Here is a 54,786-nt window from a genome sequence, read left to right on the forward strand (position 1 = left end):
CGCCGCTGCTGGCCGCGGGGCTGGCCTTCGCCCTTGCCCTCTTCGCCCTGCGCGGCGACCAGTCGCCCTGGATCCAGTTCCGCTTCGCCGCCGGCCCGCCGGGCGAGCTCACCGGATGGCTGGAGCGCGAGGCGGGCGGCGCCCGCGTGCTGGTGCTCTCGCCGGACATCGCGCCGGCCTACCCGGCCATCAACTACGCGCAGGCCCGTTCCATCCTGCCCTTCATGAGCCTGTGGCTGCTGCAATCCACCTACCAGCGATGCCCCGAGGGCGGCGCCCGCTACCGCGCGCCCCGGGAGATGAGCGACGCCGAGGCCACCGTCTTCCGCACCGTGGCGGAGCGCATGGCGCAGGCGCCGCCGGCGGCGGTGCTGGTCTCGAACTACACCGGCATTCCGGCCTGCGGCGGCGCGCCGTTCGATTTCATCGCCTATTTCCGCCGCCACCCGCTGTTCGAAAGCGCCTGGGCGCAGTACCGGAGAAGGGGTGAGATCGACGGCCACCAGCTGTTCGTCCGGGAGGAATGATGCCGTACCAGGAATTCGTCGGCCGCGCCGAGACGCGCGAGGACCGTATCGACCCCCGCCTCGTGGAAGGGCTGGCCGCCACCCTCTCCCGCCCCGTGCCGCAGGCCGAGCTGCCGCCGCTCTGGCACTGGATGCTGTTCCAGGACTGGAAGCCGGCCGACGGGCTGGGGCCGGACGGCCACCCGAAGCGCGGCGGCTTCCTCCCCCCGGTGCACCATCTGGAGCGCCGCATGTGGGCGGGCGGGCGCGTCACCTTCCAGGGCGGGCTGCGCAGCGGCGACGATGTGCGCCGCACCAGCACCATCCAGTCGATCGAGAGCAAGGCGGGGGGCAGCGGCGAGCTGGTCTTCGTCACGGTGAAGCACGTGCTGGAGGGGCCGCGCGGCCCGGTGCTGGAGGAGGAGCAGGACATCGTCTACCGCGGCGCCGGCGGCGCGGCGGTGAAGGCCGCGCCCCCCGCGCCGCACTGGGAGGACGCCACCAGCACCGTGGTGATGCCGGACGCGGTGCTGCTGTTCCGCTACTCGGCGCTGACCGGCAACGGCCACCGCATCCACTACGACCACCCCTATGTGACGCAGGTGGAGGGCTATCCCGGCCTCGTCGTGCACGGGCCGCTGCAGGCCACCTGGCTGGCGCAGCACGCGCTCGACATGTCCCGCCCCGGCGCCCGGCTGGCCGCCTTCCGCTACCGCGGCCAGCGCCCGGCGATCGGCGGCAGCCCGCTCACCCTGCTCGGCCGCCCGAAGGAGGGCCAAGGTGAAGGGCAGTCGGAGGGGCGCATCCTGCTGGAGACGCGCGACCCGCAGGGCGCCACCTGCCAGGTGGCCGAGGCCACCCTTGTCTGACCGACAACCCCGCGCCGGGGCACCCATGCCCCGGCCCGCCTCCGCCTCGGTTTCCGCCGCCGCTTCCGTCTCTGCTTCCGCCACGGCTTCTGGTTCGGGGGCGCCCGTGCCCCGCGCCACCACCCCCATCGCCGCGGCGCCGCCGCTGCCTGCCGCGCCGCCGGCGCGCCCCGTGCTCGACGACGCGGTGCGCGGCATCGGCTTCATCGCGCTCGGCTACGCCATCATCGCCTGCGCCGACGCGGCGGTGAAATGGGCGCTGCCCCAGGTGGGGCCGGCTGCCGCCATGATCTGGCGCGGCGTGTTCGGCGCCATCGCCATCGCGCTGCTGGCGCGCGGCGCCTCGCTGCGGCCGGTCAATGGCCGGCTGATCGCCGGGCGCAGCCTGCTGCACTGCGCCGTCACCCTCGTCTATTACATCGCCTGGGTGCGGGCGATGCCGCTGGCCGACAGCTACGCCGTCACCGCCGCCGCGCCGCTGCTGATGACGCTGCTGGCCATCCCGCTGCTGGGCGAGGCGGTGGGCTGGCGGCGCTGGACCAGCACGGGGGTGGGCTTCGCGGGCGTGCTGGTCATGCTGCAGCCGGACGGCGCGCTGTGGCGGTGGGAGGCGGCGATGCTGCTCGGCGGCGTCGGCTTCCTGGCGCTGACGCGGATCTGGACCCGCCTGCTGACGCGCACCGACAGCCCCGCCACCATCGCCTTCTGGCTGCTGCTGGCGCACATCCCGGTGGGGCTGCTGCTGCTGCCCTTCTTCCCGCCGCCCCGCCTGCTGCCGGACGCGCCCACCGTGCTGGCGCTGGTCTTCCTCGGCCTGGCCAACGGGGCGGCGCATTTCCTCTTCGCGCGCGCCTTCGCCATCGCCCCCGTCTCGGTGCTGGCGCCCTTCGAGTACACCACCCTGGTCTGGGGGCTGGTGCTGGGGCTGCTCATCTGGGGCGAGTTCCCGGCCGCCGCCACGCTGGCGGGGGCGGGCATCGTCATCGCCGCCGGGCTGTACAACCTGCACCGCGAGCGGGTGCGCGCGCGCGAGGCCCGCATGGGGGCGGCCCGCTGATGCCGCTGCGCCACGATGTGCGCCGCGGCGCGCTGATGATGCTGGGCGCCACCGCGCTGTTCACCGTCATGGGCGCGCTGGTGAAGGCGCTGGGGGACCGCATCCCCTTCCCGGAGCTGATGTTCTTCCGCAACGCCCTGGCCCTGCCGGTGGTGCTGCTGATCGGGCTCAGGCGGCATGTCACGCTGCGCACGCGGCGCTTTCCCGGCCATGTGGCCCGCGCGCTGACCGGCACGGCGGCGATGAGCTGCTCCTTCTTCTCCCTCACCGTGCTGCCGCTGGCCGAGCAGACGGCGCTGACCTACTCCACGCCGCTCTTCGTCACCATCCTCTCCATCCCCTTCCTCGGCGAGCGGCCGGGCATCCACCGCTGGGGCGCGGTGATCGCGGGCTTCGTCGGCATCCTGATCATCGCCATCGGGCAGGGGGCCTTCGGCGCGGCGCATGTGGTGCCGCCGGGCATGCCGGAATGGATCATCTGGGCCGGCTTCGCCGCCGCCGCCGTGCACGGGCTGTTCTCCGGCCTCACCACCATGCTGGTGCGCCAGCTCTCCGGCACCGAGAGCAGCGCCACCATCGTGCTGTGGCAGTCGCTGCTGATGACCGGCTTCAGCCTGCTGGCGCTGCCCTTCGTCTGGGTCACGCCCACACTGGCCGACCTGCCGCTGCTGCTCGGCATCGGGCTGCTGGGCGGCCTCGCGCAGGTGCTGCTCACCGAGGCCTATGCCAGCGCCCAGGTCTCCTCGCTCGGCCCCTATTCCTACACCGCGCTGGTCTGGGCGATGCTGCTGGGCTGGGTGGTGTGGGGCTACGTGCCCGGCCCCGCCATGCTGGCCGGCTCGGCGCTGATCGTCGCCGCCGGGCTCTACATCCTGCACCGTGAGATGAAGCGGAGGCACGCATGAGCATTCCCTTCCTGAAGGACGACCCGCTGCCCACCGGCGCGGTGGAGGAGCTGGGCCGCTTCGGCGGCACCCGGCTGCGCCGCATCCGCTGCGGCAATCCGGGGCCGTTCACCTTCCTCGGCACCAACACCTACCTGATCGGCGAGGGGCGGGTGGCGGTGCTCGACCCCGGGCCGGAGGACGCGGCGCACCACGCCGCCCTCCGCGCCGCCCTGGCGGGGGAGACGGTCAGCCACATCCTGGTCAGCCACACCCACCGCGACCACTCGCCCGGCGCCGCCGCGCTGCGGGCGGCGAGCGGCGCGCCGACGCTGGGCTTCGGCCCGCACCAGACGCCCCCCGAGGCCGGCGGCGAGGGGGCGGACCACGCCTTCACCCCCGACATCGCCCTGGCCGATGGCGGCACGGTGGCGGGCGAGGGCTGGCGCCTCGCCGCGCTGCACACGCCGGGGCACTGCGCCAACCACCTCTGCTTCGCGCTGGAGGGGGCGGGCGTGCTGTTCTCGGCCGACCATGTGATGAGCTGGTCCACCAGCGTGGTCAGCCCGCCGGATGGCGACATGGCGGCCTACATGGCGGGCCTGGCGCGGCTGGCGGCGCGGCCGGAGGCGCTGTTCCTGCCCGGCCATGGCGCGCCGCTGCCGGAGCCCGCGCGCTTCACCCGCGCCCTGCTGGCGCACCGCCAGGCGCGCGAGGATTCGCTGCGCGCGGCGCTGGCCGGGGGGCCGGGCGCGGTGGCGGTGCTGGTGCCGCGCCTCTACGGCGCGCTGGACCCGCGGCTGGTGCCGGCCGCCGGGCGCAGCCTGCTCGCGCATCTGCGCAAGCTGGAGGCGGAGGGGCTGGCGCGGCCGGAGCCGGGGAGCGGCGCCTGGGCGGCGGCGGGCTGAGTGGCCCGGGCCGGCGAGGCCGGGGTGGGGCCTTGCAACCACGCCGGCACCGCCTCATTCCTCGGAAGTGCGATTCGCTCTGGAGGGACTCCGTTCATGTCGCGCCTTGCCTTGCTGATGGCCATGCTGACACTCGCGGCGGCGGCGATGCCGGCGCGGGCCCAGGGCCCAGGGCCATACCAGGGGCCACACCAGGGGCCATATCGGGGGCCGGACCCCTCCTTCACCGTGCTGAACAACACGCCGGTGCCGGTGGAGCGGGTCTTCGCCAGCGCCGCCGCCGCGCGCGACTGGGGGCATGACCGGCTGGCCGGCGCCCCCCTGCCGCCCGGCGCCGCCCGCCCCATCCGGCTCGACCCGCGCGCCGGCTGCGTGATCGACCTGCGCGCGGTGCAGGCCGATGGCGCGGTGCGCGACCTGCGCGGCATCGACACATGCGCCACGCCGCGCGTGGTGCTGGGCCCGCCCCTGCCGCATGTGCTGCTGCTGGAGAATCGCGGGCGGCAGGTGGTGACCCTGGCCTATGTCTCCCCCGCCGGGCAGCGGGACTGGGGCATGGACCGGCTGGAGGGGCGGCCGCTGCTGCCCGGCGCCAGCCTGAGCCTGCCGCTGCCGCCCGGCGAATGCCTCTTCGACATCCGCGCCGTGACCGGGCGCGGCGCGCCGGTCGACCATCGCGGCGTCGATCTCTGCATCCAGCCGCGGCTGGTGCTGCGGTGAGGCGGCACCGGCTCCTGCCGCTCGCCCTGCTGGCGCTGCTGGCGCTGCTGGCGCCCGTCCTGCCTGCTTCCGTCCTGCCCGCTTCCGCCCTGGCCCAGACCGGCGCGCCGGACGAGAGGAGGGAGGAGCTGGACGGCTCCTTCAACCTGACCAACCGCAGCGGCCGGCTGATCGAGCGGCTCTACGCCTCGCCCATCCGCACCCGGCAATGGGGCGAGAACCGGCTGGGCGCCGAGGGGCTGGCGGCGGGCGGGGAACTCGCCATCCGCATGCCGCCCACCGGCGGCTGCCGCACCGATCTGCGCCTGGTCTTCGAGGGCGGGCTGACGGAGGAGCGGCGCGATATCGACACCTGCCGCGACCGCGACGTGGTGATCGGCACCCCGGCGCGCACCGGGGGGCTGCGCGCCGGCGCCGATGGCCCCGCCGCCGTGGCGCAGGGCAATCCGAGCTTCGCCCTGGTGAACGATGGCAGCCGCGCCATCCGCGAGCTCTACGCCTCGCCCACCAGCAGCAATGACTGGGGCGAGGACCGGCTCGGCCGCGACACGGTGCCACCGGGCGGCCGCATGACGATCCGGCTGCCGGAGGGCGCCTGCTCCTACGACCTGCGCGTGGTGTGGGCGAATGGCCGCGCCGAGGAGCGCCGTGGCCTCAACCTGTGCGAGACGGATGAGCTGAGCTTCCGCTGAGCGCGGGCCGGCCCTCAGGCCAGCAGGTTGAAGAGGGGCTGCGGCGTGTCGCCTTCCCCGGCCTGGAAGCCCAGGAGGGCCTGCGAGAATTCGAGCGGCGGCGTGTACGCTTCCGTACCCCCGAGGGCCGTGGCGCCGAGCCGGAGCTGCCCCTGCTGCTGGAGCCCGCGCAACAGGGCCGCGCTGTCATCGGCGCCGTCTGCGGGAGACGAGATGGCGGAGGCGTCGATATTGACCAGAGGGGAAGGCCCGGCCGGCCGGGACGCCGCTCGGGGGCGCCGGGCGCCAGGCGGCCGCCCGGTTCCCGCGGGCGGGTCCGTGCCGCGCCGCCGCACCCTGCCCGGCGGGCCAACCCAAGGCTGGCGATGCACCGGTGGTCAGTAGGACAGGCTGAGGAGCGCGCCCGGGTTCTGCCAGGCTAGGCCATAGCCGTTCACGGCCTGCCGGCTCTGCACCGTGATCAGCTTGGCGCCCTCCGCCACCATGTCGGATTCGGCCAGCTTGCCGGAGCCGGAGGCGCCCTGCGCGCCGCCGCTGGCGACCGGCATCAGGGACGGCATGGCCCGGCTTGTGGACGGGGGCGCTGTCTCGGCCCTTTCCAGCGTCACCTGCGGCGGGCCGAATTCGCCCGCGCCGGACGCCAGACGCTCGCTCCGCACCGAGTAGGTGTAGAGGATGCCCTGGCTGCTGTCCTCGACCTTCACGATGCGGGTGGAAACCTCATAGGTCGTGGCGGTGGCTTCCCCCAGAACCTCATAATCCTGGCCGCCCACGGTCATGATGGTGGAGGGCCGGGGGCTCCACATCTGCTGCCGCGTGCGGCTCTCCTGCGCCGAGACGATGCTGAGCTCGGGCTTCTCCGCGAAGCGGGTGTCGCCGGCGGCCAGCTTCTCCGAGATGTAGGCGGCCGTGGGGGAGTCGAGGCGGATCGGCGCGGGGGCGCCGTTCGCGCCGGCGTTCTGCGGGGCCTTCTGCGGCACCGGCAGGTTCTGCAGCACCGCGGCCGGAGAAGCGGTGCCACTGCCGGGCGAGGCGGCCGCGGGCTGGGGCTGGGGCTTGGCCGGGGACGGGGCTGGTGCCGGGTCCGGCCGCAGCGCCAGGAGTTTGGCGGCGCTGTACTGGCTCGCGATCTGGCTCAGCCTGCTGGTGGCGCCGGAGGAGGCCACGGCGCCCGCGGGGACGGTCAAGCTCATCTGTGGTGTCGATCCTGCTGCCTGCTGCCGCGCCGGGCGGCGCAGGGGGAGGGAAACCCGCCGGTTTCCTACCGGGCCGGAGCAGGATCGGTATCAAGAAGCTCTTAAAAAATTCCCAATAAAGAGATTTGTCTCATTGAGTGAAGTGCCGGGGAGGCGGGCTCCCCGGCACCGGGCCGACGCCCTCAGGCCGCCTGCGCCGTGGCGATGGCCTTCCACACCACCTCCGGCGTCGCCGGCATGTCGAGATGGGTGATGCCCTGGTCGGAGAGGGCGTGCACCAGCGCGTTCATGATGGCGGGGGGCGAGCCCACCGCGCCGGCCTCGCCCGCGCCCTTCACGCCGAGCGGGTTGGTGGTGCAGGGGATCTCCACCAGCTCCACCTCGATGTCCGGCAGGTCGCTGGCGCGCGGCAGGGCGTAGTCGTTCAGGCTGGCGGAGAGCAGCTGGCCGCTCTCCGGGTCGTAGGCGGTGCGCTCCATCACCGCCTGGCCGATGCCCTGCGCCACGCCGCCATGCACCTGCCCGCGCACGATCAGCGGGTTCAGCGCATGGCCGACATCGTCCACCACGATGTAGCGGGCGGTCTCCACATGGCCCGTCTCCGGGTCCACCTCGACTTCGGCGATGTGGCAGCCATTGGGGAAGGTGTGCGCCGGGATGGCGGCCACCTCGGCGGCGTTCAGCAGCGTCGCCGCCTCGCCGCGCGCGGCGCGCTCGCGCTGCTTCGCCGCGAGTTCGAGGATGCCGATGCCGCGGTCCGTGCCGGCGATGGCGAAGCGGCCGGTGCTGAACTCGATGTCGGCCGGCGAGGCTTCCAGCACCTCGCTCGCCGCCTGCTTGCCCTTCTCGATGACGGTGGTGGCGGTGGCCAGCAGCGCTGTGCCCTCGGAATAGAGCGAGCGCGCGCCGCCGGTGCCGCCGCCGGTCGGGATCTCGTCGGAATCGCCCTGGATGACGCGGATCTTCTCGACCGGGATGCCCAGCTCATGCCCGGTGATCATGGCATAGGCCGTCTCGTGCCCCTGGCCGGTGGACTGGGTGCCGACCAGCACCTCCACCATGCCATCCTCGGCGAAGCGCATCTCGGCGCGCTCCGAGGCGTCGCCGCCCGTGGCCTCCAGGTAGTAGGCCATGCCGATGCCGCGCTTCTTCCCGCGCCTGGCGGATTCCGCGCGCCGCGCCGCGAAGCCGTCCCAGTCCGCCTTGGCCAGCGCCGTGTCGAGCACCTGGGCGAACTCGCCGGAATCGTAGGTCTGGCCGACCGGGGTTTTGTGCGGCATGGCGCTGGCGGGCACCATGTTGCGCCGGCGCAGCTCGATGCGGTCGATCCCCGTCTCGCGCGCCGCGGCGTCGATCAGGCGCTCGACCAGGTAGTTGCTCTCCGGCCGCCCGGCGCCGCGGTAGGCATCGACCGGCACGGTGTTCGTCATGATGCCGAGCACGTTGGCCCAGATCGCCTGGAAGCCATAGACCGAGGCCAGCACCTTGGTGCCCGCCCCGCAGGGGATGAAGGGCGCGAAGGTGGAGAGATAGCCGCCCATGTCGGCGTAGTTCCTGGTCCGCAGGGCGAGGAACCTGCCATCCTTGTCCAGCGCCAGCTCGCCCTCGGTGAGGTTGGCGCGGCCTTGCGTGTCGGACTGGAAGGCCTCCATCCGCTCGGAGGCCCACTTCACCGGGCGCTCCAGCTTGCGCGCCGCCCAGCAGCACAGCGCATACTCGGCGTACATGTAGAGCTTCATGCCGAAGCCGCCGCCGACATCGGGGGTGATGACGCGGAACTTCTCCGGCGGCAGGTTGAACACCGTGTTGGCCAGCAGGTTCTTCACCAGCCAGGAGCCCTGGGTGCCGGCGTGCAGGGTGAACTTGCCGGTGGCGGCGTCATACTCGGCGAGCGCCGCGCGGCCCTCCATGCTGTTCACCACGATGCGGTTGTTCACCACGGTGAGCTTCGTCACATGCGCGGCCTGGGCGAAGAGGGCGTCGGTCGCCTCCCGGTCGCCCGCCGCCCAGTCGAAGCAGACATTGCCCGGCGCGCTGTCCCAGACCTGCGGCTGGCCGGCCTCGGTGGCGCGGGCGAGATCGGTGCAGGCGGGCAGCACCTCGTACTCCACCATCACCGCCTCGGCGGCGTCGCGCGCCTGCTGGACGGTCTCGGCGACGATGAAGGCCACCGGGTCGCCCACATGGCGCACCACGTCGATGGCCAGGCCATAGCGCGGCGTCTCGGCGCGCGGGCTGCCGTCGCGGTTCTTCAGCGGGATGAGGCAGGGGATCTCGCCGAGGCCCTCGGCCTTCCAGTCGGCGCCGGTCAGCACCGCGTGCACGCCGGGCAGGGCGCGCGCGGCCTCGGTGTCGATGGAGAGGATGCGGGCATGGGCGTGCGGGCTGCGCAGCACATGGGCGTGCAGCTGGCCGGGCGCCGCGATGTCGTCCGTGTAGCGCCCGCGCCCCTGCAGCAGGCGGGGGTCCTCGATGCGCCGCACCGGCTGGCTGAGGCCGAATTTCGCCATTGGTTCCGCTCCCCGGATTGTCCCTGCCGCTATCATTGGTCAGGAATCCGGGGAGGGGAAGAGGGACGGCCATGACACCTTGCCGCGCGGGCGCGGGGGCATGACACCTTGCCGCGCAAGCGCGGCGGGGGCAGCTTGCGGCCCCATGTGGTTCCCCTCTCCCCGCACCCTGACGCCGCGGCTCCTCGGCCGCCTGCCCGACCGCCACCGCCAGCCGCGCCGCACCCCCTGGGGCGACGCGAATCGTGGCGGCGCCCTGCTCGACAGCTTCCTCGAAGGCCCCTGCTTCGACGCCGCCGGCAACCTGCTGGTGGTGGACATCCCCTTCGGCCGCGTCTTCCGCGTCGGACCGCGCGAATGGGAGGTGGTGGCGGAATACGAGGGCTGGCCGAACGGCCTCGCCGCCGGCCCGGCCGGCAGCCTCTACCTCGCCGACCACCGGCACGGGCTGCTGAGCCTGGACGCGGCGACGGGCAGCATTGCGCCGCTGCTGGAGAATGTGGCGGGGGAGGGCTTCCGCGGCCTGAACGACGTGGTGGCCGGCCCCGGGGACAGCATCCTCCTCACCGACCAGGGCCAGACCGGGCTGCAGGACCCCACGGGCCGCGTCTGGCGCCTCTGGCCCGACGGCCGGGTGGACTGCCTGATCCGCAACGCGCCGAGCCCCAACGGCCTCGTGCTCGACCGCGCCGGCGCGCATTGCTTCGTGGCGATGACCCGCTCCTGCGAGGTGTGGCGCTTCGCGCTGCGGGCGGACGGGGTGGTGGGCAAGGCGCAGTGCTTCCTGCGCCTGCCCGGCGGGCTGATGGGCCCGGATGGCCTGGCGATGGATGCGCGGGAGCGCCTCTGCGTCGCCAATCCCGGCCATGGGCTGGTCTGGGTGGTGGATGGCTTCGGCGTGCCGGTGTTCGTGGTGGACTGCACGGGCTTCGGCCGGCTGCCCACCAATCTCTGCCTGGCGCCGGACGGCACCACCCTGCTGATCACCGAGAGCCAGAGCGGCAGCGTGCTGGCCGCTGAGCTGCCGCCCGGCTGAGGGCACGGGCGGCGGGGCGCCTCAGCCCCGCGGCACGGTCCGCTCCACCAGCCGGCGCAGGCTGAGCCCCTGCACGATGAGGGTGAACACCACCACCACATAGGTGGCGGAGAGGATGGTGGCCTTCTCCGGTGCCTCCGGGATGGAGAGGGCCAGCGCGACGGAAATGCCGCCGCGCAGCCCGCCCCAGGTCAGAACCGGGATGGTGCCGGCCACGAAGCCGTTCCAGCGCGACAGCGCCAGCACCGGCAGCGAGACGGCGACGAAGCGCGCCAGAAGCACCAGCAGGATGGCCGAGGCCGGCAGCCAGCCCAGCAGCGTCTCCGAGCGCAGCACCAGCACCTCCAGCCCGATCAGCAGGAACAGGACGGCGTTCAGGATCTCGTCCACCAGCGTCCAGAAGCCGAACAGGTAGCGCTGGGTCAGGTCGCTCATGGCGTCGCGCTGGCCGCGATTGCCGATGAGGAGGCCGGCCACCACCATGGCGATCGGCCCGCTGGTGCCGAGCCGGGCGGCGAGCGCGTAGGTGCCGGTGACCAGGCCGAGCGAGATCAGCACCTCGACGGGATAGTTGTCGATCACCCGCATGGCCCGGTAGGCGATGTAGCCCGCGGCGAGGCCGAGCAGGGCGCCGCCGATGGCCTCCACCAGGAACAGCTCGGCCACGCCGCTGAAGCCCGCCACGCCATGCCCCGAGCCCACCGCCACCGTCAGCGCGATGGTGAAGACGACGACGCCGATGCCGTCGTTGAACAGCGACTCCCCCGTCATGTCCAGCTCCAGGGAGCGCGGAACCTGCACGGCCTTGAGCGTGCTCAGCACAGCCACCGGGTCGGTCGGGCTGATCAGCGCGCCGAAGACGAAGGCCCAGGGCAGCGGCAGGCCGATGCCGGCGAGCGAGGCCAGGCCCCAGAAGCCGAGGCCGACGATGGCGGTGGAGAGCAGCACCCCCACCGTCGCCATGACGCCCACCGCCCAGGCCCGCTCGCGCAGCGCCGAGAGGTCCACATGCAGCGCGCCGGCGAAGAGCAGGAAGGCCAGCATGCCGTCGAGCACGGTGGTCTGGAAATCCACCTGCCGCACGATGCCGGCGACATCCTCGTAGAGCGGCGTCTCGGGGAAGAGCAGGTCGCCCGCCAGCAGCACGAGCGAGGCGACGAGGCCCATCACCAGCAGCCCCACCGTGTCCGGCAGGCGGAGCAGGCGGTGGTTGGTCCAGGCGAAGACGGCGGTGAGGACGAGCAGCAGCGAGATCAGTTCGAAGGGAGACAGCATGAGGGCCCTCGGCGTGGCTCCGGCCATGCGGGCCGGGTGTGGCGGCGGCCCCGCCCGCCCCCTCGCGGCCCGGCCGGTGCAAGCCCGGCCGGGGGTGCTCAGGCCGGGGATGCTCAGGCCGGAGGCGCCCCGGCGGCCATTCCCTGGGTCGCCCTGCCGGATGGTGGCCTTCTGCGGCCTGGGGTCTCGCGCGGCTGCGTCGCCGCCCTCCGGTGCGTCCGCCTGAGGCGCGGCGGGGCCGGCCGCCACGATGCGATGGGGTTGAGAACCGGCCCGCGACGCGAAGGTTGGTGCGCCGGCCGCGCTCCCGCGGTCACAAAGACGTCGCTGGCCGGGGCGCCCGCCAAGGCGCCGGCCAAAGCGCCGGCCGCCTCAGTGGTGCACGAAGATCGGGCAGGGCGCCTCGCGCAGCAGCTTGCGCGTGGCCGAGCCGAGCAGCAGGGCGCGCAGCCCGGTGGTCTCGTAGGCGCCCATCACCAGCAGGCGGGGGCGGCCATCGGCGGCCTCGGCCAGCAGCAGGTCGGCCGGGCGTTGGCCGGAGACGCCGACGGCGCCTGCCTCCACGCCGTGCGCGCGCAGGTATGCGGCGCCGTCCTCGGCCATCTGGCGGGCGGCCTCGCGCTCCTCGGCGGCGGCGAAGACCTTGGCGCGCACCTCGCCCTCCGGCTTCAGCAGGGCGTAGAGCTGCAGCGTGCGCATGGCGGGCAGGGAGGCGTCATAGGCCACCAGCACGGTGCCGGCCGGGTCGTAATCGGTCATCTCGGCTGGCGGGGGCACCACCAGCAGGGGGCGGGCGCCCTGGTGCAGCAGCGCCTCGATGACGGGGGCGAGGCCGTCCGGCGTCTCCTCCATGCCGAGCGTGCTGTCGCGGCCGATGACGATGACGTCGTGCCGCGCGCCCGCCTTCAGCAGGGCGGGGGCGGGGGCGTCCTCCAGCCGCAGCGTCTCGAAGGGCAGGTCGCCGGCGGCGGCGGCGAAGCGGGCCAGCGCCGCCTCGGCCTCCGCCTCGATGCGCCGCGCCAGGCTGGCGTTGCGCCGCTCCAGGAAGGCGGCGGCGCCCATCGGCACCGCCTGCTGCGCGCCGCTGGTGTGCGGCCGGTCCAGCACCAGCGCGGCGGTGAGGCGGGCGCCGCCGCGCCGGGCCAGGGAGATCGCCAGCTCGCCGGCGGCGGTGGCACCGGGCGTGTCGTCCAGCGCCACCAGGATGCTGCGGATCATCGGGCGGGTTCCCCCTTCTCTGCCGTGAGTCGGGCGGCAGACTACACCGTGTCGTGGCGCCGGCAGAATTCCTCGGCGGGGAGGGCGCGGATCTCGGGCAGCGCCGCGCGCAGCCGCTCCTCCGGCCAGTCCCACCAGGCGATGCGGGCGAGGGCCGCGCGGATCTCGGCGGGGAAGCGGTGGCGCAGCACGCGGCCGGGGTTGCCCACCACCACCGCGAAGTCCGGCACGTCCTTCGTCACCACCGTGCCGGCGCCGATGGCCGCGCCCATGCCCACCGTGACGCCGGGCAGGATGATGGCGCCGTGCCCCACCCACACATCCGGCCCCAGCGTGACGGGCTTCGCGCGCCGCCAGTCGAAGAAGCCGGCCTCGTCCTCGCCCAGGCCATAGGCGCTGCTGCGATAGGTGAAGTGGTTCAGCGCCACCCGGTCCAGCGGGTGGTTGCCGGGGTTGATGCGCACCTGCGCGGCGATCGAGCAGAACTTGCCGATCGTCGTGTAGATGATGTCCGAATCGTTCACGACATAGGCGTAGTCGCCCATGCTGCTCTCGGCCATGCGGGTGCGGGCGCCGACCTCGTTCCAGCGGCCGAAGGTGCAGTCCCGCACGCGGGCGGTGGGGTCGATGAAGGGGGCTTCGCCCAGCGCCTTGCGGGCGCTGTCAGGATCCTGGTGCATGGCGCCGGCCTGCCACGCCATCCGCGACAGGCGGATGACGCCGCCATGACGGGCGGATGACGCCGCGCCGCCTCAGGCCGCGAGGCGGCCGTAGGAGAAGAGCGAGAGGTCGTGCCGGCTCGTCCCCGTGGTGGCCAGCTCGGCCAGCGCCTCGCCGATGACGCTGGCGAATTTGTAGCCATGCCCGGAGCAGGGCGAGGCCACCACCACCTCCGGGTGCCCCGGCAGGGTGTCGAGCACGAAATGCTCGTCCGGCGTGTTGGTGAAGAGGCAGGCGGCGAGGCGCAGGGTGGGGCCGTCCGCCGCGGGGAAGAAGGCGCGGACGGCCTCGCGCAGCACCGCCTCGTCCCGCGCCGTGGGCTCGCGCGAGAGGGCATCGGCGTGCCCCTGCTCGCGCAGGTGGTGGTAGAGGCCGATCTTGAAGCCCGGGATGCCCCAGGCCGGGAACTGGTAGAAATGCCCGAGCGCCGTTTCCATGTTGGAGACGGGGAAGGCGGCGGGGGTGAACAGCGCCGGCTGGCGCGGCTGGAACCAGCCCAGCACCTGCCGCTCCGGCACCGCCTGGCCGCGCAGGCCGGGGATGAGGTCCTCCATCCAGGCGCCGGCCGAGACGATGACGCGCCCCGCCTCGTGGCGCCCGTGTTCCGTGACGACGGTGACACGCCCCGGCGCCGGCTCGATGGCCAGCACCTTCTCCCGCGCATGGATCTCGGCCCCCGCCGCCACGGCCAGCGTGGCATGCGCCAGGATGGCGCGCTCCGAGGCGATGAAGCCGCCATCGGGCTGGTGGATGGCGGCATGGCCCTCCGGCAGCCGGTAGCCGGGGAAGCGGCGGTTCACCTCGGCGGCGGTGAGCGCCGCGTGCGGCAGCCCGTGCGCGCGGCAGGCGGCGAGCGAGCCCTGCACGATGCGCCCATCCTCCGGCCCCGCATCCAGGCTGCCGGTGACGAAGAGGAGCTGCTCGCCCGCCAGCGCCTCCGTCTCCCGCCACAGCTCGTAGGCGCGGCGGAGCAGCGGCACGTAGTCCGGGTGCTCGAAATAGGCCAGGCGGATGATGCGGTTGAGCCCGTGCGAGGAGCCCATGGCGTGGCCGAGGTCGAAGCGCTCCAGCCCGAGCACGCGCTGGCCGCGCCGGGCGAGCTGCCACAGCGCCGCCGAGCCCATGCCGCCGAGGCCGATGACGATGGTGTCGTAGGGGGTGCCTTGGGGCATGGTGCCGTCCTCCGGGCCGGGCGCGGGATGCGCGGCATGATGCCCGGCGCCCCGGGAACCGCAAGGCCGAGGGAGGGGGAGCGGGCAAGGGAGCGGGGGCCGCGCTCAGCCCGGCGGGCGGCGCGCCTCGGCCAGCAGCAGCTCGACCAGGGCGGGGAAGCGCTGCCGTAGCTCCTCCAGCCGAAGCCGGTTGGTGCGGCCATTGCCGAGATCGACCTGGCGGATCAGCCCCGCCTCGCGCAGCACGCGGAAATGGTGGGTGCGCGTGGCCTTGGCCACCGGCAGCGCGAAGCCGCCGCAGGGGATGACGGCCCCCGGCTCGGCCGCCAGGGTGAGCACCACCTGGCGGCGCAGCGGATCGGCCAGCGCGGCGAAGATCGCGCCCAGCTCCATCGCCTCTGGCGCCGGGTGGGCAAGCTCCTCCGGCATGGCGCTCCTTTCGCGAAAGGTACGATTTACATCATACCTCAAGCGGTGTGTGATGGCGGCATCCTTCCTGGAGCCGCCCCCCATGTCCACATGCCGCGTTGCCCGCATCGCCGAGTTCGGCCCGCCCGAGGTCCTGCGCGTGGCGGCGGAGGCGCTGCCGCCGCCCGCCCCGGGCGAGGCGCAGCTCCGCCAGACGGCGATCGGCTTCAACTTCATCGACATCTACCAGCGCCGCGGCGTCTATCCGCTGCCCCTGCCGACCGGCCTCGGCTTCGAGGCGGCGGGGGTGGTCGAGGCTGTGGGCGAGGGCGTCTCCGACGTGAAGCCCGGCGACCGGGTGGCCTACATGAATGCCGGCCCCGGCGCCTATGCCGACCGGCGCAACGTGGCCGCTGACAAGCTGGTGCCGTTGCCGGACACCGTGCCGGACGAGGCGGCGGCGACGCTGCTCTTCAAGGGGCTGACGGCGCAGTACCTGCTGCGCCGCACCCATGCCGTGCAGCCCGGCGACCTGCTGCTGGTGCATTCGGCGGCGGGCGGCGTGGGGCAGATCCTGACGCGCTGGGCGGTGGCGCTGGGCGCCACGGTCATCGGCACCACCGGCTCGCCCGGCAAGCGCGGGGCGGCGCTGGCCGCCGGCTGCGCCGCGGTGATCGACCTCAACGACCCCGAATGGCCGGCGGCCTTCCTGGCGGCGACGGGCGGGCGCAAGGCACGGGTGGTGTACGACGCGGTGGGCCAGGACACGCTGCTGAAGTCGCTCGACTGCGCCGCGCCCTTCGGGCTGGTGGTGTGCTACGGCGCCGCCTCCGGCAAGGCGCCCGCCATCGACCCCGAGCTGCTGAACAAGAAGGGCTGCCTGTTCCTGACGCGCCCCTCGGTCTTCCCGCACAATGCCGACCCCGCCACCTTCCGCGCCAATGCCGCCGACCTGTTCGACGCCATTGCGCGCGGGCATGTGACGGTGACGATCGGCGGCCGCTTCCGGCTCGACGACATCGCCGCGGCACACCGCGCGGCGGAGGAGCGCCGCGTGGAGGGGGCCATCCTGATCACGCCCTAGCCCGGGGCAGACCGGCGGCGGTCAGGCTCCGGGACGCCGCGTGGCGGCCCTCAGTCCCGCCGTCGCGTGGCGCCGAGGAACAGCACGGTGCCGAGCAGCACCATGGCGCCGAGGAAGCCGATGGCCATGCCCACCCCGCCCGCCGCCGCCACCGGCCCGGTGGCCGCCTGCAGCACGGCGGCGCCGGCGAAGAAGGAGAGGTTGACCGCCGAGAGCGCCTTGCCCGCCTCCTCCGGCGGCACGGCGGCGCGCGTCATGGCGAAGATCAGCGGCTGGATGGCGATGGCCAGGCCGAAGGCGAAGAGCAGCGCCGCATCGGCGGAGACGGGCAGCACCGGCACCCCGGCGAGGCGGGAGAGCCAGCCCCCCGGCCCGCCGCCGGCCACCAGCAGCAGCGCCAGCCCGGCCACGGCGTGCCCGGCCGCCAGCAGGGCGCGGCGGCGGCCCAGGCGCCGGTCCAGCACCCCGGCCGCGACGGGCCCCGCGATCAGCGCCAGGGTCAGCAGCAGCAGCACATGGCCAGCCTCGATGCGGGTGAGGCCCTTCACCTCCATCAGCCACGGCCCGCCCCACAGCCCGCGCACGCCGATGACCACGGCGAAGGAGGCGAAGGCCAGCAGCACCATGCCACGCAGCTTCGCGCCCGCGCCGAGGCGCAGCACCCGCTTTGCGTCGGCCAGCAGGCCGGGGTGGGGGCCGGGGTTGGGCTGCGGCGCCGGCACGGCGCGCGCCACCAGCGCCGCCACGCCGATGGCCAGCGCGCCCGAGACCCAGAAGCCGGCGCGCCAGCCCTGCTGCTCCACCAGCCAGGCCAGCGGGCTGGCCGAGAGCAGCATGCCGACATTGCCCACCCCCTGGATCAGCCCCGACCACAGGCCGAACTTGGCGGGCGTCAGCAGCTTGGCGGCCAGCGTCATCGGGCAGAGCAGCATGCCGGAGCAGCCGAGGCCGAGCACCACCTGCGCCAGCAGGAAGCCGCCCGGCCCCCCGGCCAGCGCCGCCAGCACCGTGCCCGCCGCCACCAGCGCCAGCAGCGCCAGCGAGACGGGGCGCACGCCGAAGCGGTCCAGCGCCACGCCGAGCGGGATCTGCCCGGCGGCGAAGGCGAAGTGGTAGGCGCCGGTGAGGCTGGCCAGCCCCTCGGCCGAGACGCCGAGGTCGAGCGCCAGCACGTCGGCCGAGATGGCGGGCAGGGTGCGCACCAGGTTCGAGATCATGTGCCCGAAGCCCAGCACCAGCAGCGGCGCCACGAAGGCGGCCGATCCCTCACGGGTGTTCATGCGTCTGTCCGTCCCATCCCTGGGGGAAGGGTTTGGCGCAGCCGGCGGCCTTCGTAAACTCGAAGAAAAAAGAAGGGGGTCCGGGGGAATTCCTTCCCCCGGCCTTCTAGTTCCTGGCGCTGCCCCCCAGCGCCGCGCGGCACCACAGCGTCAGCCCCACCATGGCGATGGCGGCCAGCAGGAAGGCGCCGGTGTAGCCGCTGCGCGCCAGCAGCGCGCCGAAGCAGACCGAGCCCACGCCCTGCCCCAGGAACAGCGCCATGGCGAAGGCGGAGACGGCGGTGGCGCGGGCTTCCGGCAGGGCTTCGGTGCTGCGCGCCTGGAGCACGCCGTGGAAGCTGAAGAAGAACAGCCCGAGCAGCGCCTGCATGGCCGCCACCAGCGGCCAGGACGGGGCCAGCGCCAGCACCGCCAGCGCCGCGGACAGCAGCAGCCCGCCGCCCAGCATCAGCCGCGTCTCGCCGAAGCGGCCGAGCAGCCGCCGCGCCGCGCGGGTGTAGGCCAGGGCGCCGAGGCCGAATCCCGCCACCACCAGCCCGGCCTGCCAGGGTTCCAGGTGGAAATCCTGGATCAGGTAGGAGCCGATGAAGGGGAAGGCGCCGCCGAACAGCAGCAGCCCGTCGAGGAAGGCGGCCAGCAGCAGCAGGCGCGCGGCGCGGCGGCTGAGCAGCTCGGCATAGCTGGCGAAGCCGAGGCGGCCGGAGCCGGCCGGCTGGCCGCGCCACAGCCGCCCCCCCAGCGTGGCGGCGATGGCCGCCGCCGTCAGCAGCGACACCGAGGCGGTGACGAGGAACACCGCCCGCCAGCCGAAGGCCTGGCCGATGCTGCCCGAGATGGGGCCGGTGAGGAGCTGGGCCATGACCATGCCGGTGAGGAAGCGGCTGATGGTGGCCTGCCGCTCCTGGTAGGGCACGTTGTCGCCGATCCAGGCCAAAGCGAGGGGGATGATGGCGCCGCCGGCCGCGCCGGTGGCGGCGCGCAGCGCCAGCATCTGGCCGAGCGACCCGGCCAGCGCGCAGGCCGCCATGGCCACGCCATAGGCGATGAGGCCGAGGGTCAGCACGCGCAGCTTGCCGAAGCGGTCGCCGAGCGGGCCGAGCACCACCTGGCAGAGGCCGTAGGGCAGGGCGAAGGCGGTGATCAGCACCGCCACCTCGGCCACGGTGCTGTGCAGGTCGCGCGCCACGAGCGGCAGCAGCGGGTCCAGCAGCCGCATGCCGCAGCCGGTGGCGAAGGCCGCCGCCGCCAGCAGCGGCAGGATGGCCAGCGGTGGCTTCGCCGCCCCTGGCTTGCTCACTTCTGGCGTGCTCACCCCTGGCGTGCTGCCGCCGGGGGCCTCGGCCGTGCTCACGCGGCGTCGGCCGCGCGGGGGCGCGGGGCGGCGAGCTCCGCCCCCTCGTTGCGGCGCGCCGGGCGGGCGCGCTCGCTCTCGGTCTTGAGCTGGCCGCAGGCGGCCAGGATGTCCCGCCCGCGCGGGGTGCGGATGGGGGCCGAGTAGCCGGCCTCCATGACGATCCGCCCGAAGCGGTGGATGGCGTTGTTCGACGAGGTCTCGTAGGGGCTGCCGGGCCAGGGGTTGAACGGGATCAGGTTCACCTTGGCCGGGATGCCCTTGAGCAGCCGCACCAGCTCCCGCGCATCGGCCTCCGAATCGTTCACGCCCTTCAGCATGACGTATTCGAAGGTGATGCGCCGGGCGTTGGAGGCGCCGGGGTAGCGGCGGCAGGCCGCCATCAGCTCCTCGATCGGGTATTTCCGGTTCAGCGGCACGATCTCGTCGCGGATGTCGTTGCGCACCGCGTGCAGCGAGACGGCGAGGCCGACGCCGAGCTCCGCGCCGCAGCGGTCCATCATCGGCACCACGCCGGAGGTGGAGAGGGTGATGCGACGGCGGGAGAGGGCGATGCCCTCGCCATCCATGATGATGCGCATCGCCTTGGCGACGTTCTCGTAGTTATAGAGCGGCTCGCCCATGCCCATGATGACGATGGTGGAGAGCAGGCGCGGCGTGCCGTCGGTCGGGCTCGGCCACTCGCCGTAGCTGTCGCGCGCCGCCATGAACTGGCCGACGATCTCGGCCGCGCCCAGGTTGCGCACCAGCTTCTGCGTGCCGGTGTGGCAGAAGCGGCAGGAGAGGGTGCAGCCCACCTGGGTCGAGACGCAGACCGCGCCGCGGTCCTCCTGCTGGTCCGGGATGTAGACGGTCTCGACCTTCTGCCCGTCGCGGAAGGCGAAGAGGAACTTGCGGGTGCCGTCCTCGCTGGTCTGCTCGGTGTCCACGCCGGGGCGGCCGATGACGAAGCGCTCGGCGAGCTTGCCCTGCATCGCCTTGGCGATGGAGGGCATCTTCCCGAAATCGGTCACGCCCTGGTGGTAGATCCAGTGCCAGAGCTGCTTGGCGCGGAAGGGCTTCTCGCCCATGGCCACCATCTCGGCCACCAGCTCCTCGCGCGAGAGGCCGACGAGGTCGCGCCGGCCGTCCGGCAGCGTGGCGGCGGGCGGCGCGAACAGCGCGGCCTTGGCCAGGATGCGGCCGCGCTCGGCCTCGCTCAGGTCGGCCCCGGTCAGGTCGGCTGCGGTCGGCTCGGGGGTGGCAAGGCTGGCGGTCTGGGTCATGGTGCTTTCTACCGGCGGCCGGCCGGACATTCCTTGCTGATGGCCTCGTAGGCCGCGGTGAAGCCGGAGAGGGAGAAGGTGTCGCTGGTGGTGCCGCGGCCCTGCGCGCCGGGGCCCTTGGCCACGGCCTGGGCGCCGGCGCGGAAGGCGGCCACGGCCTTGGCGCCCTCGCGCGCGAAGGCGTTGTCCTGCGCCGTGTAGAAATCCAGCTCGGTGCTGCCCACCGTCACCGTCACCTCGGCGTTGCGGGGGTAGCTGTGGCCGGCGCGCAGCGCCACCTGGTCGCGCCCCTGCGGCCGGTGCGTCACCGTCAGGATGGCGGCCTGGCGGTTCTCGGCGCGGGCGAAGGCGTAGCAGACCTTCTGCTTGCCTTCCTGGTGCGTCGCCGCCGTCCAGTCCTGGAAGGTGCCGAGCGCCTGCGGGCGCTGGGCCTGCTGGGCTTGGGCGGGAGAGGCGGCGCCGAGCCACAGGGCCGCGGCAGCCAGCGGGGCGGCGCCGGCGGCGCCAGACAGCAGGAGGGAGAGGAGGCGGTTCATGTGCCCCAGATAAGGTCTCCGGCCCGGATGCCGCAACCGCGCAAAGCCCGCATCCGGTGCGCTTGCGTTGCAGATGTGATGCCCGGCTGCGCGGTGCCGCCGCCTCACCCCGCTCCGGAGCGTGCCGGGGCGGCGGGCGGCCACGGCACCTTGTCGGCGTAGTTGCAATGCGCGCGCGCCACGCAGTGCCAGCATTCCGGCAGCCGCGCCTTGCAGATGTAGCGCCCGTGCAGGATCAGCCAGTGGTGCGCGTCGCGCAGCAGCTCGGGCGGCACGCGCTTCATGAGCTCCTCCTCCACCGCGCGCGGCGTCCGGCCCGGCGCCAGGCCGGTGCGGTTGCCGAGGCGGAAGATGTGCGTGTCCACCGCCATCGCCTCCTCGCCGAAGGCCACGTTGAGCACCACATTGGCGGTCTTGCGGCCGACTCCGGCCAGCGCCTCCAGCGCCGCCCGCTCGGCCGGCACCTCCCCGCCATGCCGCTCCAGCAATTGCTGGGACAGCCTGATGACGTTGCGCGCCTTGGCCTTCCACAGCCCGATGCGGCGGATATGCGCGCCCACCCCTTCCTCGCCCAGCGCCAGCATGGCGGCGGGGGTGTCGGCCACCTGGAACAGCGTGGCGGTCGCCTTGTTCACCGAGACGTCGGTGGCCTGGGCGGAGAGCGCCACCGCCACCAGCAGCGTGTAGGGCGAGGTGTAGTGCAGCTCGGTGCGCGGCGCCGGGTTGGCCTCGGCCAGGGCGCGGACGAAGGCGGCGGCCTGCGCCGCGGACATGCGGCGGGCGCGGCGCGGCGCCTCGGCCGTGCCGTGCAGCGGGCGTTTCGCGGCGGCGCGGCGGAGGGTGGCGGCGGGCACGGCCCCGGACTGTGGTGCGCCGGGCTGTGGCTCCCCGGGCTGTGGCTCTCCGGGCAGGGACGTCTCCGTTGCGGGTGCCTCGGAAACAAGCGTCCCGGAAGCGGCGGCCTCGGAAGCGGGCGCCCCGGGAGCAGGGGCCTCGGGAGCAGGGACCTCGGGAGCAGGGACCTGGGGCGGCACGGCGGCGCGGCGGGGGCGGGCGGGCGGCTTCATGCGGTGTTCCATCAGAAGGGGTGCATATTCCATCTTCGCGAACCGCACTCCCAGCCTATGTTTGGGCGCGATGCCCGCAACCCCCGAGCCGATCCCCGCCGAGCCGGTCCTGTTCGAGGCGATCAGCACGCCGCCCCGCAGCTTCCGGCCGCGCGGCTTCGTGGTGATGCTGGGGCTCGGCCTGCTCTGGTCGCTCGGCGGCGGCATCGCCTTCGTGCTGATGGGCGCCTGGCCGGTGCTGCCCTTCCTGGGGCTGGAGGTGGCCGGCGCGCTGGCGCTGGTGGCGCTGCACCACCGCTGGTCGGGGCGGGCGCGGGAGGTGGTCTCGCTCACCCGGCAACACCTCCTGGTGCAGCGGCGCGACGGCACCGGCCGCTGGGAGCGCGCCGTGCTCGACCCCTACTGGGCGCGGGTGGAATGGAGCGAGCGGCAGGGGCTGGCGCTGGTGCAGCGCGGCCGCCGGGTGCCGATCGGGCGCTTCCTCTCGGAGGAGGAGCAGCAGGAGCTGGCCGCCGCCCTGCGCCGCGTGCTGGCCGAGTACCGCACGCCGGTCTTCGACAACCCGCAGCTCCGCAAGGCGCGGCCTTACAAGCCAGAGTGATGCTGCGCTGCACAAGAAGCTGCTAGGATGGCGCACCAAGGGCCTTTCCCTTCTGGAGTGCCATTCCGATGAACAATCCTTTCGCCCACGGCCAGCGCGCCGCCCGCCACGCCAATGCCGTGATGACCACGCTGGAGGCGGCGCGGCAGGTGATCGACCATCGCCTCTCGGCGGATGCGGCGCACCGGCGCGGCCCGGTGGCCACCCTGCTCGAGGTGGGGCGCATGGTGCCGGAGAAGATGCTGGCCTTCTCGGCGGGCGGCGCTGCGCTGGCGCAGGGCGGCATGGCGCTGGGCCAGCGCGCCCTGGAGTACAGCATGGCCGAGATGGAGGCCGCGCACCGCGCCACGCTGCGCGCGACCGGCACGCCCAACCCGCTGGCGGTGGCCGGCCTGCAGGCGGAATGGGCGATGGGCGCCATGAGCCGCGCCCAGGGCTTCGGCGCCGCCTGGACGGGGCTGTGCCTCTCCATGGCGGAGCAGGCGCTGCGGCCCGTCCACACCGCCGTGACGGAGAACCACCGCCGCCTGCGCGGCTGAGGGTGGGGCGGCGCCCGCCCGCCGGCGTCGGCCGGGCGGGCCGGCCGGGGCGGGCCGCCGCCTGGTGCGGCGGGAGGGCGCCGGCCGGGGCTCAGCCCACCGGGCGCTCACTGTCCATGTGCGCCAGCTGCGATTCCGGGTAGCGCGCCCCGGCCGCCGCGCCGGGGGGCACCGCCGCCGCGATGGCGGCCAGCTCCGCCACGCCGGGCGCCAGGCCACAGGCACCCAGCGCCTCGGCCAGCCGGTCGCGCCGGCGGGCGCCGACCAGCGGCACGATGTCGGCGCCCTGCGCCGCCACCCAGGCGATGGCGATCTGCGCCACACTGGCGCCGCGTGCCGCGGCCACGCCGCGCAGCGCCTCCACCAGGGCCAGGTTGTGCGCCAGGTTCCCGCCCTGGAAGCGCGGGCTCATGGCGCGGAAATCCCGCGCGCCGCCGCCATGGCCGGCCGACCAGTGGCCGCTCAGCAGCCCGCGCGAGAGCACCCCGTAGGCGGTGACGCCGATGCCGAGCGCCCGGCAGGCGGGCAGAATCTCCGCCTCGATCCCGCGCGAGAGCAGCGAGTACTCGATCTGCAGGTCGGCGATCGGGTGGGCGGCGGCGGCGCGGCGGAGGGTGGCGGCGCCGACCTCGGAGAGGCCGACATGGCGCACATGCCCGGCCCGCACCAGCTCGCCGATGGCGCCCACCGTCTCCTCGACCGGCACGGCGGGGTCGAGCCGGGCGGGGCGGTAGATGTCGACATAATCGGTGCCCAGGCGCTGCAGCGTGTAGGCCAGGAAGTTGCGCACCGCCGCCGGGCGGGCGTCGTAGCCCGACCACTCACCGGCCGGGCCGCGCAGCGCGCCGAACTTGACGCTGATCACCAGATCCTCCCGGCGGTGGCGGCGCAGCGCCTCGCCGATCAGCATCTCGTTGTGGCCCATGCCGTAGAAATCGCCCGTGTCGAGCAGGGTGATGCCGGCCTCCACCGCGGCGTCGAGGGTGGCGAGGCTCTCGGCGCGGTCGGCGGGGCCGTAGAAGTCGGACATGCCCATGCAGCCAAGGCCGAGGGCGGAGACGGAGGGGCCGGTGCGGCCCAGGCGGTGGTGGTCCATGGCGGTGCCTTTCTGCGGGATGCCGCCCGGGGCGGAGGGCGTGGCCGGAGAATGGGCGCTGGGCGGCTGTGCGATAAGGCGGCATGATCCGCACGGGGCATGCGGCTCCGGCGAACAATCGGAGGCGCGCCATGCGGCCACCCCTGGCGGATCTCGACCTCCTGGCCGGCGTGGCGCGGCACCGCAGCTTCCGCCGGGCGGCGCAGGAGGCGGGGCTCTCCCCCTCCAGCCTGAGCGAGCGCATCCGCGCGCTGGAGGATGCGCTGGGGGTGCGGCTGCTGCACCGGACCACACGCAGCGTCGGGCCCACCGAGGCGGGGGCGGCGCTGCTGGCGCGCCTCGGGCCGGCGCTGCGCGAGATCGGCGAGGCGCTGGCCGAGGCGGGCGGCGCGCAGGGCGGGGCCGGCGGCACGCTGCGCATCAACGCCCCGCAATCGGCGGCGCAGCTGGTGCTGGCGCCGCTGCTGCCGCGCTTCCTGGCGGCGCACCCCCGCGTCACGGTGGAGGTGGTGGTGGAGGATGGCTTCATCGACATCGTGGAGGGCGGCTTCGACGCCGGCATCCGCTATGGCGAGAGCTTGGCGCGGGACACGGTGGCGGTGCCGCTCGGCGGGCCGCAGCGCTACGTGCTGGTGGCGGCGCCGGCGCTGCTGGCCCGTTGCGGCACGCCCGCCGCGCCGCGCGACCTGCTGGGCCTGCCCTGCATCCGCCACCGCTTCCCCGGCGGCAACCTGCCGCCCTGGGTGTTCGAGCGCGGAGCGGAGAGCGTCGCCATCCGCCCGGAGGGGCCGCTCGTCACCACCGACCCGCATGTGGAGCGCGCTGCCGCCCTGGCCGGCGCGGGCTTCCTGATGACTTTCGAGGAATGGGTGTCGGAGGACATCGCCTCCGGGCGGCTGGTGCCGCTGCTGCGGGAGTGGCTGCCGCCCTTCGAGGGGCCGTTCCTCTACTACGCCTCGCGCCGCCACCTGCCGGCGCCGCTGCGCACCTTCGTCGCCTTCCTGCGGGCCCTGCCGCGGGACGCGGCGGAATAGCCCGGCCGCGGGACGCGGCGGAACAGGGACCGCGGGACGCGGCGGAAAAGGGACCGCGGGACGCGGCGGAACAGGGGCCGCGGGAGGCGGCGGAACAGGGGCCGCGGGACGCGGCGCATGAAAAAAGGCGCCGGGGTTGCCCCCGGCGCCCTGGGGCCCTTCCCCCGGAGGGGAGAGGCTCAGCCGAGCCGCTCGCCGTGCAGCGAGACGTCGAGGCCCTCGCGCTCCTCCTCCTCGGTGACGCGCAGGCCCACCACCACGTCCACGACCTTCAGGATGATCCAGGTGCCGATCGCGGTGAAGATGAAGGTGGCGACCGTGGCGTAGACCTGGATCAGGAACTGGTCGAAGGAGCCGGAGATGCCCTCCGGCGCGCCCGGCGTGGCCGAGAGCGGGCCATAGGCGAAGACGCCCACCAGCAGCGCGCCGACGATGCCGCAGATGCCGTGCACGCCGAAGGCGTCCAGGCTGTCGTCATAGCCGCACCAGTGCTTCAGCGTGGTGGCGCCCCAGAAGCCGGCGAGGCCCGCCACCAGGCCGATGATCAGCGCCGGCACCGGCAGCACGAAGCCGGCGGCGGGGGTGATGGCGACGAGGCCCGCCACGGCGCCGGAGATGGCGCCCAGCACCGAGGGCTTGCCCTTGGTCATCCACTCCGCGGCCACCCAGGCCAGCACGCCGGCGGCGCCCGCCACCTGCGTCACCAGCATGGCCATGCCCGCGCGGCCGCCGGCGGCGCCCGCCGAGCCGGCGTTGAAGCCGAACCAGCCCACCCACAGCAGCGCCGCGCCGATGACGGCCAGGCCCAGGTTGAAGGGCGACATGTTCTCGGAGCCGAGGCCGGTGCGCTTGCCAAGGACGATGGCGGCCACCAGGCCGGCCACGCCCGCGTTGATGTGCACTACCGTGCCGCCGGCGAAGTCCAGCGCGCCGAGGGCGAAGATCCAGCCATTCGGGTGCCACACCCAGTGGGCGATCGGGCTGTAGATCAGCAGCGACCACAGCACGGTGAACAGCACGAGCGCCGAGAACTTCATCCGGTCCGCCACCGCGCCCGTGGCGAGCGCCGGGGTGATGATGGCGAAGGTCATCTGGAACATGATGAAGACGGTCTCGGGGATGGTGAAGGCCACCGCCGCGTCGCCGCTGCCGAGCGTGAAGGGCGCGTCCCAGCTGGGCGCCACGCCGGTGAGGAACAGCTTGGAGAGGTCGCCGATATAGGCGCCGCCCTCGCCGAAGGCCAGGCTGTAGCCCGCCACCATCCAGATGACGCTGCACAGCGCCGCCAGGAAGAAGGACTGCATCATGGTGGCCAGCACGTTCTTCTTCCGCACCATGCCGGAATAGAACAGCGCCAGGCCGGGGATGGTCATCATCAGCACCAGCGCGGTGCTGGTGAGCATCCAGGCGGTGTCGCCGGTGTTGACCGCGGGCGCCTCCTCCTGCGCCAGGGCCGGCAGGGACAGCAGCAGGGCGGGCGCCAGGGCGGCGGCGGTGGCGGCGGCGGTGGCGGCGGCGCCGCGTGCCAGGCCGCTCAGCCGGCCGGGCCCGGGGGTGGCGGGGGTAGAAGGGGCGGATGCCGTTCGCATCGTCCTCGGTTCCATTGTCGTCTGGTTGGCGGGGAGAGGCGTCACAGCGCCGAATCGTCGGTCTCGCCGGTGCGGATGCGCAGCGCGCGCTCCACGTCCAGCACGAAGATCTTGCCGTCGCCGATCTTGCCGGTGCGCGCGGTGGTGGCGATCGCCTCCACGACCGCGTCGACCATGTCGGCCGGCACCGCGACCTCGATCTTCAGTTTGGGCAGGAAGGACACGTGGTATTCCGCGCCGCGGTAAATCTCGGTCTGGCCCTTCTGCCGGCCAAACCCCTTCACCTCGGTCACGGTCAGCCCCTGCACGCCGAGCGGGGTGAGCGCTTCGCGCACCTCGTCCAGCTTGAAAGGCTTGATGACGGCCATCACCAGCTTCATGCGCTGCGGTCCCCTCGTTACTTCCGCGTGGCTGCTCTCCCCAATGCGAGCGCCGTGCCACACGCCCCCGCAAGGCTTGCGGCCCCGCGACGCGACCCCATCTGCCCAGGAATTGGGCAGCTGCATCCAACGGAAGCGCGGCGTTTCAGCGCCGGCGGCTTTCGGAGCGGGGCGCGAAGGGGCAGAATGGGCGGCATGACGAAACGCATCGAGGTCGCGGTCTGCATCATTGGCGCGGGGCCGGTCGGCGCCACGCTGGCCGCCGCGCTGGCCGCCGGCGGCGTGCCCGCCGCCCTGGTGGACAGCGCGCCGCTGCCACCCATGGAGCTGCCGGAGTTCGACGGCCGCGCCTATGCCATCGCGCTCACCAGCCGCAACCTGCTGGAGGCGGCGGGGGTGTGGCCGCTGCTGCCCTGGGCGCCCGGCCCCATCACCCGCATCCGCTGCGCCGACGGCCTGCCGGGCGAGGCGCCGAGCCGCCTGGCGCTGCATTTCGACGCCGCCGAGACCGGCGCCGGCCCCTTCGGCTGGATGGTGGAGGCGCGGGCGCTGCGCATGGCGCTGAACGCGCGCATGGGCGCGCTGGCGCATCTCAGCGTGCATGCCCCCGCCCGCGCCGAGGTGACGCGCACCCCGGAGGGCGCCGAGATCCGCCTCTCCACCGGCGAGACCATCGTGGCGCGGCTGGTGGTGGCGGCCGAGGGGCGGCGCAGCCCGCTGCGGCGGCAGGCCGGCATCGGCGCCGCCACGCTGGACTACCGGCAGACCGGCATCGTCGGCGCCGTGGCGCATGAGCGGCCGCACGGGCAGGAGGCGCTGGAGCAGTTCCTGCCCAACGGCCCCTTCGCCCAGCTTCCCCTGGCGCCGACGGCCGAGCACCCCAACGCCTCGGCCATCGTCTGGTCGGAGAAGCGGGCCATCGCCGAGCGGGTGCTGGCGCTGCCCGATGCCGAATACGGCCGCGAGATCCAGCGCCGCATGGGCGACCATCTGGGGAAGGTGACGCCGATCGGCCGCCGCTGGTCCTACCCGCTCACCGCCATGCACGCGCTGCGCTACACCGACACGCGCCTGGCCCTGGTGGGGGATGCGGCGCATGGCATCCACCCCATCGCCGGGCAGGGGCTGAACCTCGGCTTCCGCGACGTGGCGGCGCTGGCCGAGCTGGTGGCGCAGGCGCTGGCGCGCGGCGAGGACCCGGGCGGCCCGGCGCTGCTCGCCGCCTACCAGGCGCGGCGCCGGCCGGACGCGATGCTGATGCTGGGCGCCACCCACGCGCTGGAGCGGCTGTTCGGCAACAGCCTGCCGCCGCTGCGGCTGGCCCGCCGCCTCGGCATGGGGGCGGTAGAGCGGATGCCGCGGCTGAAGGATTTCTTCGCCCGCCGCGCCATGGGCTTCGGCCCGCTGACCGGCAGCCTGATGCTGGACCGCCCCGGCGGCGCCTGAGGCGGGGCCGGGGAAGCCAGCCCCCCTAGCTTTCCGGCCTGCTGCTGTTGAGGGCGCGGATCGACTGGCCGAGCACCTCGATGCGGCCGGTGGTCTCGTCCACCAGCTGGCGGATCTCGCGCGCCGCCTGGCCGGAGCTGTTGGCCAGCTGCCGCACCTCCTGCGCCACCACGGCGAAGCCGCGCCCGGCCTCGCCGGCGCGGGCGGCCTCGATGGTGGCGTTCAGCGCCAGCAGGTTGGTCTGCGCGGCGATGCCGTTGATGGTGCCGCTGATCTGGCCGATGCGGCGGGAGGAGGCGGCCGCCTCCTGCATGGCCGCCTCGGTGTTCTGCACGGTGACGCGCCGCGCGGTGACGTCCACCCCGCACATCAGGATGCCGCTGACCGCGCCGCTGAAATCCCGCAGCTGGCTGAACACCGCGTCGAGCCACAGCGCGGGCTCGCTGCCGGGCCAGGGCATCTCGCGCCGCAGCGTCTCGCCGCGCATCACCGCCGCCTGCGCCGCGCCGTCCAGCACCTGGTCGAGGCACAGGCGGCCGGGGAGCTGGTCGCTGGCGGAGAGCATCTCGCCCTGCCGCGACCACTCGGCCACGGCGGTGGTGGCGCAGATGGCGCTGAGCTTCTGGTCGAAGCTGAGCGCGCGCTGCTTCGTCTCGGTCACGTTGGCCTGGATGGAGATGAAGGCGCTGAGCGCGCCATCCGCCCCGGAGACAGGGTTGATCGCCAGGCTGATCCAGTAGCTGCTGCCATCCTTGTGGTAGTTGAGGATCTCGTCCTGGACCGGCCGGCCGGCCTGCAGCGCGGCGCGGATGCGCTGCACCGTGGCGGGGTCGGTCTGCGGCCCCTGCAGGAAGAGCCGGGGATGCGGCCCAGCACCTCCGCGGCGCTGTAGCCCGTCATCCGCGTGAAGCCGTTGTTGACGTAGCGGATGCGCCGGTCCGGGCCGCAGATGACCACCGAGTTGTCCGTCTCGTCCGCCACCATGGAGAGCAGGCGGATCTGCTCGCGCCGCTGCACCTCCTCATGCACGTCGCGCACGAAGGCGGTGTAGGTCTGCCGCCCGTCATCGAGCCGGATGCGCGAGAGGGAGAGGCTGCCCCAGATGACGCTGCCATCCTTGCGATGGATCTCGACCTCCCGCGCGGTGCCGACGATGCGGTCCTCCCCCGTGGCGCGGTTGCGGTTCACGAAGCTGTCGTGCTGCGGCTGGATCGCCTTCGGCACCAGCATCCGCACGTTCTGGCCCACCACCTCGGCGGCGGCGTAGCCCCAGAGCCGCTCGGCCGCCGGGTTGAAGAAGGTGACGGTGTTGTGCTCGTCGATCGTCACCACCGCGTCCAGCGCCTGCTCCAGCGTCTGCCGCATGCCCTCGCGCACCGCCCGCTCGGCCGAGACGTCCCGCACGAAGGCGGTGTAGCCGGTGCCCTGCGGCGTGCGCAGCCGCGAGAGGGAAAGGCTGCCCCAGATGACGCTGCCATCCTTGCGGTGGATTTCGACCTCGCGCGAGGTGCCGACGATGCGGTCCTCCCCGGTGTCGCGGTGGTGGCCCACGAAGCTGTCGTGCTGCGGCTGGATCGCCTTCGGCACCAGCATCCGCACGTTGCGGCCCAGCACCTCGGTGGCGGCGTAGCCCCACAACCGCTCGGCGGCGGCGTTGAAGAAGGTGACGTTGTTCTGCGCGTCGATCGAGACGACGGCGATGATGCATTGCTCAAGGGCCTGCCGGGCCAGGGCGCCGAGGGTGCCGCCCTCGGGCGAGGCGTCGGGTTGGTCGCCGCTTTCGGGCGGCCGCAGCCAGGAGAGCATCCGCTGTTCCCTTGAAGGAGGAATGTCCTTCCTAGGGCCGCGCGGGCGAAGATTCTCTAAAGCGCGGCGCGCCCGCTCAGGGGGCCGTCACCCCGTCGAGCAGGCCGCGCAGCAGGCCGATGCCTTCCTGCACGCCCTCCAGCCGCAGCGGCCGGCCGCCCTCGGCGCCCAGGCTGCGGGTGAGGGCGGTGCGGTCCTGGCCCAGCTCGGCGGCGGAAAGGCGACCGTCGCCGTCATAATCCAGGCTCTCCATGGCGAAGCGGCCGATGGCGACGCCGGCCAGCAGGCCGCCGCCGCCGGCCGCCAGCACGCCCTCCGGCGAGGCATCCTCGGCGGCGGCCATCACCCAGGTCATGCCGCGCACCAGCCGGGCGATCTCGGCCACCGAGAGCAGCCCGTCGCCCGAGACGTCGCCCTCCGCCACCAGCGCGGCGAGGCAGCCGGCGCTGCCGGCCCCGGGGCCGCCGCAGGCCGCCTCCAGCACCTCCAGCGCGCCGAGCATCGCCAGGCCCTCGCCATGCAGCGCGGCCAGGGCGGGCGGCGGCGCGGCGCAGCGGCTCCAGGCGGCGAGCGGGGTGTCGCCGGGCAGGCGGTCGTCGCGCAGCTTGGCGTCCGGCTCGGCGGTCTGCAGCGCCGTGGCGTCGCCGCGGAGCAGGATGCGCGGCGCCTCGGCGCCACGGCCGGTGCCCACCGTCCAGCCCGCCTGCGCGCGGGATTCGGCGAAGCGGATCAGCCGCGCCGGGCCATCGGCCGGCAGCCGCGCCACGGCGCGGGCAGTGACGTGCAGCATGGCCGTGGGGCTGGCGCAGCCGCCGGCGAACCAGGGGCCGCGCAGCGCCGGCGGCACGGCGGCCAGGGGCGGGGGCGGGGCGGCGGGCTGCGGCTGGGCCTTGGCGGCTCCGGGAAGCAGCGGGGGTGCGGACAGCAGGGCCAGGGCCAGCAGCCCGGCGGCGGGAAGGCGCATCATGGCAGGGCCACCTCGGTGCCGGAGCACAGGTCAAAGCGGGGTCGGTCCACCTCCCGCCCGTCGCGGAAGACGGCGCGCAGGTGGCCGGTGCAGCCCACCGCCTCGGGCGGGGCGAAATCCAGCGTCTCGCCACGGCCGAGCACGGTGCTGCCCAGCCGGTCCGGCCCGCGCGGCGCACCCACGGCATCGACGTACAGCTCGACCAGCGGCGCCGGGCCGGCGTTGCGCAGGCGCACGCTGCCCTCGCGCGGCGGGCCCTGCTCCAGCGTGCCGGCGCCCTGGTCCAGCCGCTCCGCCAGCACCCAGCCGGGGCGCAGCACGATCAGCGCGGTGTCGCAGATGTTCACGCCGCGCCGCTCCTCGGCGCCGCCATTGCCGAACACCACCCGCAGGTCGATCTCGCAGGCGCTGCGCAGCACCACCTCGGCGCGGGCACCGCGCTCCAGCGCGCCGCCGGGCAGGCGGTCCTCGCCCCAGTCGGTGTCGTCGGTGGCGGAGGCATAGACCTCCTGCACCGGCGCGGCGTGGCGGTTGAGCAGGGTGAAGGCGCGCTCCGGCGGGCGCGGGATGCCGCTGCCGTCGAACAGGATGGAGGTGCCGGCGCAGAGATCGGCGCCCGGCTTCTCCTCCGCCGTCTCGTCGTCATACACCACGCGCAGGTCCAGCTGACAGGCGCGGCTGCGCAGCCGCAGGCGGAAGGTGGTGCCGGGCTCCACCATCACCGGACCGAGCCGGTCATGGCCCCAGGCCGGGGCGCCGGAGCGCCCGGCGGCGCCCGTGCCGTTCGCCGTGCCGGTTGCCGTGCCGGCATAGAGGTTGCGGATGGCGCGGCCGGTGCCGTTGGCGATCTCGGCCTCCCGCCAGGGGATGGCGGGGTCGCCGAAGCTGACACGGCTGTTGCGGCAGAGATCGACGCGGCGGCGCTCCTCCACCGTGTCGTCCTCGAACACGGCGGTGAGGTCGAAGAGGCATTCGCGCGCGCGGCCGAGGCGCAGGCGGGTGGTGGCCTCGGGCGCCACCGTCTCGGTGCCCAGCCGGTCCGGGCCGCGCCCGGGGGCGCCGCTCGGCATGGCGTAGAGCTCGCGCAGCGCGAGGTCGGTGTCGTTCACCACCGTCGCCTCGCGCAGCGGCGCGCTGGGGTCGCCGAAGGTGACGCGGCTGCTGCGGCAGAGATCGACGCCGCGCTTCTCCTCGGCGCTGCCATCGGCCAGCACCACGCGCACATCGAACAGGCAGAGGCGCTGCCGGCCGAGCGGCACGCGCAGCGCGGCGCCGCTGGGCAGGCTGTCCTCGCCCAGCCGGTCCGGCCCCTGCTCGACGCTGCCGGCGGGGGCGATGTAGAGCTCGCGCAGCGGCAGGCCCAGCTCGTTGGCCACCACCGCCTCGCGCTCCTGCGGCGCGGCGGGGCGGGCGGGGGCGGCGGCGGGGGGCGTGGGCTGGGCGGCGCCGGGCTGGCGGGCCTCGGCCGGCATGGCGGACAAGAGGGGCGGCAGCCAGCGTGGCGCCACGAGGCCCGCCAGCCCTGGTGCCGCGAGCAGGGCCAGCACCATCGCCACGCGCAGCCGCATCAACGCCGTCTCCCGAAAGTCGGGCCAGAATGAGGCGGCGGCCGGCGCAGCGCAAGCACCGGCGCCCGGGGGCGGAACCGCAAATTGCGATTTGCGAAACCGGTGATTCTCGCGCAACATCATTCTAACCGACTGCTTTATGGAGGAAATTTTATGCTGCGCCGCACACTGCTCTCCACGGCCCTCGCGGCTGCCACCCTGCCGCTCCTGGGCGGTGGCGCCCGCGCGCAGCAGCAGCAACAGCTCTACTCCTCCCTGCACGTCTTCATCCCCGCCGGCCCCGGCGGCGGCTGGGATGGGCTGGGCCGCGCCATCGAGCAGGTGGCGCGCCAGGCCGGGCTGGTGGGCAACTTCCAGTTCGAGAATGTCGGCGGCGCCGGCGGCACGGTGGGGCTGCCGCGCTTCATCTCGCAGCGCCGCGGGCGCGAGGGCAGCATCCTGGTCGGCGGCGCCGTCATGGTGGGCTCGGTGCTGGCCAACAAGTCGCCCTTCGGCCTGAAGGACGTGACGCCGATCGCGCGCATGACCACCGAGCCGGGCATCATCGTCGTGCCCGCCGGCAGCGACATCAAGGACCTGCAGGGCTTCCTCGACGCGCTGAAGAGCAACCCGGGCGGCACCTCGGTGGCCGGCGGCAGCGCCGGCGGCATCGACCACATCGTGCTCGGCCTGCTGCTGAAGAGCCAGGGCCGCTCGGCCAAGGAGGCCTCCTACGTCGCCTTCGCCGGCGGCGGGCCGGCCCAGGCCGCCATCCTCGGCGCGCAGGTGAAGGCCGGCATCTCCGGCGTCTCGGAATTCGCCGAGCAGATCAAGGCCGGGCGGATGCGGGCGCTGGCCACCACCGGCGAGACGCGCAGCCTGCCCGACGTGCCGACGCTGAAGGAAAGCGGCATCGACATCACCCTGGGCAACTGGCGCGGCGTGTTCGGCCCGCCGGGCATCAAGCCGGAGACGCGCGAGGGGCTGGTGAAGTTCGTCACCACCCTGCACGGGCTGCCGGCCTGGAAGGAGATGATGGAGCGCCAGGGCTGGGAGGACGCCTTCCTGCCCGGCGAGGCCTTCGAGGCCTACCTGAAGCGCGACGAGGCGGCCACCGCCGAGGTGCTGCGCGAAATCGGCCTGATCTGAGCATGACCGGCACGACCGGAGAGCCCGGCACCATGCCGGGCCCTGCCGACGCCCCGGTGCCGGATGCCCGGATGCGGGCCGCGCTGCGGCGGTCCGACCTCGTGGTGGGGGGGCTGGTGCTGCTGCTCGGCCTGCTCTGCCTGTGGCAGGCCGCCATCATTCCCACCACCCCGCTCTATGCGCAGGTGGGGCCGAAATTCACCCCCTACCTGGTGGGCGGCATGGTCTGCGTGGTGGGGGCGGGGCTGACCCTCTCCGCTTTGCGCGGCGGCTGGTCGCACACCCTGCCGGAGGTGGCGGAGGCGCCGCCCACCAACTGGCGCGCCCTCGGCCTGCTCGGCGCGGGGCTGGTGGCGAACCTGGCGCTGATCGACACGCTGGGCTTCGTCTTCGCCGCCACGGCGCAGTTCGTGCTGGTGGCCGCCGCCTTCGGCAGCCGCCACCCGCTGCGCGATCTCGGCATCGGGCTGGCCGTCACCTTCGGCGCCTATCTGGCCTTCGACAAGCTGCTGGGCGTCAATATCGGCGCCGGCATCCTGGAAGGGATTCTGTAGCTCCATGGATGTCTGGTCCGGCCTGGCCTTCGGCTTCGGCAACGCGCTCACCATCACCAATCTCGGCTGGGCGCTGCTCGGCTGCTTCCTCGGCACCGCCATCGGCGTGCTGCCCGGCATCGGCCCGGCGCTGACCATCGCGCTGCTGCTGCCCATCACCTTCCAGGTGAGCGCCACCGGCGCCTTCATCCTGTTCTGCGGCGTGTTCTACGGCGCCATGTATGGCGGCTCCACCACCTCCATCCTGCTCAACACGCCGGGCGAGAGCGGCTCCATCATCACCGCGCTGGAAGGCGCCAAGATGGCGCGCAACGGCCGCGCCGGGCCGGCGCTGGTCACGGCGGCGGTGGGCAGCTTCATCGCCGGCACCATCGGCACGCTGGGCCTGTCCTTCCTCGGCCCCATCGTCGTCGAGTTGGCGCTGAAGCTGGGGCCGGCCGAGTATTTCTCGCTGATGGTGCTGTGCTTCGTCACCGTCTCGGCGGTGCTGGGCGGCTCGGCGCTGCGCGGGCTGGCCTCGCTCGGCCTCGGCTTGCTGATCGGGCTGGTGGGCATCGACCTGCAGACCGGCCAGCCGCGCCTGACCTTCGGCATCCCCGAGCTGCTGGACGGCATCGACGTGGTGCTGGTCGCCGTCGCCCTCTTCGCGGTGGGCGAGACGCTCTACCTCGCCTGGCGCCATATGGAGGGCAAGCAGGAGGTGCGCGAGGTCGGCCGGCTGATGATGACGAAGGAGGACTGGAAGCGCTCCACCGGCCCCTGGTTCCGCGGCGCGCTGCTGGGCTTCCCCTTCGGCGTCATGCCGGCGGGCGGCACCGAGATGCCCACCATGCTCAGCTACTACGCCGAGCGGAAGCTCTCGAAGCACCCGGAGGAGTTCGGCACCACCGGCGCCATCGAGGGCGTGGCGGGGCCTGAGGCGGCCAACAACGCCGCCGCCGCCGGCGTGCTGGTGCCGATGCTGACGCTGGGCCTGCCCACCTCGGCCACCGCCGCCATCATGCTCTCGGCCTTCCAGTCCTACGGCATCCAGCCGGGGCCGCTGCTGTTCACCAGCCAGGGCGAGCTGGTCTGGACGCTGATCGCCTCGCTCTACATCGCCAACATCATGCTGGTGGTGCTGAACCTGCCGCTGGTGGGCCTCTGGGCGCGCATCCTCAAGATCCCGACGCCGCAGCTCTACGCGGGCATCCTGGTCTTCGCCACCATCGGCACCTACGGCATCAGCAACTCCGTGGTGGACCTGATGCTGCTCTACGGCATCGGCATCATCGCCATGTTCATGCGGCGCTTCGAGTTCCCGCAGGCGCCGGTGGTCATCGGCATGATCCTGGGGCCGATGGCGGAGCAGGCGATGCGCCAGGCGCTGACCATCAGCCAGGGCGACTGGACCACCTTCGTCACCCGCCCCGTCTCGCTCAGCATCCTGCTGCTGGCGCTGCTCGGGCTGGTCGGGCCGCGGCTCTGGGCGCTGGCGGCGCGCCGGAGCTGAAAGCCCGCGACGCCACCCCCCGGCCGGGGGGGCGGCGTCGCCCTGTCCTTCCCGCCCGAGAGCCCCGCCGTGACCGAGCCCACCCGCACCCCCTATTTCAGCCAGTGGGAAACCCCCGGCATGACGGCCGCCGTGCTGGCCGAGGGCGCCGAGACCGCGCTGCTGCGCGACCCGGCCTGGCGCGGCTCGGGCGCCGCCAGCGTCGAGGAATACGCCCGCTGGGCCGGGCATCTCTGCGGCATGGCCTGCCTGAAGATGGTGCTGGCCGCGCGCACCGGCGTGGCGCACCCCATCCTGGAGCTGGCGCGCGGCTGCGCCGCCGAGGGCGGCTATGTGGAGGAGCCGGACGGGCAGATCCGTGGCCTGATCTACGCGCCCTTCCTGCGCTACGTCGCCGCGCGCTTCGGCCTGCGCGCCACGATCCGCCTGGATCTCGCGGCGGCGGAGATCGCGCCGCTGCTGGCGGGGGGCGGCTACTTCATCGCCTCGGTGCACAAGGACATCCGCTGGCCGGAGCGCGCGCCGCCGCACACGGGCGGCCATCTCGTGCTGGTCACCGCCGCCACGCCTGGGGCCATCACCTTCCACAACCCCTCGGGGCACGAGGCGGCGGCGCAGCGGGACGTCTCCCTGCCGCCCGCGGTGTTCGGCCGCTTCTTCGCCGGGCGCGGCATCGCCATCGCCTGAGCCGCGCCGGGTGGCTTTCCCTTGGCGCTTTCCCTTGGCGCCGGGGGGTGGAACGCGCTTTCCTCTCCGCCCCGGCCACCCGCACGCGCGCGGTGAGGAGACGCCCGATGCATCCCGCCCTTTGCCTTCTGGCCGCGCTGCTGCTGCTGTCGCTGCCCGTCCCGCCCGCCGCCGGGCAGGAGGCCGCCAGCCTTCCCGGCCGCATCGAGTTGCACGCCATCCCCTCCCGCACGCTGAGCGATGCCGAATTCCTGCGGGGCGAGGCCGGGGCGGGGCAGGCGGTGACCACGGCGGGCGAGCTGCGCCTGCCGCCCGGGCAGACGGCCTGGCAGGCGGGCCGGCTGCCCGTCGCGGTGCTGATGCACGGCTCGGGCGGCATCGATGGCGGGATCGAGGCCTGGGCACGGCTGCTGAACGCCGAGGGCCTCGCCACCTTCGTCATCGACGGCTTCACCGCGCGCGGCCTTGTCGCCACCAACACCGACCAGGCGAAGCTCGGCCGGCTGAACCTGATCCTGGACCTCTATGGCGCGCTGGAGGTGCTGGCGCGGCACCCGCGCGTCGATCCGGAGCGGATCGTGCTGATCGGCTTCTCGCGCGGCGGCAAGGCGGCGCTCTACGCCGCCACCGAGCGCTTCCACCGGCTGTGGAACCGTTCCGGCATCGGCTTCGCCGCCTATCTCGCCTTCTACCCCGACTGCTCCGCCCGCTACCGCGACGACACCCGGATGGTGGCGAGGCCCATCCGCCTGTTCCATGGCGAGGCGGACGACTACACCCTGGCGCGCAGCTGCGCCGCGCAGGTGGCGCGGATGCGGGAGGGCGGCGCCGACATCGCCCTCGCCACCTATCCCGGTGCGCATCATGGCTTCGACTCGCCGCTGAGCGATGCCCCCGGCGTCGCCACCCATTCCCAGACCCTGAGGGCCTGCGTCATCGAGGAGCGGGAGCCGGGGCGGCTGGTCAACGCCGCCACCGGGGCGCCCTTCGCCTACAGCGATGACTGCGTGCAGAGGAACCCGCATGGCGGCGGCCAGCCGGAGGCGCGCGCGGCGGTGCGGCAGGCGGTGCTGGAGGAGGTCCGGGCCGCGCTGGCGAAGTAGTAGGCAGGGCGGGGCGGGTTTTCTGCCGCCCCGCCGCCGGCCTCAGCTTCCGGCGGGTTCCAGCCGCAGGATGCGGCCGCGGGATTCGTCGGTCAGCAGGTAGAGGAAGCCGTCGGGGCCCTGCGCCACCTGCCGCAGGCGCTGCTGGCCCCATAGCAGCCGTTCCTCGCCGGTCACGCGGTCGCCCTCCACGGTCAGGCGCAGCAGGCCCTGGCTGCTCAGCGTCGCCAGGAACAGGTTGCCGCGCCAGGCGGGGAAGGCATCGCCCGTGTAGAAGGTGGCGCCGGAGGGGCTGATCGAGGGCGTCCAGTGGCGCAGCGGGTCCTGCATGCCGGGGCGGGATTCCGCCTCGTGGATGCGCGCGCCGCTATAGGCCACGCCATGCCCCACCACCGGCCAGCCGTAATTGGCCCCGGCGCGGACGAGGTTGATCTCGTCGCCGCCGCGCGGGCCCATCTCCACCTCCCACAGCGTGCCAGTGGCGGGGTTCACCGCCAGCCCCTGCGGGTTGCGGATGCCGGAAGCGTAGATCTCGGGGCGCACCCCCTCGCGGCCGAGGAAGGGGTTGCCGGCGGCGGGGCGGCCGTCGCGCTCCAGCCGCAGCAGCTTGCCGGCGAGGTCGCCCATCTCCTGGGCGCGGTCGCTGTCGCGCTGGCGGTCGCCCGTGGTCATGTAGAGCTTGCCGTCGCCGCCGAAGGCGATGCGGCAGCCATAATGGCCGTTGCCCGTCTGCGCCGGCGTGGCGTCGAGCAGGGTCTGCACCGCCTCCAGCGAGGCAGCGTCGGCGCTGAGGCGGGCGCGGGAGAGGCGTGTCAGGTTGCCGCCGGAGACGCTGGCGGCCTGGCAGAAATACAGCTCGCGGGTTTCCGCGAAATCGGGTGCGAGGCGGATGTCGAGCAGCCCGCCCTGGCCGGCGGCGGCCACCGGCGGCACGCCGGAGAGCGGGGCGGAGACCTGCCCCTCGCGGCTGACCAGCCGCAGCCGGCCGGGGCGCTCCGTCACCAGCATCCGCCCGTCGGGCAGGAAGGCGGCGCCCCAGGGGTGTTCCAGCCCCTCGGCGAAGCGGACGACGCGGAAGGCCGTGGCCTCGCTCCGCACCACCGCGCCCGCTCCCTGGCCGGAGGCACCTGTCGTCTGCGCGCAGGCGGGGGCGAAGACCCCGGCCAGCACGCCGCCGGCCAGGGCGATCGCCCCGCGCCGGCCGTGGCTCCGCGTCCCCGCCAAGCCGTTACTTGCCCAGCGCGGTGGCGATCCAGTCCTTCAGCTGGCTCTTCGGCAGGGCACCGACCTTGGTGTCCACCGGCTTGCCATCCTTGAACAGGATCATCGTCGGGATGCCGCGCACCGCGTACTCGTTCGGCGTCATCGGGTTCTCGTCGATGTTCACCTTGGCGATGGTGAGCTGCCCGGCATAGTCCTTGGCGACCTCGTCGAGGATCGGCGCCACCATGCGGCAGGGGCCGCACCACTCGGCCCAGAAATCCACCAGCACGGGGCCGGAGGCCTGCAGCACATCCTGCTTGAAGCTGTCGTCGCTGACGGCCTTGGTGAGTTCGCTCATCGTGTCTTTTCCTCATGCGGCCCGGTGCGCGGGGGCAGGAAGGCACCCCGCCGGGCGCGCGGCTTGCGGTGGAGAGTCGTGTCGCCAGGGCGCCGGGTCAAGCGTTCCCACTCGTGGAGCTGATAACCGCCCGGAGAGCGGCCCGCGGCATAAGGGCCGGCCGCCGCCGTGCCAAGCGGGCGCTATCGCGAAAAACCCGGCACGCCGCGCCGCAGCGCCTCGGCCCGGCCTTCGCGGGAGACCTCCCAGAGCGGGTTGTCCATCGCCAGGCGCTGCCCGCCATCGCGCTGCACCGGGCGCACCACCACCCCGCCGCGTTCCGCGCTCTCCCGCCCGAACAGTGCCAGCGGCACCCGGACATAGACGCCCTTGTCGAAGGAGCCCTCGCCGAAGCGGGCGGCGGAGACGTTGGTGAGGGTGGCGAAGCCGCCGACCTCGATGCCGGATTCGAAGCGCCGGCCCAGCTCCAGCGTGGCGCCCCAGTCGCCCGCCAGGTAGCGGCCGGCGCGCGCCACGCCGTAGAGGTTCCACACCGGCAGGTCGGCGTAGAGGGAGAGATGGCCGGTGGCCACCGAATAGCCCTGGAAGCCCAGCTTCTGGTCGAAATCCCGCTGCGCCACCCAGGCCAGGTCGAGGCCGAGCGCCCAGGGCTTCTCGCGCGGCCGCCACAGCACCTCGCCCGATAGGCCGCCGAACATCGGCTCCAGGTAGCCGGCGCTGGCGCGGGCCAGCCAGTCCGGCGCCAGGTTCCAGATCCGCTCGGCATAGAGGGTGGCCAGTGCGGTGCGCCCCTCCCGCGCATAGGCGGCCTCCTCGCTGCGCACGCGGGGCAGCCGGCTGTCGGAGGGCAGGCCGCCCGAGAGGTTGCCCAGCAGCGCCTGCCGCACCGAGCCGGCCAGCGCCCAGCCGCCGCCCAGCACCTCCGGCCCGAGGCCGACCCGCCCCCCCGCCGCCAGCCCCGCCTGCCAGCGCAGCGTGCGCGAGGGATCGCCGAGCGAGAGGCCAAGGGTGGGGGCGATGCCCCAGGACCAGTCCACCCCGCCGGGCCGGGCGGCGCCGGGGGCGAGATCCCCCGTGGCGGGCAGCAGGGTGGCGCCGAGCCAGGCCTCCTCGGCGCTGGCGCGGTGCCAGGCGGCGCCCTCCAGCGCGGCGCGCGGAATCTCCAGCACGCCAATCTCGGCGCCCGCCTGCCACCAGCGCAGACGCAGCATCTCCACCCCCGGCGGCAGCGCGGCCTGGGTGGCGCGCAGCACCCGCGACGCCACCTGCGGGAACTCCCGGAAACGGCCGCCGGCCAGCGCGATCTCGGCCACCAGGCCGGCGCGGTGATAGGCCACGGGCTGGAAGCCGGCGGCCTCCAGCGCCGCGAACACCGCCTGCGCCTCGGCTGCGGGCGAGAGGGCGGCGGGGGCCGGGCGGCGGGGCAGGGGGGGCGGCGCGGGCAGCGGGCGGGCGGGCGGGTCGTCCGGGTTCAGCCGCAGCGAGAGGCGCAGCAGCAGGTCCGTGCCATGCACCCAGTGCAGCCCGGCATCGAGCCAGTCGTTCGACCATTGCAGGCCGAGATTGACGCGGGATGCCGCCTCGCCGCGCAGTCCGGTGCGGCGGGCGGGGTAGCCGCCGCGCTCGTCACGCAGCGCGTCGCCGCTCCATTCCAGCTTGGCGCGCAGCCCCTCCACCGCGCCCCAGGGTGTTTCCAGCGCCGGCACCGACCACTCCACCCCGGCGAAGGGCGCCACATCCGCGCCGCGGAACCAGTTGCGCCGCAGCGTGCCGCCACGCCCGACATCGCGCGGGCGGTCGCGGAAGCGGTCATCCAGCAGCGCCAGCGGGCTGGTCCATTCGCCGCCCGAGCCCGCGCGCCCCCAGCCCAGCCCGGCCGAGAGGTCGAAGCCGTGCCAGCGCTTGGAGGCGACGATGTACTCGCCCGCGTAGATCCCGGTGCCGATGATGTCCTGGAAGCCGACCGCCACGGCAGGGGTGGTGTCGCTCTCCTGCAGCAGGCGCAGCTTGAGGTCGAAGGCGCGGTCGGTGGTCATGCCGCGCCCCGTCGTGCCGTCCAGGCGCTCGGTCAGGCGGAAGGTGGTCTCCAGGAAGGGCAGGGCCTGGAAGTTGACGAACCAGAAGCGCCGCTGGTGCCGCAGCGCCGTGCCGGCCTCCAGCGTGCCATCCTCGCGGAAGCGGGCGTTGCGCGTCTCGATCAGCCCGGCGCCGCCATAATCGCCGCCGGTGGCCGGAATCTCCTCGGCCCGTCCGGTGCCCACCGGCGGGAGGAGCAGCGCCAGCAGCAGCAGCCCCGCCCGGCGGAGGGCCATGCGTAAACCACCTCTGAAGTATTATCACGAAATCGTGAGTTTATACGCCGCCCCGCCCCGTGGCGCCACGACAAAGCGCCGCCCCCGGATGGACAAGCGGATGCTTCGCCCGTTGAATGCGCGGCCATGACCTTTTCCCTGATCGGCCGTTGCGCGCGCACCGGCCAGTTCGGCGCCGTGGCCACCACCTCCGGCCTGTGCATCGGCGCCCGCGTGCCCTTCCTGGCCGCCGGCATTGGCGGCGTGCTGACGCAGCACCGCACCGACCCCCGCCTCGGCCCGCGCGGCGTGGAGCTGCTCCGCAGCGGCTGCACCGCGCAGGAGACGGTGGCGGCGCTGGAGGCCAGCACCCCCGATCATGGCTGGCGCCAGTTCGCCGCCATCGACCGCGCCGGCCGCACCGCGCATTTCCACGGCGCCCGGGTGAAGCCCGCGCACAACCACGCGCATGGCGCCGACTGCGTGGCCATCGGCAACATCCTGGCCAGCGACCAGGTGCCGCGCGCCATGGTCGATGCCTTCCTGGCCCACCCCGAGGCGCCGCTCGGCGACCGCCTGATCGACGCGCTGAAGGCCGGCGAGGCGGCGGGCGGCGAGGGCCGCCCCCTGGTCAGCGCCACGCTGCTGATGGTGGCCGAGGAGAGCTTCCCCTACGCCGACCTCCGCATCGACCGCGACGCGGACCCGATCGGCGCGCTGGAGGCGCTGTGGCGGGAGTATGCGCCGAACATCGACGAATACGTGCTGCGCGCCGTGGACCCCGACCGGGCGCGTGGCGGCTGAAAGGAAGGGTTCTTTTTTGGAAAAAAGAACCAAAAAACTTTTGTCAGTTGCCGAAACGCTGGTGGAAAGCATGACGCCAAACTGAAAGAAGTCTTTTTGCTTCTTTTTCTTCAGAAAAAGAAGATTATTTACTTTAAAGCTTAAAATACTGATTCCGAGCGAGGACACCGCCCTATGCCCATCCCCAACCGCATCGCCGACTTCCTGCCCGAGATGACCGCGTGGCGCCGGGACTTCCACACCCACCCCGAGCTCGGCTTCGAGGAGCGGCGCACCAGCGACATCGTGGCCGAGAAGCTGGCGGGCTGGGGCATCGAGGTGCATCGCGGCCTCGGCAGGACCGGCCTCGTCGGCGTGCTGAAGGGCAATGGCGGGGAGGGCGGCAGCATCGGGCTCCGCGCCGACATGGATGCGCTGCCGATGCCCGAGGCCAACGGCTTCGAGTATCGCAGCCAGAACCCCGGCGCGATGCACGCCTGCGGCCATGACGGCCACACCGCCATGCTGCTCGGCGCCGCCAAGTATCTCGCCGAGACGCGGAACTTCGCCGGCACCGTCCACTTCATCTTCCAGCCCGCCGAGGAAGGGCTGGCCGGCGCCAAGGCGATGATCGAGGACGGGCTGTTCGACCGCTTCCCCTGCGATGCCGTCTACGGCATCCACAACGACCCGCACATGCCGCTCGGCACCTTCCGCGCGCTGCCCGGCGTCATCCTGGCGGCGTCGGACACGGTGGAGATCGTCATTCGCGGCAAGGGCGGGCACGGCGCGCTGCCGCACCTCTCGGTCGATCCGCTGCTGGTCGGCGTGCATGTGGTGAGCGGGCTGCAATCCATCGTCAGCCGCCGGACGGACCCGCTCGGCAGCGCGGTGGTCTCCATCACCCAGTTCCACGCCGGCAGCGCCGACAACGTCATCCCCGACGAGGCGGTGCTGCGCGGCACGGTGCGCACCCTGCTGCCCGAGGTGCGGGACGCGGTGGAGCAGGCGATCTCCGACATCGCCACCATCACCGCCCGCGCGCATGGGGCCGAGGCCGTGGTGCGCTACCACCGCCGCTACCCGCCCACCATCAACCACGCCGCCGAGGCCACCCGCGCCGCCGACGCCGCCGCCGAGATCTCCGGCGAGGCGAAGGTGATCCGCGAGGGGCTGCCGATCATGGGCGGCGAGGACTTCTCCTTCATGCTGGAGAAGCGGCCGGGCGCCTTCCTGTTCGTCGGCCAGGCGGAAGCGGGGGGGAAGGGGAGCAACCCCGTCCACCACCCGACCTACGACTTCAACGACAACCTGCTGCCGGTCGGCGCCGGGTTCTTCGCGCGGGTCGTGGAGCGGGAGCTGGCGCGGAAGTAGGCAAGGCTGGGGGAAGGAATTCCCCCAGGCCCCCATCTTCTTTCTGCCGGATCAGGCCGCCCGGAAGGTCAGCACCAGCACGTCCCGGTGCCCAGGCCGCGCCGGGTCGAGCGGCGCGATCGGCGTCACGCCATGCCAGACGCGGTGGTCGTCCAGCAGCACCGTGTCGAGCGGGGCGGAGAGGGTGAAGCTCCGCTCGCCCGGCTGGCCGTCCACGCGGATGCCGGTCTCGCCGCCCGCCACGTTCTCGCGGCCGATCAGCGCCACCAGAACATAGTCCACGCCGTCGCGGTGCATGCCCTCGGGCGTCGGCTTGCCGGCCTCGTCGGGCCGGGCCTGGATGCGGAACTGGTGCATCTCCACATGCCAGTCCCGCCCCGGCGCCACGCCGTCGAACACCGCGCGGGCGCCGCGCAGCAGCGCCGCCAAGGCGGGGCTGGCGGCGGCCGCCTCCGTCACCGGCGCGAACCAGCGCTGCACCCCGCCATTGAGCGCGTTGAACTCCAGCCCCTGGTAGTGCGGCTGGTGCGGCGCGCGCGCCAGCGCCGGGTCGCCCGCGCGCAGGCGGAACACGGCGTGGCGGCGCAGCCGGTAGCGGCCGCCATCGGCCATGTGGGCGTCCGGCTCCAGCGCCTCCCAGCTCCGCGCGAACTCGGCCCAGGCCGGGCCGGAGAGCGCGGTGCCCTCGGGGTCGAACAGCGCCCGCGCCGCCTCGGCGGGCAGGGCGACATAGCCGGCGGCACCGATCGCGGCGCCCGGCTCGTCCTGGATCGCGGCGCGCACGGGGTCATGCATGGGTTCAGTCCTTCGTCGCCTGTTCGAGGAAGCGCAGCAGCGCCGCCATGTCGTCGTCATCGCCGATGGTCTGCACCGGCATCCGCGTCCCCGGCGTCACCACGTCGGGGCCGCGGGTGAAGAGATCGGCCACCGTCTCCTTCGTCCAGACGATGTCGCCACGGGACAGGCGCTCGGAATACGCATAGCCGGCGATGCTGCCCATGCGGCGGCCGAACAGCCCGGCCAGATGGGGCCCCGCCTTCAGGTCCGCCTGCCCCTCGGGCGGCGCCGTCAGGCTGTGGCAGGCACCGCAGGCGCGGAACACGCGGGCGCCGTGCAGGTCGAGCCCCGCCACGCGCTCGGGCGGCGGGGCGGGCTCGGCGCCGAGGGCCGCGCCGCTCGCCATGTCGAAGGCGGCCAGGCGGCGCTCGGCGCCGGCGGCGCAGAGGCGGGTGCCATCCGGCGCGAAGGCCAGCGCCCAGACGGGCTGCCCCGCCGAGGGCAGGCTGTGCCGCAGCCGCCCCTCCGGCAGCGACCAGACGAAGACGCCGCCCCCCGGCCCGGCGGCGGCCAGCAGCGCGCCATCCGGCGTGGCGGCCAGGGCGGCGAGGGGGGAGGAGCCGGCCTGCAGCCGCCGCTCCCGCCCGGCGGGGCCGAGCAGGCGGATGGCACCATCCACCCCGGCGCTGGCCAGGGTGCCGTCGGGCAGGGCGAGCAGGGCGGTCTGCGGCAGGCCATAGGTGGCCAGCAGCCGGGGCGGGCCATCGGCGGGCCAGCCGCGCAGCGTGCCGTCGGCGCCCGCCGTCACCGGCAGGCCATCGGCGCGGAAGGCGGCGCCCGTCACCTGCCCTTCATGGCCCTCCAGCACGCGCGGCGCGCCGCCGGCCAGCGGCCAGAGCCGCGCCGTGCCGTCCCAGCTGGCGGAGAGGAGCCAGGCCCCGCGCGCGGCCAGGGCGGCGATGGCGCTGCCATGCCCCTCCAGCACGCGGGCGGGGGTGGCGCCGCCCGCGGCGGGCCAGAGGGCGATGCGGCCATCGGCGCCGCCGCTGGCGAAGCCGCCGCCCGGCAGCGCCGCCAGCGCCTGCACCGCCTGCCCGTGCCAGCGGGTGACGGAGAGCGGGCGGGAGAGGTCCGGCGGCCAGAGCATCACCGCCTGGTCGAACCCGCCCGAGGCGATGCGGCCGCCATCGGCCGCCATGGCCAGGGCGCGCACCGGCCCGCCATGCAGCGGCAGGTCCTGCGCCGCCACCGGCAGGGCGGCGGGAGTGGCCAGGAGGGCGGCGAGGAAGGTGGCGAGCAGCGGCGGGAGACAGCGCATGGCGCGGGAGATTGCCGCAATCGCTCGGACGGGGAAGACCGGATGCAAGTGGGGCAGCGCTTTTTTCCAGCGCGGCCACTCAGGCGCCAAGCGGGGACAGAGCATGAGTGAAGCGGCCCGGCGGATAGAGAAATTCGCCAGGCTTGGCCCAGGCCCCGCATCAGCCGTTCCGGCATGGTTTCGGCGAACTGCCAAAAGTACGGATCTCCGGCCGGGAAACCTTCTATCCCTGCTCTGTCTGCGGGCAGCCTCAACGTCCTGCGCGGGCCTGCTCCTGCCGAAGAGCCTCGAGGGAGTTCCTGTCTTGCTCTGAAATTTTGTACCAATTTGGGTGGCGTTTCCCGTGGCAGACCTTGCACAATGCCCTTAGATTGTTGTTGCGGTTGTCATTCTTCACGCCGTTCAGGTGGTGTGTATCCAGAAGGTGCCTGCGGCTGCTGCAATCCACCCCGCAATCCTCGCAACGATACTGCATCATGGCCCGGTACTGATGGGAGCGGTCCTTCCAGTCTTCCGCATAACCGGCGACGGGGGCATCCCGGTCTGTCTTTTCAGGAATTTCCGCGAACCGGGTGTGATTCGTCTCCAGGAAACGCCGGCGAGAGAATCTCTTGACAATTTCCGCCCGCCTCTGAGCGGTGGAGGCCTGATAGTCTTCCCAATTTGTTTCGGCGAGGCAAAACCTGCAGACATGCAATTCAGTCTCGCCGCAAGCCCAGTCCCCGTTCTGCAGATGCAAGGCAACTCCGAAAGGGGTGTCGACCTTGTCGCTGGAAATGTATCTGGCAAACCTACCCTCCGCCTTCATTTGCAGGAGGGCTTTGCACCAGACGACATGGAACTTCCGCAGATTGGAGGGGTCCGCGCAGGCTTCGTCGAAGCTGCCCGCCGCTACATTGAACTCCCGGATGTACAGGAAGACCCGCTGCCCATCTCGAAGGATGGTTTTGGCCTCGCCGACCTGGAGGGTTCCAAGGTCGCTGGTTTCCACCTCGACATCTGAGGGGAAGGGCAGGTCCGCAAGTTTCTCGAGGCTGATGTCCGCTCGCCAAGGCCTCAGCCTCGCCCCCATACGCTGGCGCAGGTGGTCCAGCGCTTCGAAGCTGAATTCCAGCTTCACGGCTTCACCTCCTCCAGAACCCGCATAATGCGCTCCCGTGCGCGGGTGACAACGCGGAACTCGACGCGGCGGGAGCGGTCCGGGTCCTCCACCCAGGACATGCCGGCCCGCATGACGGGCCGTGCCGACGACATGCCGTTGGCGGTAACGGTCCTCTGGGCCCAGCCGCGGAAGGCCTCAAGCCCGCGCGCGGTCAGGATGACCTCCAGCACGGCACGGGTCCTCTGCTGCGACAGGTCCATGTTGCGAAAGAAGGCATCAGCCGCGCCGGCGGCGCCACGCCACTCGCTCGAGGTGTGCCCTTCGATGCGGACCTCCTCGATGCTCTGGGCATTGGAATGGAGGATGCTGAGGTAGCGCGGAAGGAACTCGTCCAGTAGGCGCCGGAACTGGGCCGTCAGCCGTGCCTCGCCTTGCTCGAAGAGCAGGTCGGGGGCGCGGAAGCGTATGGTCAGTGTCGGGCGATCCAATTCGGCGCCCCAGCGTGGCAGGTCCGCCGCCAGTTCCCGCTCCAGCTCCTGTGCGATCTTCTCCTCGTCCTCGCTGAATGCCACCACGATATCCCGGATTCGCTCGCGGGCTGCTGAGAGGTCGGAGTTCGAATCCCTCAGCTTCTCGGCCTGACTTGCCAAGGGTTGCAGGTAGGTGACCGCCACAAAGAGGAAGATCACCATCAGTCCCGACATCAGGTCGGAGACGGTCAGCCAGTGCTCTCCATCATCTCCGCGCTTCGGGCGGGGGCGGAACAGGCCGGAGCTCATGCGGCGTCGTTCCGCATGTCGTTCACCGCCTCGCGCATCCTCCGTGTCAGAACGCTGTAGTCCTCGACGAACTGCCCGGTGAGGGAGACAAGCTGCGACCCAAGCGCCGTCAGGGCCCGCTCCAGCTCCTTCTTCATCGCGTCGTCCAGCTGCTTGACCTGATCGTCTAGGCCGATGGCTATGCGGCGGAACTCGTCGTTGGTCGTGTTCTGCAATTGCTGTGCGATGGCACGGATATGCTCGGCCGAGGTCTGTTGCAGCTCTGCCTGCGAATCCCTAAGCGATGCGCGCAAGGCATCGCCAGCGGCCTCGATGGCGTGGCGCAGGTCGGCGCCAATGGCGGCGGCATCCTCCCGCATCCTGCCATAGCCCTGGGACAGTTCGCCCAGCATCTTCCGCTGTTCCGCCGCCGCCTCGGCCGCTGCGGCATTGCTGCGGCTGGAAGCCTCCCCTACGGCTCCGACGAACCGCTCGCTCTCCTGCCGCAGGCTGTCCGCCATGAGGCTGACCTGCCGGGTGGCGGCCTCGACCTGCGTGGCGAAGCCGCTGGTGAGTTCCTCGATGCGCACTTGAATAATGGGCATGGCGGCGATGGCCGCCTGGGCCATTTGCTGAAAGCTCTGCAGACGTGCATCCAGCTCGGCTTTGGTGTTGCCCAGGCCATCGAGGAGATGCTGCATGTCGCTGGCTGCCCTGACCAGCGCGGCCGCCTGGCCGCCGATGGCCTCCAGGCCGGCACGGGCGGCCTGGAGGCCATCGGCCCCTTCCCGCAGCGCCTCAGCATTGGCCTGCATCTGCTGGCGGTAATTCTCCTGCCATTCCAGAAGGCGGCCTACCGCGATGTTCAGTTGTTTAAAGTTGTCACCAAATTGCTCGGTAATCTTTTGGTTAAAGTCTCGTATCGAACCCTCCAACGCCTCAATGATGGCCTTGGAGGTGCTTTCCGTAAGTGTCGTGGAGATTTTCTGGATCTCGGCGGAAATTGCCGAGATTACCTCTGCATGAGCCTGCCTGCTTACCTTGATCTCGTCCGTGACATCGTTGCGCAGGCGCTGGAGCTGCGTCACAAGGCTGCTTTCAGCATCGCCAGTGAGCGCCAGCCGCATTCTCTCAAGGGCGCCAGCCAGATCCTGCCGGGTCTGCACCTCCTCCTGACGCAACGCACCGAGCGCCGAGAGCACGTCCTCCACCCCTTTTGGCTCGTCCGCGCCCTCGCCGCGGGCCGCCAGTTCAGAGGCCAGCTTCACGACAATCCCGCTACCCATGCCAAAGACGCTGGTGACGAAGGCTGTCTTCATGCCTTCCAGCAATTGCGGCACGCTGCGCGAGATGTCCGACACGTCGAAGCCGATGAGGCCGACGAGGATGCCGACGAAAGTGCCCAGCACGCCAATGGCGGTGAGCAGACCGGGCGCCGCGCCGCTCAGCCGGTGCAGGGGTCCGGAGCGGAGGAAGACACCCAGCATGGCGCAGGCCGCGAGGCCTAGCGTCACGCTCGTGAAGAGGCTGTTAAGCGGATTGGAGAGGGCCGCGTGTAGAATCTGCCACAGCACCGTTCAGTGCCCCCGCAAACCGTCGGTAGCGGCCAAAGGCCAGGAAAACGTCTTTATTGAATTGGAAAAGGGCATAACGGCAGCTTGGACGCTTTCTACGAAAAATTGAAAAATTAGTCTGAACTTATACCGGTTCTGGATTGAGGCAAGATGGATGGAAGGGCCTATCACCTGGCCAGACATCCGGGCGAAGCGAACAGGCCGGCAGGTAAGCAGGATCGAGAAGGCGCAGTTGAGCGCCGCGATCGAAGCGGTGGCGTGCGCATCTGGTGAAGGCTTGGATGAGTCTTCTCAGGCTTGCCTCGGCAGGTTGCCGACATCATGCAATTCCTGGGCGGTGGGCGCCTGCTGCCCCAGACCTTCCCAGCGTGTCCCTTCCTGTCGTGCCCGGCCGGGCGTGACGCCGAAGGCGGCGCGGTAGGCGGCGCCGAAGGCCGGCGCGCTGGCATAGCCCACCAGCGCCGCGGCGCGGGCCGGCGGCACGCCCCGCTCCAGCAGCGCCGCCGCCTCGGCCAGGCGCCAGTGCTGCCGCCAGGCGCCGAAGCTCATCCCCGTCTCGGCGCGGAACAGGCGGGAGAGGGTGCGGGCGCTGGCGCCCACCTCGGCGGCCCAGCCTTCCAGGGTCAGGCCGCTGTCGGGGCGGGCGTGCAGCGCCTCGGCCAGGCGCAGCAGGCGCGGGTCGCGCGGCTGCGGCACGCCGAGCGGCAGGGTGGGGGCGCGGCGGATCTCGTCCAGGATCAGCGCGGCGAGGTGGCCGGCGCGGCCCTCCGGGTCCCATTCGGGCGGCTCCTCGCAGGCGGCCAGGATCAGCTCCCGCAGCAGGGGCGAGACGGCCAGCACCGCCACGCCGGGCGGGCCGTGCCGCGCCGCGTCCTCGCGCAGGAACAGCGCGCGCATCGCCACCACGCCCTGCGTGGCCACGGCGTGCGGCAGCCCGGCCGGCACCCACAGCGCGCGGCCCGCCGGCACGACATAGCCCGCCGCGTCCGTGGTGATGCGCATGACGCCCTGGCTGGCATAGATGAGCTGCACGCGGCGGTGGGCATGGCGCGGGGTGCGGCCGCCATCGGCATAGTCGCGCCGGAAGCCGGCCAGCGGGCGGTCCACCGCGTCCTGCGGCAGGTCGCGCGAGGGGATGATGTAGGTGGGCATTTGGCGGCTTGGCGACATGATCTGGCCGGATGTCGGTTTCCAGCCAGGCTATCCTTCCGGGCAAGAACGGCAAGACCGGAACGCCAACGCCATGTCCCTGCACCCCGCCACGCGGCAGATCGCCTTCATCAACGCGGCGCACAGCGCCACCCATTTCAGCCTGCTGATCCTGGCCACCGCCGTGCTGGGGCTGGTGCAGCAGGAGCCCGCGCGCTTCGGAACCGAGTACGGCCCGATCCTGGCGCTCGGCACCGGCATGTTCGTGCTCTACGGCGTGGGCTCTCTGCCGATGGGCTGGCTGGCCGCGCGCTTCGGGCGCCGCGCCCTGATGCTGGCCTTCTTCCTCGGCACGGGCGGCTGCATGGCGCTGGCGGGGCTCGCCCCCTCGCCGCTGTGGATGGCGGTGGCGCTGGCCGGCATGGGCGCCTTCTCGGCCATCTACCACCCCGTCGGCACCGCCATGCTGGTGGAGGCGGCGGGCGAGAAGGTTGGGCGCGCGGTCGGGCTGAACGGCGTGTTCGGCAATCTCGGCGTGGCGACGGCGCCGGTGCTGACGGCCTTCCTGGTGGCCACCCTCGGCTGGCGCTGGGCCTTCCTGGTGCCGGGGCTGCTCTGCGTGGTGGTGGGCGTGCTGTATGCGCGCGAGCCGGCCATCGACATGGCCACGGCGCGCGGCGCGGCGAAGCCGTTCCCCGCCATTCCGCCGGCGGTGGTGCGGCGGGCGGTGGTGGTGCTGCTCTCCATCGCCGCCGTGTCGGGGCTGGTGTTCAACGCCTTCACCCTGCTGCTGCCGAAGCTGATGGAGGAGCGGCTGGCCGGCAGCCCGGATCTGCTGCCGGTGATCGGCGCGCTGGCCTTCATCGTGACGATCTGCGGCGGGCTGACGCAGTTCACCGTGGGGCGGATGATCGACCGGATGACGCTGAAGCGGGTGTTCCTGCCGATGGCGCTGGTGCAGGTGCCGGCGATGCTGGCGCTGTCCTTCGCCGAGGGCTGGATGGTGCTGCCGCTGGCCGCGGCGCTGGCAGCCTCGATCTTCGGCCAGGTGACGGTGAATGAGACGATGACGGCGCGCTACATCGCGCCGCCGCTGCGGGTGCGGCTCTATTCCATCCGCTTCTTCGTGGGCTTCCTCGGCGCCGCCGCCGCCTCGCCGCTGATCGGCCTGCTGCACGAGGCGACGGGGCGGCTCGACATGGCGCTGCTGGTGCTGGCCGGCTTCTCCGGCGTGACGCTGCTCTGCGCCCTGTTCTTCCCCGACCGCCGGGAGGAGCTGCGCCCCGAGGTGTGGCAAGCCGCGCCCGCCCCGGCGGAGTAGACTTGCAGAAAGAAGATGGGGGTCCGGGGGAATTCCTTCCCCCGGCCTTTTCCTACTTCAGATGCTTCGCAAAGAACCCCAGGCTCCGCTGCTCCGCCAGGATGGTATCGGCCGGGCTGTAGGAGGCGCGTTCCTCGCAGGCGAAGCCGTGCTGCGCGCCGGGGTAGACGAACACCTCCACCTCCGGCCGGGCGGCGCGGATGGCCTCCACGTCGGTGAGCGGGATGCCCTTGTCCGCCTCGCCGAAATGGAGCTGCACCGGGCAGTGGGGCACCTCCTCCCGCGCCGCGGCGATGCCGCCGCCATAGTAGCCGATGGCCGCCTGGAAGGCGCGGCTGCGGGTGGCGCCGTGCCAGGCGACGGTGCCGCCCCAGCAATAGCCGATGATGCCGCGCGCGGCGCCCTGGGGCAGGGCGGCGGCGGCGGCCTCAATGTCGCGCAGCGTGTCGGCCGGGTCGATGGCGCCGCGCAGGGCCAGGCCGCGCTGCACGTCCTCCGGCGCGTAGCCGAGTTCGGCGCCGCGCTCGGCGCGGTCGAACAGCGCCGGGCAGACGACGCGGAAGCCCTGCCGCGCGAAGCCCTCGGCCACGTGCCGCATGTGGCGGTTCACGCCGAAGATCTCCTGCACGACGACGAGCGCCTGCCGTGCATCCTCCGGCCCCGTGCACCAGGCGGAGAGGCGGTGGCCGTCGGCGGCGGTGAGTTCGATCTGCATGGGCGCATTCCTCCTGTGGGCGGGGCGGTCTATCCTCCGCCGATGGCAGAGATCGTCAACCTGAACCGGCACAGGAAGGCCGCCGCCCGCGCCGCCGAGGCGAAGCAGGCCGCCGCCAACCGGGTGAAGTTCGGCCGCACCCCGGCCGAGCGCGCGCGCGAGGCGGAGGCCGAGGCGCGCCGCCGCGCCCTGCTCGACGGCGCCCGCCAGGAAGAGGCGGGGAAGGATGGGGCGGGGTGAAGCAGGAGGCGGCCGGCATGAGCGCGGCGCCCCGCATCATCCGGCTGCCGGACCTTCCGCCCGGGCTGGAGGCGCTGCGGGCCGAGGCCGCCGCCGAGGGCTTCCGCTTCATCGGCCGGCTGGCGCGGGAATGGCAGGACCGGACAAACCGCTTCGACGGCCCTGGGGAGGCGCTGCTGGGCGCCTGCGAGGCGGGCGTCCTGCTGGCGGTGTGCGGCCTCAACCGCGACCCCTATGCGGCGGATGCGGGAACCGGGCGGCTGCGGCACCTCTATGTCCGCCCGGCCGCCCGCCGCCGCGGCATCGCCTCCGCGCTGGTCGGGCGCCTGCTCGGGCTGGCGGAGGGCCGCTTCCACACCCTGCGGCTGCGGACGGAGACGGAGGCGGCGGCCGCCTTCTACGCCCGCCACGGCTTCCGCGCCGTCACGGCGGCGGACGCCACGCACGCCCGGGCGCTCTAGGTCGGATCGCGAGCAGGCCGCTTCGCCCGGTCGCGTGAAGATGCTCGTGAAAACAATGAGCCGGAGCCTTTTCCGTGAGCCAGCGCGAACGGAAAAGGCTCTGGCCCGCCGGCCTCGTGCTCAGCCCAGGGCCGCCGCCCGCGCGGGCAGGGCATCCTGGCGGCGCAGGGCGCGCAACGCCCGCAGCAGGGCCTCGCGCTGCAACGGCTTGGGCAGGTAGCCATCCATGCCCGCCTGCAGGCAGTCCGGCCATCCCTCCCTGGCATCGGTGCCGGAAAGCCCCAGGATGGCGATGCGCCCGCCGCCCGGCCGGCGCGCCTCCTCGGCGCGGATGCGGCGGGTGGTCTCCAGCCCGTCCATGCCCTGCATCTGCAGGTCGAGCAGCACGAGGTCGACCGGGCAAGCCTGCAGGTGGGCCAGCGCCGCCTCGCCGCTGGCGGCCTCGGCCACGCTGTGCCCGGCCTGGCGCAGCATGGTCTGCGCCACCATGCGGTTCAGCGGCACGTCGTCCACCACCAGGATGCGCAGCGGCGTGGCCAGGGGCAGCATGTGCGGCATCGCCCCCGCCTGCGCCGGGGCCGCCGGCAACGCCGCCGGCGGCAGCGGCAGCTCGGCCCAGAAAAGGCTGCCGCGCCCCTCCGGCCCCGGCAGAACGCCGATCCGCCCGCCCATGGCCTGCACCAGCCCATCGGTGATGGCGAGGCCGAGGCCATGCCCCTCGGCCTCCAGCGCGGTGAGGCGGCTGAAGTCGCGGAAGAGCTGGGCCCGCTGCGCCGCCGGGATGCCGGGGCCGGTGTCCAGCACCTCCAGCCGCAGCCCGTCCTCCACCGCCCGTACCGAGAGCCGCACCCAGCCGCCCCGGGGGGTGAACTTCACGGCATTGCCGGCGAGGTTCAGCAGCACCTGCCGCAGCCGCCGCGCATCGCCCAGCACCGCCTCGGGGCAGCCGGGCTCCAGCTCCAGCCGCAGGGCGACCGACTTGCCCGACGCCTCGGGGCGCAGCAGCTCCAGCGCGCCTTCCAGCAGGGCGCGCAGCGGCACCGGCTCCCGCGCCAGGGTGAGGCGGCCGGCCTCCACCTGGGCGAGGTCCAGCACGTCGTTTACCAGCGCCAGCAGGTGGCGGCCGGCGCGGTTGATCACCGCCACCTCCTCGCGCGCCGGGCCGGGCAGGTCGTCCCGCGCGCCCAGGATCTGCGCCATGCCGAGCACGCCGTTGAGCGGGGTGCGCAGCTCGTGGCTCATCCGCGCCAGGAAGCGGGACTTGGCGGCGTTGGAGGCCTCCGCCGCCTCGCGCGCGGCGGCGGAGGCGGCCAGGGCGCGCTGCTCGCCGCGCGCCCGGAACAGCGCCATCAGGCAGAAGCTGGTGAAAACGCAGTGCAGCATGCCCTGCACCAGCACCAGGCTGAACCACAGGCGCTGCGGCAGCTCGGGGCCGGCGTGCCATTCCGGCTGCGCCAGCGCCACCGGCACGCGCAGCAGCACCAGCACGCCTTGCAGGGCGAAGCTGAGGCTGAGAAGGGTGCGGAACAGGCGGTGCTCCGCCCGGTCGCGCCAGAACTCCCAGGCGATGCCGAGGCTCAGCGGCGCCGTCAGCAGCGACATGATGATGACGCGCATC

52 protein-coding genes and 3 pseudogenes (1 of these 55 only partly in view) are annotated in these 54,786 nt (G+C 73.2%); 23 read left to right on the plus strand and 32 right to left on the minus strand.

The window, feature by feature from the left end:
* From ACFOY6_RS09805 to ACFOY6_RS09835, 7 genes and pseudogenes are all read left to right on the plus strand, one after another.
* Positions 1-527 (plus strand): annotated as a pseudogene (locus ACFOY6_RS09805) (hypothetical protein); the annotation flags it as partial.
* On the plus strand, positions 527-1,375 hold the full coding sequence (locus ACFOY6_RS09810) for an FAS1-like dehydratase domain-containing protein (RefSeq protein ID WP_379650416.1): 849 nt from the start codon (positions 527-529) through the stop codon (positions 1,373-1,375). The pseudogene ACFOY6_RS09805 and the gene ACFOY6_RS09810, both read left to right, overlap by 1 nt.
* Positions 1,376-1,481: 106 nt before the next feature.
* A complete protein-coding gene (locus ACFOY6_RS09815) occupies positions 1,482-2,432 on the plus strand; it encodes a DMT family transporter (RefSeq protein ID WP_245906250.1) in 951 nt (316 codons plus the stop codon).
* The gene (locus ACFOY6_RS09820; protein ID WP_379650419.1) at positions 2,432-3,337 is read left to right on the plus strand and encodes a DMT family transporter; all 906 of its coding nucleotides are present in this window, start codon (positions 2,432-2,434) and stop codon (positions 3,335-3,337) included. The genes ACFOY6_RS09815 and ACFOY6_RS09820 overlap by 1 nt, the downstream gene beginning before the upstream one ends.
* Complete coding sequence (locus ACFOY6_RS09825; RefSeq protein ID WP_379650421.1) at positions 3,334-4,224, plus strand: MBL fold metallo-hydrolase; 891 nt, start codon at positions 3,334-3,336, stop codon at positions 4,222-4,224. The genes ACFOY6_RS09820 and ACFOY6_RS09825 overlap by 4 nt, the downstream gene beginning before the upstream one ends.
* Positions 4,225-4,320: 96 nt before the next feature.
* Complete coding sequence (locus ACFOY6_RS09830) at positions 4,321-4,944, plus strand: hypothetical protein (RefSeq protein WP_379650423.1); 624 nt, start codon at positions 4,321-4,323, stop codon at positions 4,942-4,944.
* The gene (locus ACFOY6_RS09835; RefSeq protein ID WP_379650425.1) at positions 4,941-5,636 is read left to right on the plus strand and encodes a hypothetical protein; all 696 of its coding nucleotides are present in this window, start codon (positions 4,941-4,943) and stop codon (positions 5,634-5,636) included. The genes ACFOY6_RS09830 and ACFOY6_RS09835 overlap by 4 nt, the downstream gene beginning before the upstream one ends.
* Positions 5,637-5,650: 14 nt before the next feature.
* Here the strand turns inward: ACFOY6_RS09835 and ACFOY6_RS09840 are convergent, their stop codons facing one another.
* From ACFOY6_RS09840 to ACFOY6_RS09850, 3 genes are all read right to left on the minus strand, one after another.
* Positions 5,651-5,809 carry a hypothetical protein gene (locus ACFOY6_RS09840; protein ID WP_379635656.1) on the minus strand — a complete coding sequence of 53 codons (159 nt, stop codon included), beginning with the start codon at positions 5,807-5,809 and terminating at the stop codon, positions 5,651-5,653.
* 204 nt (positions 5,810-6,013) lie between these two features.
* A complete protein-coding gene (locus ACFOY6_RS09845; RefSeq protein WP_379650427.1) occupies positions 6,014-6,829 on the minus strand; it encodes a hypothetical protein in 816 nt (271 codons plus the stop codon).
* A gap of 185 nt (positions 6,830-7,014) precedes the next feature.
* Entirely contained in the window at positions 7,015-9,342 is a 2,328-nt protein-coding gene (locus tag ACFOY6_RS09850; RefSeq protein WP_379650429.1) for a xanthine dehydrogenase family protein molybdopterin-binding subunit, read from the minus strand.
* A 145-nt stretch (positions 9,343-9,487) separates the two neighbouring features.
* Between ACFOY6_RS09850 and ACFOY6_RS09855 the strand changes: the two genes are divergently transcribed.
* A complete protein-coding gene (locus ACFOY6_RS09855) occupies positions 9,488-10,378 on the plus strand; it encodes an SMP-30/gluconolactonase/LRE family protein (RefSeq protein ID WP_379650431.1) in 891 nt (296 codons plus the stop codon).
* 21 nt (positions 10,379-10,399) lie between these two features.
* On the opposite strand, the gene ACFOY6_RS09860 is transcribed toward ACFOY6_RS09855, so the two are convergent.
* The 5 genes from ACFOY6_RS09860 to ACFOY6_RS09880 form a co-directional block, all read right to left on the minus strand.
* On the minus strand, positions 10,400-11,653 hold the full coding sequence (locus ACFOY6_RS09860; protein WP_379635648.1) for a cation:proton antiporter: 1,254 nt from the start codon (positions 11,651-11,653) through the stop codon (positions 10,400-10,402).
* A 372-nt stretch (positions 11,654-12,025) separates the two neighbouring features.
* Positions 12,026-12,871 carry a universal stress protein gene (locus tag ACFOY6_RS09865; RefSeq protein WP_379635646.1) on the minus strand — a complete coding sequence of 282 codons (846 nt, stop codon included), beginning with the start codon at positions 12,869-12,871 and terminating at the stop codon, positions 12,026-12,028.
* 41 nt (positions 12,872-12,912) lie between these two features.
* Positions 12,913-13,551, minus strand: a complete 639-nt coding sequence (locus ACFOY6_RS09870; protein WP_109516716.1) for an LbetaH domain-containing protein — start codon at positions 13,549-13,551, stop codon at positions 12,913-12,915.
* Positions 13,552-13,623: 72 nt separating this feature from the next.
* A complete protein-coding gene (gene solA / locus ACFOY6_RS09875) occupies positions 13,624-14,763 on the minus strand; it encodes an N-methyl-L-tryptophan oxidase (RefSeq protein ID WP_379650434.1) in 1,140 nt (379 codons plus the stop codon).
* A 105-nt stretch (positions 14,764-14,868) separates the two neighbouring features.
* Positions 14,869-15,192 carry an ArsR/SmtB family transcription factor gene (locus ACFOY6_RS09880; protein ID WP_109516495.1) on the minus strand — a complete coding sequence of 108 codons (324 nt, stop codon included), beginning with the start codon at positions 15,190-15,192 and terminating at the stop codon, positions 14,869-14,871.
* Positions 15,193-15,274: 82 nt separating this feature from the next.
* On the opposite strand from ACFOY6_RS09880, the gene ACFOY6_RS09885 reads away from it, so the two are divergent.
* Positions 15,275-16,255, plus strand: coding sequence for a quinone oxidoreductase family protein (locus ACFOY6_RS09885; protein WP_379635638.1), 981 nt, complete (start codon positions 15,275-15,277; stop codon positions 16,253-16,255).
* 50 nt (positions 16,256-16,305) lie between these two features.
* On the opposite strand, the gene ACFOY6_RS09890 is transcribed toward ACFOY6_RS09885, so the two are convergent.
* From ACFOY6_RS09890 to nth, 5 genes are all read right to left on the minus strand, one after another.
* A complete protein-coding gene (locus ACFOY6_RS09890) occupies positions 16,306-17,535 on the minus strand; it encodes an MFS transporter (RefSeq protein ID WP_379650436.1) in 1,230 nt (409 codons plus the stop codon).
* A 106-nt stretch (positions 17,536-17,641) separates the two neighbouring features.
* Entirely contained in the window at positions 17,642-18,886 is a 1,245-nt protein-coding gene (locus tag ACFOY6_RS09895) for an MFS transporter (protein WP_379650439.1), read from the minus strand.
* Positions 18,883-20,151, minus strand: a complete 1,269-nt coding sequence (rlmN, locus tag ACFOY6_RS09900) for a 23S rRNA (adenine(2503)-C(2))-methyltransferase RlmN (RefSeq protein WP_379650441.1) — start codon at positions 20,149-20,151, stop codon at positions 18,883-18,885. The genes ACFOY6_RS09895 and rlmN overlap by 4 nt, the downstream gene beginning before the upstream one ends.
* 8 nt (positions 20,152-20,159) lie before the next feature.
* The gene (locus ACFOY6_RS09905) at positions 20,160-20,687 is read right to left on the minus strand and encodes an invasion associated locus B family protein (protein ID WP_379635630.1); all 528 of its coding nucleotides are present in this window, start codon (positions 20,685-20,687) and stop codon (positions 20,160-20,162) included.
* Positions 20,688-20,791: 104 nt separating this feature from the next.
* A complete protein-coding gene (nth, locus tag ACFOY6_RS09910) occupies positions 20,792-21,460 on the minus strand; it encodes an endonuclease III (RefSeq protein WP_379636202.1) in 669 nt (222 codons plus the stop codon).
* A 364-nt stretch (positions 21,461-21,824) separates the two neighbouring features.
* On the opposite strand from nth, the gene ACFOY6_RS09915 reads away from it, so the two are divergent.
* Together ACFOY6_RS09915 and ACFOY6_RS09920 are read left to right on the plus strand one after the other, a co-directional pair.
* Positions 21,825-22,355 carry a DUF2244 domain-containing protein gene (locus tag ACFOY6_RS09915; protein ID WP_379650443.1) on the plus strand — a complete coding sequence of 177 codons (531 nt, stop codon included), beginning with the start codon at positions 21,825-21,827 and terminating at the stop codon, positions 22,353-22,355.
* Positions 22,356-22,423: 68 nt separating this feature from the next.
* Positions 22,424-22,894: a hypothetical protein gene (locus ACFOY6_RS09920; protein WP_379650445.1), complete on the plus strand. Its 471-nt coding sequence runs from the start codon at positions 22,424-22,426 to the stop codon at positions 22,892-22,894.
* Between the two features lie 91 nt (positions 22,895-22,985).
* Here the strand turns inward: ACFOY6_RS09920 and ACFOY6_RS09925 are convergent, their stop codons facing one another.
* Complete coding sequence (locus ACFOY6_RS09925) at positions 22,986-23,990, minus strand: aldo/keto reductase (RefSeq protein WP_379650447.1); 1,005 nt, start codon at positions 23,988-23,990, stop codon at positions 22,986-22,988.
* Between the two features lie 131 nt (positions 23,991-24,121).
* Here ACFOY6_RS09925 and ACFOY6_RS09930 point away from each other — a divergent pair, with 131 nt between their 5' ends.
* Complete coding sequence (locus ACFOY6_RS09930) at positions 24,122-25,024, plus strand: LysR family transcriptional regulator (RefSeq protein ID WP_379650449.1); 903 nt, start codon at positions 24,122-24,124, stop codon at positions 25,022-25,024.
* Between the two features lie 179 nt (positions 25,025-25,203).
* On the opposite strand, the gene ACFOY6_RS09935 is transcribed toward ACFOY6_RS09930, so the two are convergent.
* Both ACFOY6_RS09935 and ACFOY6_RS09940 read right to left on the minus strand, forming a co-directional pair.
* Entirely contained in the window at positions 25,204-26,613 is a 1,410-nt protein-coding gene (locus tag ACFOY6_RS09935) for an ammonium transporter (protein WP_379650451.1), read from the minus strand.
* Between the two features lie 41 nt (positions 26,614-26,654).
* The gene (locus ACFOY6_RS09940) at positions 26,655-26,993 is read right to left on the minus strand and encodes a P-II family nitrogen regulator (RefSeq protein WP_109516504.1); all 339 of its coding nucleotides are present in this window, start codon (positions 26,991-26,993) and stop codon (positions 26,655-26,657) included.
* Between the two features lie 195 nt (positions 26,994-27,188).
* On the opposite strand from ACFOY6_RS09940, the gene ACFOY6_RS09945 reads away from it, so the two are divergent.
* A complete protein-coding gene (locus ACFOY6_RS09945) occupies positions 27,189-28,439 on the plus strand; it encodes a UbiH/UbiF/VisC/COQ6 family ubiquinone biosynthesis hydroxylase (RefSeq protein ID WP_379650453.1) in 1,251 nt (416 codons plus the stop codon).
* A 25-nt stretch (positions 28,440-28,464) separates the two neighbouring features.
* Here ACFOY6_RS09945 and ACFOY6_RS09950 read toward each other — a convergent pair whose 3' ends face one another.
* The 5 genes and pseudogenes from ACFOY6_RS09950 to ACFOY6_RS09970 form a co-directional block, all read right to left on the minus strand.
* Positions 28,465-29,100, minus strand: coding sequence for a methyl-accepting chemotaxis protein (locus ACFOY6_RS09950; RefSeq protein WP_379650496.1), 636 nt, complete (start codon positions 29,098-29,100; stop codon positions 28,465-28,467).
* A 51-nt stretch (positions 29,101-29,151) separates the two neighbouring features.
* A pseudogene (locus tag ACFOY6_RS09955) lies at positions 29,152-29,259 on the minus strand (biphenyl 2,3-dioxygenase); the annotation flags it as partial.
* 89 nt (positions 29,260-29,348) lie between these two features.
* Positions 29,349-30,245 (minus strand): annotated as a pseudogene (locus tag ACFOY6_RS09960) (PAS domain S-box protein); the annotation flags it as partial.
* A gap of 76 nt (positions 30,246-30,321) precedes the next feature.
* Positions 30,322-31,212, minus strand: a complete 891-nt coding sequence (locus ACFOY6_RS09965) for an EF-hand domain-containing protein (RefSeq protein ID WP_379650455.1) — start codon at positions 31,210-31,212, stop codon at positions 30,322-30,324.
* The gene (locus ACFOY6_RS09970; protein ID WP_379650457.1) at positions 31,209-32,780 is read right to left on the minus strand and encodes a hypothetical protein; all 1,572 of its coding nucleotides are present in this window, start codon (positions 32,778-32,780) and stop codon (positions 31,209-31,211) included. Before ACFOY6_RS09970 ends, ACFOY6_RS09965 begins: the two co-directional genes overlap by 4 nt.
* Positions 32,781-32,933: 153 nt before the next feature.
* On the opposite strand from ACFOY6_RS09970, the gene ACFOY6_RS09975 reads away from it, so the two are divergent.
* The 5 genes from ACFOY6_RS09975 to ACFOY6_RS09995 all read left to right on the plus strand — a co-directional run bounded on the left by ACFOY6_RS09975 (position 32,934) and on the right by ACFOY6_RS09995 (position 37,744).
* Positions 32,934-33,908, plus strand: coding sequence for a Bug family tripartite tricarboxylate transporter substrate binding protein (locus tag ACFOY6_RS09975; RefSeq protein WP_109516508.1), 975 nt, complete (start codon positions 32,934-32,936; stop codon positions 33,906-33,908).
* A 2-nt stretch (positions 33,909-33,910) separates the two neighbouring features.
* Positions 33,911-34,462 (plus strand): tripartite tricarboxylate transporter TctB family protein, encoded by a 552-nt coding sequence (locus ACFOY6_RS09980; RefSeq protein ID WP_379650459.1) that lies wholly within the window; start codon positions 33,911-33,913, stop codon positions 34,460-34,462.
* A 4-nt stretch (positions 34,463-34,466) separates the two neighbouring features.
* Positions 34,467-35,954, plus strand: a complete 1,488-nt coding sequence (locus tag ACFOY6_RS09985) for a tripartite tricarboxylate transporter permease (RefSeq protein ID WP_379650461.1) — start codon at positions 34,467-34,469, stop codon at positions 35,952-35,954.
* Positions 35,955-36,023: 69 nt separating this feature from the next.
* Positions 36,024-36,641: a cysteine peptidase family C39 domain-containing protein gene (locus ACFOY6_RS09990; RefSeq protein WP_379650463.1), complete on the plus strand. Its 618-nt coding sequence runs from the start codon at positions 36,024-36,026 to the stop codon at positions 36,639-36,641.
* Between the two features lie 107 nt (positions 36,642-36,748).
* Positions 36,749-37,744, plus strand: coding sequence for a dienelactone hydrolase family protein (locus ACFOY6_RS09995; protein WP_109516511.1), 996 nt, complete (start codon positions 36,749-36,751; stop codon positions 37,742-37,744).
* Between the two features lie 42 nt (positions 37,745-37,786).
* Here the strand turns inward: ACFOY6_RS09995 and ACFOY6_RS10000 are convergent, their stop codons facing one another.
* The 3 genes from ACFOY6_RS10000 to ACFOY6_RS10010 form a co-directional block, all read right to left on the minus strand.
* The gene (locus ACFOY6_RS10000) at positions 37,787-38,968 is read right to left on the minus strand and encodes a PQQ-dependent sugar dehydrogenase (protein ID WP_379635606.1); all 1,182 of its coding nucleotides are present in this window, start codon (positions 38,966-38,968) and stop codon (positions 37,787-37,789) included.
* Positions 38,969-38,972: 4 nt separating this feature from the next.
* The gene (gene trxA / locus ACFOY6_RS10005; protein ID WP_379635604.1) at positions 38,973-39,305 is read right to left on the minus strand and encodes a thioredoxin TrxA; all 333 of its coding nucleotides are present in this window, start codon (positions 39,303-39,305) and stop codon (positions 38,973-38,975) included.
* 182 nt (positions 39,306-39,487) lie between these two features.
* Positions 39,488-41,617 carry a YjbH domain-containing protein gene (locus ACFOY6_RS10010; RefSeq protein ID WP_379650466.1) on the minus strand — a complete coding sequence of 710 codons (2,130 nt, stop codon included), beginning with the start codon at positions 41,615-41,617 and terminating at the stop codon, positions 39,488-39,490.
* 126 nt (positions 41,618-41,743) lie between these two features.
* Here ACFOY6_RS10010 and ACFOY6_RS10015 point away from each other — a divergent pair, with 126 nt between their 5' ends.
* Both ACFOY6_RS10015 and ACFOY6_RS10020 read left to right on the plus strand, forming a co-directional pair.
* Entirely contained in the window at positions 41,744-42,400 is a 657-nt protein-coding gene (locus ACFOY6_RS10015; RefSeq protein WP_109516514.1) for a DUF1028 domain-containing protein, read from the plus strand.
* Positions 42,401-42,574: 174 nt separating this feature from the next.
* Positions 42,575-43,753, plus strand: coding sequence for a M20 aminoacylase family protein (locus ACFOY6_RS10020; RefSeq protein WP_379650468.1), 1,179 nt, complete (start codon positions 42,575-42,577; stop codon positions 43,751-43,753).
* Between the two features lie 51 nt (positions 43,754-43,804).
* Here ACFOY6_RS10020 and ACFOY6_RS10025 read toward each other — a convergent pair whose 3' ends face one another.
* From ACFOY6_RS10025 to ACFOY6_RS10050, 6 genes are all read right to left on the minus strand, one after another.
* The gene (locus ACFOY6_RS10025; protein WP_379635599.1) at positions 43,805-44,548 is read right to left on the minus strand and encodes a 2OG-Fe dioxygenase family protein; all 744 of its coding nucleotides are present in this window, start codon (positions 44,546-44,548) and stop codon (positions 43,805-43,807) included.
* A 4-nt stretch (positions 44,549-44,552) separates the two neighbouring features.
* Positions 44,553-45,848 carry a c-type cytochrome gene (locus ACFOY6_RS10030; RefSeq protein ID WP_379650470.1) on the minus strand — a complete coding sequence of 432 codons (1,296 nt, stop codon included), beginning with the start codon at positions 45,846-45,848 and terminating at the stop codon, positions 44,553-44,555.
* Positions 45,849-46,098: 250 nt separating this feature from the next.
* On the minus strand, positions 46,099-46,968 hold the full coding sequence (locus ACFOY6_RS10035; RefSeq protein ID WP_379635597.1) for an HNH endonuclease signature motif containing protein: 870 nt from the start codon (positions 46,966-46,968) through the stop codon (positions 46,099-46,101).
* A complete protein-coding gene (locus ACFOY6_RS10040) occupies positions 46,965-47,729 on the minus strand; it encodes an OmpA family protein (RefSeq protein ID WP_379635595.1) in 765 nt (254 codons plus the stop codon). Before ACFOY6_RS10040 ends, ACFOY6_RS10035 begins: the two co-directional genes overlap by 4 nt.
* Complete coding sequence (locus ACFOY6_RS10045; RefSeq protein WP_379650472.1) at positions 47,726-49,282, minus strand: hypothetical protein; 1,557 nt, start codon at positions 49,280-49,282, stop codon at positions 47,726-47,728. The genes ACFOY6_RS10040 and ACFOY6_RS10045 overlap by 4 nt, the downstream gene beginning before the upstream one ends.
* 291 nt (positions 49,283-49,573) lie before the next feature.
* Complete coding sequence (locus ACFOY6_RS10050; RefSeq protein WP_379650474.1) at positions 49,574-50,434, minus strand: AraC family transcriptional regulator; 861 nt, start codon at positions 50,432-50,434, stop codon at positions 49,574-49,576.
* Positions 50,435-50,525: 91 nt separating this feature from the next.
* Between ACFOY6_RS10050 and ACFOY6_RS10055 the strand changes: the two genes are divergently transcribed.
* Complete coding sequence (locus ACFOY6_RS10055; protein ID WP_379635590.1) at positions 50,526-51,752, plus strand: MFS transporter; 1,227 nt, start codon at positions 50,526-50,528, stop codon at positions 51,750-51,752.
* A 52-nt stretch (positions 51,753-51,804) separates the two neighbouring features.
* On the opposite strand, the gene ACFOY6_RS10060 is transcribed toward ACFOY6_RS10055, so the two are convergent.
* Positions 51,805-52,467 carry a dienelactone hydrolase family protein gene (locus ACFOY6_RS10060; protein WP_109516520.1) on the minus strand — a complete coding sequence of 221 codons (663 nt, stop codon included), beginning with the start codon at positions 52,465-52,467 and terminating at the stop codon, positions 51,805-51,807.
* Between the two features lie 42 nt (positions 52,468-52,509).
* Between ACFOY6_RS10060 and ACFOY6_RS10065 the strand changes: the two genes are divergently transcribed.
* Positions 52,510-52,707, plus strand: a complete 198-nt coding sequence (locus tag ACFOY6_RS10065) for a DUF4169 family protein (protein WP_109516721.1) — start codon at positions 52,510-52,512, stop codon at positions 52,705-52,707.
* A gap of 17 nt (positions 52,708-52,724) precedes the next feature.
* Positions 52,725-53,168, plus strand: a complete 444-nt coding sequence (locus ACFOY6_RS10070; RefSeq protein WP_379635586.1) for a GNAT family N-acetyltransferase — start codon at positions 52,725-52,727, stop codon at positions 53,166-53,168.
* Between the two features lie 120 nt (positions 53,169-53,288).
* On the opposite strand, the gene ACFOY6_RS10075 is transcribed toward ACFOY6_RS10070, so the two are convergent.
* A protein-coding gene (locus ACFOY6_RS10075) for a response regulator (RefSeq protein ID WP_379650477.1) crosses the window boundary here: on the minus strand, positions 53,289-54,786 show its 3' portion. The gene runs 350 nt beyond the window's last position; only the last 1,498 of its 1,848 coding nucleotides appear in the window; the start codon falls outside the window, past its right edge; the stop codon is at positions 53,289-53,291.

The organism is Teichococcus aestuarii, assembly GCF_042651065.1.
Lineage (GTDB): Bacteria > Pseudomonadota > Alphaproteobacteria > Acetobacterales > Acetobacteraceae > Pseudoroseomonas > Pseudoroseomonas aestuarii.

Coding starts and splice junctions, on each gene's coding strand:
- ACFOY6_RS09810 (WP_379650416.1), top strand. CDS start 527: ATGCCGTACCAGGAATTCGTCGGCCGCGCCGAGACGCGCGAGGACCGT.
- ACFOY6_RS09820 (WP_379650419.1), top strand. CDS start 2,432: ATGCCGCTGCGCCACGATGTGCGCCGCGGCGCGCTGATGATGCTGGGC.
- ACFOY6_RS09825 (WP_379650421.1), top strand. CDS start 3,334: ATGAGCATTCCCTTCCTGAAGGACGACCCGCTGCCCACCGGCGCGGTG.
- ACFOY6_RS09830 (WP_379650423.1), top strand. CDS start 4,321: ATGTCGCGCCTTGCCTTGCTGATGGCCATGCTGACACTCGCGGCGGCG.
- ACFOY6_RS09845 (WP_379650427.1), bottom strand. CDS start 6,829: ATGAGCTTGACCGTCCCCGCGGGCGCCGTGGCCTCCTCCGGCGCCACC.
- ACFOY6_RS09850 (WP_379650429.1), bottom strand. CDS start 9,342: ATGGCGAAATTCGGCCTCAGCCAGCCGGTGCGGCGCATCGAGGACCCC.
- ACFOY6_RS09855 (WP_379650431.1), top strand. CDS start 9,488: ATGTGGTTCCCCTCTCCCCGCACCCTGACGCCGCGGCTCCTCGGCCGC.
- ACFOY6_RS09860 (WP_379635648.1), bottom strand. CDS start 11,653: ATGCTGTCTCCCTTCGAACTGATCTCGCTGCTGCTCGTCCTCACCGCC.
- ACFOY6_RS09865 (WP_379635646.1), bottom strand. CDS start 12,871: ATGATCCGCAGCATCCTGGTGGCGCTGGACGACACGCCCGGTGCCACC.
- ACFOY6_RS09870 (WP_109516716.1), bottom strand. CDS start 13,551: ATGCACCAGGATCCTGACAGCGCCCGCAAGGCGCTGGGCGAAGCCCCC.
- solA (WP_379650434.1), bottom strand. CDS start 14,763: ATGCCCCAAGGCACCCCCTACGACACCATCGTCATCGGCCTCGGCGGC.
- ACFOY6_RS09880 (WP_109516495.1), bottom strand. CDS start 15,192: ATGCCGGAGGAGCTTGCCCACCCGGCGCCAGAGGCGATGGAGCTGGGC.
- ACFOY6_RS09885 (WP_379635638.1), top strand. CDS start 15,275: ATGTCCACATGCCGCGTTGCCCGCATCGCCGAGTTCGGCCCGCCCGAG.
- ACFOY6_RS09890 (WP_379650436.1), bottom strand. CDS start 17,535: ATGAACACCCGTGAGGGATCGGCCGCCTTCGTGGCGCCGCTGCTGGTG.
- rlmN (WP_379650441.1), bottom strand. CDS start 20,151: ATGACCCAGACCGCCAGCCTTGCCACCCCCGAGCCGACCGCAGCCGAC.
- ACFOY6_RS09905 (WP_379635630.1), bottom strand. CDS start 20,687: ATGAACCGCCTCCTCTCCCTCCTGCTGTCTGGCGCCGCCGGCGCCGCC.
- nth (WP_379636202.1), bottom strand. CDS start 21,460: ATGTCCGCGGCGCAGGCCGCCGCCTTCGTCCGCGCCCTGGCCGAGGCC.
- ACFOY6_RS09915 (WP_379650443.1), top strand. CDS start 21,825: ATGCCCGCAACCCCCGAGCCGATCCCCGCCGAGCCGGTCCTGTTCGAG.
- ACFOY6_RS09920 (WP_379650445.1), top strand. CDS start 22,424: ATGAACAATCCTTTCGCCCACGGCCAGCGCGCCGCCCGCCACGCCAAT.
- ACFOY6_RS09925 (WP_379650447.1), bottom strand. CDS start 23,990: ATGGACCACCACCGCCTGGGCCGCACCGGCCCCTCCGTCTCCGCCCTC.
- ACFOY6_RS09930 (WP_379650449.1), top strand. CDS start 24,122: ATGCGGCCACCCCTGGCGGATCTCGACCTCCTGGCCGGCGTGGCGCGG.
- ACFOY6_RS09935 (WP_379650451.1), bottom strand. CDS start 26,613: ATGCGAACGGCATCCGCCCCTTCTACCCCCGCCACCCCCGGGCCCGGC.
- ACFOY6_RS09940 (WP_109516504.1), bottom strand. CDS start 26,993: ATGAAGCTGGTGATGGCCGTCATCAAGCCTTTCAAGCTGGACGAGGTG.
- ACFOY6_RS09945 (WP_379650453.1), top strand. CDS start 27,189: ATGACGAAACGCATCGAGGTCGCGGTCTGCATCATTGGCGCGGGGCCG.
- ACFOY6_RS09965 (WP_379650455.1), bottom strand. CDS start 31,212: ATGATGCGCCTTCCCGCCGCCGGGCTGCTGGCCCTGGCCCTGCTGTCC.
- ACFOY6_RS09970 (WP_379650457.1), bottom strand. CDS start 32,780: ATGCGGCTGCGCGTGGCGATGGTGCTGGCCCTGCTCGCGGCACCAGGG.
- ACFOY6_RS09975 (WP_109516508.1), top strand. CDS start 32,934: ATGCTGCGCCGCACACTGCTCTCCACGGCCCTCGCGGCTGCCACCCTG.
- ACFOY6_RS09980 (WP_379650459.1), top strand. CDS start 33,911: ATGACCGGCACGACCGGAGAGCCCGGCACCATGCCGGGCCCTGCCGAC.
- ACFOY6_RS09985 (WP_379650461.1), top strand. CDS start 34,467: ATGGATGTCTGGTCCGGCCTGGCCTTCGGCTTCGGCAACGCGCTCACC.
- ACFOY6_RS09995 (WP_109516511.1), top strand. CDS start 36,749: ATGCATCCCGCCCTTTGCCTTCTGGCCGCGCTGCTGCTGCTGTCGCTG.
- trxA (WP_379635604.1), bottom strand. CDS start 39,305: ATGAGCGAACTCACCAAGGCCGTCAGCGACGACAGCTTCAAGCAGGAT.
- ACFOY6_RS10010 (WP_379650466.1), bottom strand. CDS start 41,617: ATGGCCCTCCGCCGGGCGGGGCTGCTGCTGCTGGCGCTGCTCCTCCCG.
- ACFOY6_RS10015 (WP_109516514.1), top strand. CDS start 41,744: ATGACCTTTTCCCTGATCGGCCGTTGCGCGCGCACCGGCCAGTTCGGC.
- ACFOY6_RS10020 (WP_379650468.1), top strand. CDS start 42,575: ATGCCCATCCCCAACCGCATCGCCGACTTCCTGCCCGAGATGACCGCG.
- ACFOY6_RS10025 (WP_379635599.1), bottom strand. CDS start 44,548: ATGCATGACCCCGTGCGCGCCGCGATCCAGGACGAGCCGGGCGCCGCG.
- ACFOY6_RS10030 (WP_379650470.1), bottom strand. CDS start 45,848: ATGCGCTGTCTCCCGCCGCTGCTCGCCACCTTCCTCGCCGCCCTCCTG.
- ACFOY6_RS10040 (WP_379635595.1), bottom strand. CDS start 47,729: ATGAGCTCCGGCCTGTTCCGCCCCCGCCCGAAGCGCGGAGATGATGGA.
- ACFOY6_RS10050 (WP_379650474.1), bottom strand. CDS start 50,434: ATGCCCACCTACATCATCCCCTCGCGCGACCTGCCGCAGGACGCGGTG.
- ACFOY6_RS10055 (WP_379635590.1), top strand. CDS start 50,526: ATGTCCCTGCACCCCGCCACGCGGCAGATCGCCTTCATCAACGCGGCG.
- ACFOY6_RS10060 (WP_109516520.1), bottom strand. CDS start 52,467: ATGCAGATCGAACTCACCGCCGCCGACGGCCACCGCCTCTCCGCCTGG.
- ACFOY6_RS10065 (WP_109516721.1), top strand. CDS start 52,510: ATGGCAGAGATCGTCAACCTGAACCGGCACAGGAAGGCCGCCGCCCGC.
- ACFOY6_RS10070 (WP_379635586.1), top strand. CDS start 52,725: ATGAGCGCGGCGCCCCGCATCATCCGGCTGCCGGACCTTCCGCCCGGG.